The sequence below is a fragment of the Myxococcus sp. MxC21-1 genome, from assembly GCF_032612255.1.
GTDB classification, from domain to species: domain Bacteria; phylum Myxococcota; class Myxococcia; order Myxococcales; family Myxococcaceae; genus Myxococcus; species Myxococcus virescens.
Genome location: NZ_CP123278.1, coordinates 852034 through 908002, shown reverse-complemented (window position 1 = coordinate 908002; position 55969 = coordinate 852034). Strand labels below are relative to the sequence as shown.

The 55969-nt window shown below is 70.7% G+C and carries 48 protein-coding genes and 6 pseudogenes (1 of these 54 cut by a window edge); 30 read left to right on the top strand and 24 right to left on the bottom strand.

What is annotated here, in order from left to right; translation table 11 throughout:
* Positions 1–73: 73 nt before the first annotated feature.
* The 4 genes and pseudogenes from QEG98_RS04385 to QEG98_RS04370 all read right to left on the bottom strand — a co-directional run bounded on the left by QEG98_RS04385 (position 74) and on the right by QEG98_RS04370 (position 4108).
* Positions 74–271: a YkvA family protein gene (locus QEG98_RS04385; RefSeq protein WP_316567822.1), complete on the bottom strand. Its 198-nt coding sequence runs from the start codon at positions 269–271 to the stop codon at positions 74–76.
* A gap of 182 nt (positions 272–453) precedes the next feature.
* Positions 454–1511, bottom strand: a pseudogene (locus tag QEG98_RS04380) (ABC transporter ATP-binding protein).
* Between the two features lie 48 nt (positions 1512–1559).
* Complete coding sequence (locus QEG98_RS04375) at positions 1560–3125, bottom strand: iron ABC transporter permease (protein WP_316565858.1); 1566 nt, start codon at positions 3123–3125, stop codon at positions 1560–1562.
* Positions 3125–4108, bottom strand: coding sequence for an iron ABC transporter substrate-binding protein (locus QEG98_RS04370; protein ID WP_316565857.1), 984 nt, complete (start codon positions 4106–4108; stop codon positions 3125–3127). The genes QEG98_RS04375 and QEG98_RS04370 overlap by 1 nt, the downstream gene beginning before the upstream one ends.
* A 145-nt stretch (positions 4109–4253) precedes the next feature.
* On the opposite strand from QEG98_RS04370, the gene QEG98_RS04365 reads away from it, so the two are divergent.
* The 3 genes from QEG98_RS04365 (at position 4254) to QEG98_RS04355 (ending at position 6526) form a co-directional block, all read left to right on the top strand.
* The gene (locus QEG98_RS04365) at positions 4254–4871 is read left to right on the top strand and encodes a nuclear transport factor 2 family protein (RefSeq protein WP_316565856.1); all 618 of its coding nucleotides are present in this window, start codon (positions 4254–4256) and stop codon (positions 4869–4871) included.
* A 10-nt stretch (positions 4872–4881) separates the two neighbouring features.
* On the top strand, positions 4882–5718 hold the full coding sequence (locus QEG98_RS04360; RefSeq protein WP_316565855.1) for a PfkB family carbohydrate kinase: 837 nt from the start codon (positions 4882–4884) through the stop codon (positions 5716–5718).
* Between the two features lie 427 nt (positions 5719–6145).
* Positions 6146–6526: a DUSAM domain-containing protein gene (locus QEG98_RS04355; RefSeq protein ID WP_316565854.1), complete on the top strand. Its 381-nt coding sequence runs from the start codon at positions 6146–6148 to the stop codon at positions 6524–6526.
* Positions 6527–6593: 67 nt separating this feature from the next.
* On the opposite strand, the gene gyrA is transcribed toward QEG98_RS04355, so the two are convergent.
* Positions 6594–9410 (bottom strand): DNA gyrase subunit A, encoded by a 2817-nt coding sequence (gene gyrA / locus QEG98_RS04350; protein ID WP_316565853.1) that lies wholly within the window; start codon positions 9408–9410, stop codon positions 6594–6596.
* A gap of 168 nt (positions 9411–9578) precedes the next feature.
* Positions 9579–10358 (bottom strand): tetratricopeptide repeat protein, encoded by a 780-nt coding sequence (locus QEG98_RS04345; RefSeq protein WP_316565852.1) that lies wholly within the window; start codon positions 10356–10358, stop codon positions 9579–9581.
* A gap of 167 nt (positions 10359–10525) precedes the next feature.
* Between QEG98_RS04345 and QEG98_RS04340 the strand changes: the two genes are divergently transcribed.
* Positions 10526–11866: a M24 family metallopeptidase gene (locus tag QEG98_RS04340; protein WP_316565851.1), complete on the top strand. Its 1341-nt coding sequence runs from the start codon at positions 10526–10528 to the stop codon at positions 11864–11866.
* 73 nt (positions 11867–11939) lie between these two features.
* Positions 11940–12305 carry a response regulator gene (locus QEG98_RS04335; protein ID WP_316565850.1) on the top strand — a complete coding sequence of 122 codons (366 nt, stop codon included), beginning with the start codon at positions 11940–11942 and terminating at the stop codon, positions 12303–12305.
* A gap of 3 nt (positions 12306–12308) precedes the next feature.
* Here QEG98_RS04335 and QEG98_RS04330 read toward each other — a convergent pair whose 3' ends face one another.
* Both QEG98_RS04330 and ung read right to left on the bottom strand, forming a co-directional pair.
* Complete coding sequence (locus QEG98_RS04330) at positions 12309–13121, bottom strand: thioesterase family protein (protein WP_316565849.1); 813 nt, start codon at positions 13119–13121, stop codon at positions 12309–12311.
* A gap of 68 nt (positions 13122–13189) precedes the next feature.
* Positions 13190–13867 (bottom strand): uracil-DNA glycosylase, encoded by a 678-nt coding sequence (gene ung / locus QEG98_RS04325; protein WP_316565848.1) that lies wholly within the window; start codon positions 13865–13867, stop codon positions 13190–13192.
* 178 nt (positions 13868–14045) lie between these two features.
* Here ung and QEG98_RS04320 point away from each other — a divergent pair, with 178 nt between their 5' ends.
* From QEG98_RS04320 to QEG98_RS04295, 6 genes are all read left to right on the top strand, one after another.
* Positions 14046–15749 carry a CpaF family protein gene (locus QEG98_RS04320; RefSeq protein ID WP_316565847.1) on the top strand — a complete coding sequence of 568 codons (1704 nt, stop codon included), beginning with the start codon at positions 14046–14048 and terminating at the stop codon, positions 15747–15749.
* A 236-nt stretch (positions 15750–15985) separates the two neighbouring features.
* On the top strand, positions 15986–16894 hold the full coding sequence (locus QEG98_RS04315) for a hypothetical protein (RefSeq protein ID WP_316565846.1): 909 nt from the start codon (positions 15986–15988) through the stop codon (positions 16892–16894).
* A gap of 14 nt (positions 16895–16908) precedes the next feature.
* Positions 16909–17715: a hypothetical protein gene (locus tag QEG98_RS04310; RefSeq protein ID WP_316565845.1), complete on the top strand. Its 807-nt coding sequence runs from the start codon at positions 16909–16911 to the stop codon at positions 17713–17715.
* Positions 17649–18716 carry a hypothetical protein gene (locus QEG98_RS04305; RefSeq protein WP_316565844.1) on the top strand — a complete coding sequence of 356 codons (1068 nt, stop codon included), beginning with the start codon at positions 17649–17651 and terminating at the stop codon, positions 18714–18716. Before QEG98_RS04310 ends, QEG98_RS04305 begins: the two co-directional genes overlap by 67 nt.
* A complete protein-coding gene (locus QEG98_RS04300; RefSeq protein WP_316565843.1) occupies positions 18701–20332 on the top strand; it encodes a serine/threonine-protein kinase in 1632 nt (543 codons plus the stop codon). The genes QEG98_RS04305 and QEG98_RS04300 overlap by 16 nt, the downstream gene beginning before the upstream one ends.
* Entirely contained in the window at positions 20301–20462 is a 162-nt protein-coding gene (locus QEG98_RS04295) for a hypothetical protein (protein ID WP_316565842.1), read from the top strand. Before QEG98_RS04300 ends, QEG98_RS04295 begins: the two co-directional genes overlap by 32 nt.
* A 12-nt stretch (positions 20463–20474) precedes the next feature.
* On the opposite strand, the gene QEG98_RS04290 is transcribed toward QEG98_RS04295, so the two are convergent.
* The gene (locus QEG98_RS04290; RefSeq protein ID WP_171445103.1) at positions 20475–21215 is read right to left on the bottom strand and encodes a transglycosylase domain-containing protein; all 741 of its coding nucleotides are present in this window, start codon (positions 21213–21215) and stop codon (positions 20475–20477) included.
* 85 nt (positions 21216–21300) lie between these two features.
* Between QEG98_RS04290 and QEG98_RS04285 the strand changes: the two genes are divergently transcribed.
* Entirely contained in the window at positions 21301–21993 is a 693-nt protein-coding gene (locus QEG98_RS04285; protein ID WP_090485827.1) for an NAD-binding oxidoreductase, read from the top strand.
* 15 nt (positions 21994–22008) lie between these two features.
* Here the strand turns inward: QEG98_RS04285 and QEG98_RS04280 are convergent.
* The 4 genes and pseudogenes from QEG98_RS04280 to QEG98_RS04265 all read right to left on the bottom strand — a co-directional run bounded on the left by QEG98_RS04280 (position 22009) and on the right by QEG98_RS04265 (position 27732).
* Positions 22009–23649: pseudogene (locus QEG98_RS04280) on the bottom strand (WD40 repeat domain-containing protein).
* Positions 23646–25825 (bottom strand): annotated as a pseudogene (locus QEG98_RS04275) (penicillin-binding protein activator). The pseudogenes QEG98_RS04280 and QEG98_RS04275 overlap by 4 nt, the downstream one beginning before the upstream one ends.
* A 170-nt stretch (positions 25826–25995) precedes the next feature.
* A complete protein-coding gene (gene dnaJ / locus QEG98_RS04270; RefSeq protein WP_090485837.1) occupies positions 25996–27123 on the bottom strand; it encodes a molecular chaperone DnaJ in 1128 nt (375 codons plus the stop codon).
* 168 nt (positions 27124–27291) lie between these two features.
* A complete protein-coding gene (locus QEG98_RS04265) occupies positions 27292–27732 on the bottom strand; it encodes a hypothetical protein (RefSeq protein WP_026114310.1) in 441 nt (146 codons plus the stop codon).
* A gap of 158 nt (positions 27733–27890) precedes the next feature.
* Here QEG98_RS04265 and QEG98_RS04260 point away from each other — a divergent pair, with 158 nt between their 5' ends.
* The 3 genes from QEG98_RS04260 (at position 27891) to QEG98_RS04250 (ending at position 31262) form a co-directional block, all read left to right on the top strand.
* Positions 27891–29654 carry an ABC transporter ATP-binding protein gene (locus QEG98_RS04260; RefSeq protein WP_316565841.1) on the top strand — a complete coding sequence of 588 codons (1764 nt, stop codon included), beginning with the start codon at positions 27891–27893 and terminating at the stop codon, positions 29652–29654.
* A 94-nt stretch (positions 29655–29748) separates the two neighbouring features.
* Positions 29749–30126: a hypothetical protein gene (locus tag QEG98_RS04255; RefSeq protein WP_316565840.1), complete on the top strand. Its 378-nt coding sequence runs from the start codon at positions 29749–29751 to the stop codon at positions 30124–30126.
* 38 nt (positions 30127–30164) lie between these two features.
* Entirely contained in the window at positions 30165–31262 is a 1098-nt protein-coding gene (locus QEG98_RS04250) for a hypothetical protein (RefSeq protein ID WP_316565839.1), read from the top strand.
* 7 nt (positions 31263–31269) lie between these two features.
* Here the strand turns inward: QEG98_RS04250 and QEG98_RS04245 are convergent, their stop codons facing one another.
* The gene (locus QEG98_RS04245) at positions 31270–31722 is read right to left on the bottom strand and encodes a hypothetical protein (protein WP_316565838.1); all 453 of its coding nucleotides are present in this window, start codon (positions 31720–31722) and stop codon (positions 31270–31272) included.
* A 138-nt stretch (positions 31723–31860) separates the two neighbouring features.
* Here QEG98_RS04245 and QEG98_RS04240 point away from each other — a divergent pair, with 138 nt between their 5' ends.
* The 3 genes and pseudogenes from QEG98_RS04240 (at position 31861) to QEG98_RS04230 (ending at position 33458) form a co-directional block, all read left to right on the top strand.
* Positions 31861–32085, top strand: coding sequence for a hypothetical protein (locus QEG98_RS04240; RefSeq protein WP_316565837.1), 225 nt, complete (start codon positions 31861–31863; stop codon positions 32083–32085).
* Positions 32086–32131: 46 nt separating this feature from the next.
* Positions 32132–32891: pseudogene (locus QEG98_RS04235) on the top strand (hypothetical protein).
* Between the two features lie 3 nt (positions 32892–32894).
* Positions 32895–33458, top strand: a complete 564-nt coding sequence (locus QEG98_RS04230) for a hypothetical protein (RefSeq protein WP_090485852.1) — start codon at positions 32895–32897, stop codon at positions 33456–33458.
* A gap of 3 nt (positions 33459–33461) precedes the next feature.
* On the opposite strand, the gene QEG98_RS04225 is transcribed toward QEG98_RS04230, so the two are convergent.
* From QEG98_RS04225 to QEG98_RS04205, 5 genes and pseudogenes are all read right to left on the bottom strand, one after another.
* A complete protein-coding gene (locus QEG98_RS04225) occupies positions 33462–34013 on the bottom strand; it encodes a hypothetical protein (RefSeq protein ID WP_316565836.1) in 552 nt (183 codons plus the stop codon).
* A 243-nt stretch (positions 34014–34256) separates the two neighbouring features.
* On the bottom strand, positions 34257–35207 hold the full coding sequence (locus QEG98_RS04220) for a hypothetical protein (RefSeq protein ID WP_316565835.1): 951 nt from the start codon (positions 35205–35207) through the stop codon (positions 34257–34259).
* A gap of 1 nt (position 35208) precedes the next feature.
* On the bottom strand, positions 35209–36747 hold the full coding sequence (locus QEG98_RS04215) for a pilus assembly protein (RefSeq protein ID WP_316565834.1): 1539 nt from the start codon (positions 36745–36747) through the stop codon (positions 35209–35211).
* The gene (locus tag QEG98_RS04210; protein WP_316565833.1) at positions 36726–37535 is read right to left on the bottom strand and encodes a pilus assembly protein; all 810 of its coding nucleotides are present in this window, start codon (positions 37533–37535) and stop codon (positions 36726–36728) included. Before QEG98_RS04210 ends, QEG98_RS04215 begins: the two co-directional genes overlap by 22 nt.
* 146 nt (positions 37536–37681) lie before the next feature.
* Positions 37682–40734, bottom strand: a pseudogene (locus QEG98_RS04205) (helicase-related protein).
* Positions 40735–40964: 230 nt separating this feature from the next.
* Between QEG98_RS04205 and QEG98_RS04200 the strand changes: the two are divergent.
* From QEG98_RS04200 to QEG98_RS04150, 11 genes are all read left to right on the top strand, one after another.
* Positions 40965–41534: a PAS domain S-box protein gene (locus tag QEG98_RS04200; protein ID WP_316565832.1), complete on the top strand. Its 570-nt coding sequence runs from the start codon at positions 40965–40967 to the stop codon at positions 41532–41534.
* The gene (locus QEG98_RS04195) at positions 41450–42481 is read left to right on the top strand and encodes a GAF domain-containing protein (protein WP_316565831.1); all 1032 of its coding nucleotides are present in this window, start codon (positions 41450–41452) and stop codon (positions 42479–42481) included. The genes QEG98_RS04200 and QEG98_RS04195 overlap by 85 nt, the downstream gene beginning before the upstream one ends.
* Positions 42415–42807, top strand: coding sequence for a HAMP domain-containing sensor histidine kinase (locus tag QEG98_RS04190; protein ID WP_316565830.1), 393 nt, complete (start codon positions 42415–42417; stop codon positions 42805–42807). Before QEG98_RS04195 ends, QEG98_RS04190 begins: the two co-directional genes overlap by 67 nt.
* A gap of 225 nt (positions 42808–43032) precedes the next feature.
* Complete coding sequence (locus QEG98_RS04185; protein WP_316565829.1) at positions 43033–44928, top strand: cytochrome C; 1896 nt, start codon at positions 43033–43035, stop codon at positions 44926–44928.
* Between the two features lie 29 nt (positions 44929–44957).
* The gene (locus QEG98_RS04180; protein ID WP_316565828.1) at positions 44958–46118 is read left to right on the top strand and encodes an FIST signal transduction protein; all 1161 of its coding nucleotides are present in this window, start codon (positions 44958–44960) and stop codon (positions 46116–46118) included.
* Between the two features lie 3 nt (positions 46119–46121).
* Positions 46122–49067 (top strand): response regulator, encoded by a 2946-nt coding sequence (locus tag QEG98_RS04175; RefSeq protein ID WP_316565827.1) that lies wholly within the window; start codon positions 46122–46124, stop codon positions 49065–49067.
* Positions 49060–49470 (top strand): response regulator, encoded by a 411-nt coding sequence (locus QEG98_RS04170; RefSeq protein WP_090485883.1) that lies wholly within the window; start codon positions 49060–49062, stop codon positions 49468–49470. Before QEG98_RS04175 ends, QEG98_RS04170 begins: the two co-directional genes overlap by 8 nt.
* 85 nt (positions 49471–49555) lie before the next feature.
* The gene (locus QEG98_RS04165; RefSeq protein WP_090485886.1) at positions 49556–50404 is read left to right on the top strand and encodes a tryptophan 2,3-dioxygenase family protein; all 849 of its coding nucleotides are present in this window, start codon (positions 49556–49558) and stop codon (positions 50402–50404) included.
* Between the two features lie 70 nt (positions 50405–50474).
* On the top strand, positions 50475–50960 hold the full coding sequence (locus QEG98_RS04160; RefSeq protein ID WP_316565826.1) for a hypothetical protein: 486 nt from the start codon (positions 50475–50477) through the stop codon (positions 50958–50960).
* Positions 50938–51429: a methyltransferase gene (locus QEG98_RS04155; RefSeq protein WP_316565825.1), complete on the top strand. Its 492-nt coding sequence runs from the start codon at positions 50938–50940 to the stop codon at positions 51427–51429. Before QEG98_RS04160 ends, QEG98_RS04155 begins: the two co-directional genes overlap by 23 nt.
* A 197-nt stretch (positions 51430–51626) precedes the next feature.
* Positions 51627–52415 carry a dienelactone hydrolase family protein gene (locus tag QEG98_RS04150; RefSeq protein ID WP_316565824.1) on the top strand — a complete coding sequence of 263 codons (789 nt, stop codon included), beginning with the start codon at positions 51627–51629 and terminating at the stop codon, positions 52413–52415.
* A gap of 175 nt (positions 52416–52590) precedes the next feature.
* Here QEG98_RS04150 and QEG98_RS04145 read toward each other — a convergent pair whose 3' ends face one another.
* Both QEG98_RS04145 and QEG98_RS04140 read right to left on the bottom strand, forming a co-directional pair.
* Positions 52591–52833: a helix-turn-helix transcriptional regulator gene (locus QEG98_RS04145; RefSeq protein WP_316565823.1), complete on the bottom strand. Its 243-nt coding sequence runs from the start codon at positions 52831–52833 to the stop codon at positions 52591–52593.
* Complete coding sequence (locus tag QEG98_RS04140; protein WP_316565822.1) at positions 52788–53252, bottom strand: response regulator transcription factor; 465 nt, start codon at positions 53250–53252, stop codon at positions 52788–52790. The genes QEG98_RS04145 and QEG98_RS04140 overlap by 46 nt, the downstream gene beginning before the upstream one ends.
* A 150-nt stretch (positions 53253–53402) precedes the next feature.
* Between QEG98_RS04140 and QEG98_RS04135 the strand changes: the two genes are divergently transcribed.
* The gene (locus QEG98_RS04135; protein WP_316565821.1) at positions 53403–53810 is read left to right on the top strand and encodes a response regulator; all 408 of its coding nucleotides are present in this window, start codon (positions 53403–53405) and stop codon (positions 53808–53810) included.
* Between the two features lie 13 nt (positions 53811–53823).
* Here QEG98_RS04135 and QEG98_RS04130 read toward each other — a convergent pair whose 3' ends face one another.
* From QEG98_RS04130 to QEG98_RS04120, 3 genes and pseudogenes are all read right to left on the bottom strand, one after another.
* Positions 53824–55128 (bottom strand): AarF/ABC1/UbiB kinase family protein, encoded by a 1305-nt coding sequence (locus tag QEG98_RS04130; RefSeq protein WP_316565820.1) that lies wholly within the window; start codon positions 55126–55128, stop codon positions 53824–53826.
* A 76-nt stretch (positions 55129–55204) separates the two neighbouring features.
* Positions 55205–55546 carry a hypothetical protein gene (locus QEG98_RS04125; RefSeq protein WP_316568080.1) on the bottom strand — a complete coding sequence of 114 codons (342 nt, stop codon included), beginning with the start codon at positions 55544–55546 and terminating at the stop codon, positions 55205–55207.
* 80 nt (positions 55547–55626) lie between these two features.
* A pseudogene (locus QEG98_RS04120) lies at positions 55627–55969 on the bottom strand (protein kinase domain-containing protein) (its annotated part continues 152 nt past the right edge of the window); the annotation flags it as partial.

Sequence of the window (55969 nt, the reverse complement as noted above, 5' to 3'; positions counted from 1 at the left end):
CCTGGCGCACAAACCACGGGGGCCCGGGGCCCGGCAAGAGCCTCTCACCCCGCGTCACGGGGTACCCGGCGACTCAGACCGTCTTGCTGCGCGCCGGGGAGGTGACACCCGGCTGCGCATCCTCCCCCGCGATGACGACCTGGTGGCGCTGCACCTCGCGCACCATGAAGAAGGCGGCGGCGGACAACACGCCCAGGTCATCCAGCCAGCCGAGCACCGGGATGACGTCCGGCAGCGCGTCCACGGGCGACAGGAAGTAGACCACCGCCATCACGCCGGCGAGCTTCCGCCAGAGCGCTACGTGCGGGTCGCGCACGTACCGGAAGAAACGGCTCCCCATACCACGAAGGCCTGCGATGTTCATGCCTACCTCTACGCACGAGGGACCCGGGTGATTGCGGCCTCGGCCCACACCTAGCGTACGCCGTCCGGCCGCCCGGGGGACAGCCAGGCTCAGTCCGGAGTGTCCTCCAGCACCATCGCGCGGCCCACCACCTCCAGCCTCGCCCGGTCACCCGCGCGCAGCGGCAGGTCCGGCGCGCCGCGCACGGTGAGCTCCAGGCCGTTGCACGCCACGGTGAACTCGGCGGAGGGCCCTGGAACTCGCGCGCCAGCACCTCCGCTCGCAGCCCGCCGCCCAACGCGACGCCGTCCGTGTCCGGCACCAGTCGCATCGCCTCTGGCCGCAGCGACAGCAGCACGTTGCCCTTCGCTGGCGCGCCCGTCACCGGAAGGATGCCGAGCAGCGTCCGGGCGCCATTGCCGAAGCCCACGCCCGGCAGCAGGTTGGTGCCGCCCAGGAAGTACGCCACGAAGGCCGTGCGCGGCGTGGCGTAGACGGCCTCCGGCGTGCCCACCTGCTCCACCGCCCCCGCCCGCATCACCACCAGCCGGTCCGCGAAGGCCATGGCCTCCTGCTGGTCATGCGTGACGAGCATCACCGTGGCCCCCAGCGACTTCAGCACCCGCCGCACCTCCATTCGCGTGGAGGCCCGCAGCGCGCTGTCCAGGCTGGAGAAGGGCTCATCCAGCAGCAGCACCCGCGGCCCGGGAGCCAGCGCGCGGGCCAGCGCCACGCGCTGCTGCTGCCCACCCGAGAGCGCGTGCGGCATGCGCGACTCGAAGCCCTCCAGGCCGAAGAGCTTCAGCATGTTGCTCGCGCGGGCGCGGGCTTCCTGGCGCGGCATCGCGGTGAGGCCGAAGGCCACGTTCTCCACCACGGACAGGTGCGGAAAGAGCGCGTAGTCCTGGAACACCATGCCCACGCTGCGCTGCTCGGGCGGCACGAAGGCGCCAGGGCTGGCCAGGGTGCGGCCTTCCAACGTGACGGTGCCGCTGTTGGGGCGCTCGAAGCCCGCTACCAGCCGCAGCGTCGTCGTCTTGCCACACCCCGACGGGCCCAGCAGCGCCAACACTTCACCGGGCTCCACCGCCAGGGACAGGCGGTCCACCGCGGCGGTACCGCTGGAGGAATAACGAAGGGTGACGTCGTCGAGCGAAAGCAGAGGCATGGCGGGCGGCGCACCCTACCGCGTTCCCGCGGGCCCGGGCGCTTTGGCTTAACTCGGCGACGAGCCGCCCTCTTGCGACACCAGCAGCCCCACACCCAGCGTGGAGACGACCATCAGCACCAGCGCCGGCAACGCGGCCTCGGCGAAACGGCCCTCGGCCGTGGCGCCCCAGACGCGCGTGGCGAGCGTCTCGAAGCCGATGGGCGCCAGCAGCAACGTGGCCGGAAGCTCCTTCATCGCCGTGAGGAAGACGAGCGCCGCGCCCGCCAGCAGCCCGGGCCGTAGCAGCGGCGCCGTCACCCGGCACAGCACGCCGGACGGAGGCTGGCCCAGCGACGCCGCAGCCTCCGGCAGGTGCGGGTTGAGCTGAAGCAACGACGCCCGCACCACCCCCACCGCCTGCGGCAGGAAGCGCACCACGTAGGCCAGCACCAGCATGACCAGGGTGCCGTAGAGGAAGGGCACCGCCTGCACGCCCAGGAAGACGAGCGACAGCGCCAGCACGATGGGCGGCAGCGCATAACCCGCGTAGGACACGCGCTCCAGCGCCACCGTGAGGCGGCTCGGGTAGCGCACCGCGAGGAAGGCCAGCGGCAACGCGCCCACCACCGCCGCCACCGCGCCCAGCATGGAAGCACTCACCGAGTTCCACGCCGGCCCCATCATCGGCCCCGACTCCACCGACAGCCCCTGCACGCCCCAGTAGACGAGCACTCCCACCGGCAGCCCCACGCCCACCGCCACCACCGCGCCGCACAAGAGCAGCGCCGGCACGCGCCAGCGGCCCAGCTGTACGAGCGAGGAAGCCCGGGCGGCGCCCTTCGCGCTGCGGTGGTAGCCCGCACGGCCGCGCAGCCACAGCTCCAAAGCCAGCACGCCCACTGTCACGGACACCAACGCCAGCCCGAGCAGCGCCGCGTAGCTGCGGTCATACGCGCCCTCGTACTGCACGTAGATGGCGCGCGAGAAAGCGTCGTACTGAAGCAGCGCCACCGCGCCGAAGTCGGAGAGAACGTACAGTCCCACCAGCAGCGCGCCCGACGCGAAGGCAGGACGCAGCAGGGGCACGGTGATGCGGACGAAGGCCCGGGCGGGCGTGAGTCCCAGGCTCCTCGCCCCCTCCAGCCACGCGGGGTCCTGGGACTGCAGCCCGGCGCGCAGCGCGAGGAAGAAGTACGGATACGTCGACACCGTCAGCGCCAACAGCGCTCCGGGAAAGCCATACACGGGCGGCACCGGAAGACCCCAGTGCGTCAGGGGCTCCTCCAGCGCGCCGCCCACGCCGAACGCCGCCAGCAGCACGTAGCCGCTGACGAACGTGGGCACCGCCAACGGCACACACAACAACACCGTCCACAGACGGCTCCCCGGCAGGTCCGTGCGCGCGGTGAGCCAGGCCAGCGGCAGCGACAGCAGCGCCGCGCAGCCCGTCACCGCCGCCGCGAGCCCCAACGTGCGGCCCAGCAGGCCCCACGTCTTGTCTCGCAGCAGCAGGCCCCATGCGTCCGCATCCGCTTCCGCGGCGCGCACGCACAGGTAAATCGCGGGCACCAGCGCCAGCGCGGCCATGGCCACGCCAGCCACCCATAATCCCACCGGGGCACGACGAAGCATCAGAGGACGCCAGTATCCTGGAGCAGCTTCACGGTGCCGCGCAGGTCATCCAGCTTGGACAGGTCCAGGTCGGGCGAGCCCACCTTGTCGAGCGCCGGCAGGCCCTCGGCCAGCTTCACGCCAGACACCAGCGGGAACTCGGACGTCTCCTGCGCGAAGTACGTCTGCGCCTCGGCGTCCAGCAGGTACGCGGCCAGCTTCTTCGCCGTGTCCGTGTTCTTCGAGCCCTTGAGGATGGCCACGCCCGCCACGTTCACCAGCGCGCCCGGGTCACCCGCCGCGACGAAGTAGTTGGCCACGGGCAGGTCCGCTTTGTTCTTCTTCGCGGAGTACAGGTAGTAGTGGTTCACGAAGCCCGCGTCGATTTCACCGCGCCCCAGCGCCTCGATGATGGCGGAGTTGTTCTTGTAGACGCGCGGCGCGTTGGCCTGGATGCCCTTGAGCCACTGCGTCGCGGCCTCGTCGCCCTTGAGCAGCCGCAGCGCGGTGACGAAGGACTGGAACGAGGCGTTGGTGGGCGCCCAGCCCAGGCGGCCCTTCCACTTCGCATCCGTGAAGCCAAGGATGCTCTTGGGCAGCGTGTCCGCCTTCACCTTCTTCGTGTTGTAGGCCACCACGCGCGCCCGGCCGCTGGTGCCCACCCACACGCCCTGCGGCGAGCGGAAGCGCGCATCCACCTTGTCCAGCGTCTCCTTGGGCAGCACCTGCAACTGACCCGCCTTCGCCAGCGCGCCGAGCGCCCCCGCGTCCTGCGCGAAGAACACGTCGGCGGGCGTCTTCGCCCCTTCCTCCAGCAACGTGGCGGCGAGCTGCGGCGTCTCGCCGTAGCGCACCTTCACCTCGACCCCCGTCTTCTCGGTGAACTTCTTGAGGAGCGGGCCCACGAGCTTCTCGTTGCGGCCGGAGTAGATGGTGAGCGTCTCCGCCGCGAGCGCGGGGGAGGCCAGGGTCAGGACCAGGGAGGCCAGGAGGAGTCGTACCATGAGCCGGCACCCTAACGGACGGCCTCCCCCGCTTCCACCGATTGCGCGCGGACACCCGGTGAAGCGCGAAACAGGTGACGACCGCGCTCCTTCGCGGCCCGGAGTAGCCTCGCGGGCCGCAACCTCCCGCCACCGTGGAGACACCATGCCGCGCCCGCTCGTCGTCGCCGCCTGTGCCGCCGCCCTGCTCGCCGCGCCCTCCGCCCTCGCGCAGGCGCCCACGTCCCCGAAACCACCCGTCTCCACACCCAACCCGATGAAGGACGCCGCCGAGCGAACCCGGAGCGCGCTCCAGCTCGCACCCGCGCCCCGTCCGGAGGACGTGCGCTCCATCGATTCCCTCATCGCCGCGCTGTACGACGTCATCAGCGGCCCGGCGGGCCAGGCGCGCGACTGGCAGCGCTTCCGCGCCCTCTTCCACCCGGGCGCGCAGATGATTCCCATCCGTCGGTCCAAGGACGGCAAGGGACCCGCGGCCACGCCCTTCACACCGGATGACTATGCCACCTCCGCCGCGGTGGCCTTCGACAAGCGGGGGTTCTTCGAGAAGGAGACGCGCCGGCAGGCGTCTGGCTATGGCGACATGGTCCAGGTGCTGAGCGCGTATGAGACGCGTGAAACCGTGGACGGGCCGGTGATGACCACGGGCGTCAACAGCTTGCAGCTCGTCTTCGATGGGCGGCGCTGGTGGATTCTCAACATCGCCTGGACGGACGACAAGGCCGCGGGGGTTCCCGTGCCGAAGGACTTCACCCGGAAGTAGAACGCGCGTCATGGGTGACGTGTCCCTGCGCGATGTGCTGGTGGTGGGGAGCTACTGCCACGACCTGCTCCGGCATGGCCCCGGGCGGGAAACCCATGCGCTCGGCGGGTCGGCGGCGTACATCGCGTCCGTCCTGGATGCGATGGGGCTGGAGTACGCGGTGGCCGCGGTGGCCGGCGAGGACTTCCGTTACGCGGGCCAGGTCCGGTATCCGCCGCGCATCGTTCCGGGGACGCGCACCACGCAGTTCATCGCGGACTTCGACGGGGAGGACCGGACGCTTCGCGTGAGCGCGAAGGCGGAGCCCATCCTGCCGGAGGACATCACCGTGGACGCGCGCGTGGCGCTGGCGTGCGGTGTGGCGGGTGAGGTGCTACCGGAGACGCTGCTCCATGTCTCTGAGCGGGCGCGGCATGTGCTGGCGGATGCGCAGGGGTTGATTCGGGCATTCGATGATGACGGACGGGTGCTCAATCTCCGCTTGGAGGACACACCTTTCGCGGGGCTGCTCGAGCGGCTTCGGGTGCTGAAAGCCAGCGAGGAGGAGGCCCGGGCAATGGACATCGAGCGGGTGCGTCAGCGGACGTGCCTGGTGGTGACGCGTGGGGCGCGGGGCTGCACGGTGTTCACGGCGGATGCGCGCATCGACGTGCCCACGGTTGCGGTGGAGGAAGTGGATGCCACGGGCGCGGGCGACTGCTTCCTCGCGGGCTTCACGCTGGGACTGCTGCGAGGACTGCCGCTGGAGCGCTGCGCCGCGCTGGCGAACTGGTTCGGTGCGCAGGCGGTGACGCAGGTGGGTGTGCCGAAGCTGGATGTCAGCCGGCTTCCGGCGGAACTGCGATAAGCAGCTCTCAATGACAAGAAAGAGCATAGCCACATCCTTGGGATGTGTGCTCGCAAGCCTCTCACTGGGGTGCGCCAGTGGCGCGCACTCCACCGTGAAAAGGAGCGCCCCATATGCCCTGGCGTCCTGCTCTGACACCGTGTCGTGCTGCCTCCAACGATTCCCCGGCATGCCCGAGGCATGTGGACTCTCCGCTGCCGAGGCCGCTGTGCTCATGACCGGCGCCCAAGCCGCGACGGATGCGGCACCAGCCCGGTGGGATGACTCACACAACGCAGCCCTCCCTGAATGGAAACGAACGTGCATTCGTGCCTATGGCGACTGCAAGCAGGAGGGATGGAAGGGACACTGCTACGCCTGCTTCCAACTCTGCGAGGGCCAGCACGAATGGCCCGGCGATAAGTGCTATCCCGTGGGAAAGTAGCGCATGGCTGACGAACTCGATTGGGACCCGATTCGCACCCTGGCGCGTCGCGTGCTGCGCGATGGAGAGCCCCTGGTCCTCACCGCCGAAGTGCGGGACCTCCTGTCCCGAACAGCTCTCGAAGTGGGCCTCAGCCAAGCCGATGCGACTTCGGCTCTTGCCTCGGACACGAGCGCACTGGAACTCCTCCGAGAGTGCTCGCGTCGCATCAGCGAAGGGTCCAGCCGGATGGTGAATGCGCTTCACCGGATGTACCAGCACAAGCGCGCGGGTGACCTCGACAGTGCCCGCCAGGAAATGCGGGACGTGTTGGCCGCCGAGGAGGTGCCGCACTACCGCGCCGTTGCGCAGGGCCAACTCAACCTGCTGGATGATGAGCCTTGAATGACAACGGGGACGCGACTTCCGCCGCGCCCCCGTCAGTCAGCCTTCCGGCGATTCAACGAACGGCTCAGCCCTGCGTGGGCTCCTCGCCACCCGGGGTGCCACCCTCCTCGGACGCCGGGGGCGACTCGACAGCGGCTTCCGCAGGCGCCGTGGCGTCCGCAGGCGCAGCGGCGTCAGTCGCCTCCGGAGCGCTGGCCTCCGCCGTGGGTACCGCGCCCTCGGCCGGCGCCACCGCCTCGCCGTTCTCCTCGGACTCGTCGCTCTCGGGCAGCTTGGAGATGGCCATGACCTTCTCCTGCTCGTTCTCCAGGGCAATCAGCCGCACGCCCTGCGTGTTGCGGCCGATGACGGAGATTTCCTTCACCCGCATGCGGATGAGCATGCCACCGTTGGTGACGAGCATCACCTCGTCCGCTTCCTTCACCTGGAGCAGACCCACCACCTTGCCGTTCCGCTCGGTGGTCTTGATGTCGATGATGCCCTTGCCGCCACGGCCCTGCTGCCGGTACTCGGCCTCCTGCGTCCGCTTGCCGTAGCCGTTCTCCGTCACCGTGAGGATGGCCGCGTCCGTCTCCACCACGTCGGCGCCCACCACCTCGTCGCCGTCCTCCAGCGTGATTCCCTTCACGCCGTAGGCCTGACGGCCCATGGAGCGGACCTCCGTCTCCGGGAAGCGGATGCTCATGCCCGACGCCGTCGACAGCAGGATGTCCTTGCTGCCGTCGGTAATCATCACCGCCACCAGCTCGTCACCGTCGTCGATGCCCAGCGCGATGATGCCGCTGGAGCGAACGTTCTCGAACGCGCTCAGGTCCGTGCGCTTCACCACGCCCCGCTTCGTCACGAAGAAGACGTAGCGGTTCTCCGGGAAGTCACGCGTCACCAGCACCTGCGCCAGCCGCTCGCCCTCGCCGAACTGCACCAGGTTCACCATGGCCTTGCCGCGCGACGTGCGGCTGGCCTGCGGAACCTGGTGCACCTTCAGCGAGTACAGCTTGCCCTTCGTGGTGATGGGCATCAGGTACGCGTGCGTGCTGGCCACGAACAGCTTGCTGACGAAATCGTCTTCCTTCGTCGCAGCGCCCGTCTTCCCGCGCCCACCGCGCTTCTGCGCCCGATACTCGGTCAGCGGCGAGCGCTTGATGTAGCCCGTGTGCGACAGCGTGACCACCATCGTCTCCTCGGCGATGAGGTCCTCGCTGGTCATCTCATCCACGGCGCCGGTGATTTCCGTGCGGCGCTTGTCGCCGTAGCGCTCGCGAATCTCCACGAGCTCCGTCTTGATGACGTTGAGCAGGCTGCGCTCGTTGGCCAGGATGTCCTGCAGGCGCGCGATGTCGCGCACCAGGCCGATGAGCTCGCGGAACAGCTCCTCGCGCTGCAGGCCGGTGAGCCGCTGCAGGCGCATCTCCAGGATGTTCTGTGCCTGGCCCTCGCTGAAGCCCGCGCCCTCGTACTTGTGTGCCAAGCCCGCGTAGCTGGGCTCCTCGTTGCGCGCGCGCGAGACGAGCAGCTCCATCTGCGCCTTCGCCTTGTCGTAGTCGATGCGCTGGAGGGTCGCGAAGCGCTCGTGCTCGTACAGCGCGGGCGACAGGATGTTCATCAGGCCCCAGCGCGCCTCGTCCGGGTCCTTGGACGCGCGGATGAGGCTGACCACCAGGTCGATGAGGTCCTGCGCGACGAGCAGACCTTCGACGATGTGCATGCGCGCCAGCGCCTTGCGCAGCTCGTAGCGCGTGCGGCGCGTCACCACGTCACGGCGGTGCGCGATGAACCGGTCCAGCATCTCCTTCAGGTTGAGCGTGCGCGGCTGGCCGCCGTCGATGGCCAGCATCACCGCGCCGAAGGTCGTCTCCAGCGACGTCATCGCGTACAGGTTGTTGAGCACCACCTGCGCAATCGCATCGCGCTTGAGCTCGATGACGATGCGCATGCCCTGGCGGTCGCTCTCGTCGCGGATGTCGCTGATGCCCTCCAGCTTCTTCTCGCGCACCAGCTCGGCGATCTTCTCGATGAGCCGTGCCTTGTTCACCTGGTACGGAATCTCCGAGAAGATGATGGCCTCGCGGTCACCCCGCTTGGAGGTCTCGATGTCCGAGCGCGCCCGGATGGTGACCTGGCCGCGGCCCGTCTCGTAGGCGCGGACGATGCCCTCGCGCCCGGTGATGATGGCGCCGGTGGGGAAGTCCGGACCGGTGATGAACTCCATCAGGTCCCGGACCGTGCAGCCCGGGTTGTCGATGAGGTGCAGCGTGCCGCTGATGACCTCGGTCATGTTGTGCGGCGGGATGTTGGTGGTCATGCCCACCGCGATGCCGCTGCTGCCGTTGACCAGGAGGTTGGGGAACTTCGACGGGAGGACGAGCGGCTCTTCCAGCGAGTCGTCGTAGTTGGGACCGAAGTCCACCGTCTCCTTGTCGATGTCCGCCAGCAGGTCCTCCGCCAGCCGCTCCATGCGCACTTCCGTGTAACGCATGGCCGCTGGCGAGTCGCCGTCCACCGAGCCGAAGTTGCCCTGGCCGTCCACCAGCAGGTAGCGAAGGCTCCACTCCTGCGCCAGGCGCACCATGGCGTCGTACACCGACGAGTCACCGTGCGGGTGGTACTTACCGATGACGTCACCCACCACGCGGGCGGACTTCTTGTAGGCCCGGTTGTGGAGGTTGCCCAGGTCATTCATCGCGTACAGCACGCGGCGATGCACGGGCTTGAGTCCGTCACGTACGTCGGGCAGCGCGCGCCCCACGATGACGGACATGGAGTAGTCGAGATACGAACGGCGCATCTCGTCTTCGATGTTGACGGGAATGAGCTCTCCAGCGCTGTCCGGGGGGGGAGGCGCGGAGGGCGATGCCGGCTTGTCAGTCGTGTCGTCAGCCATGAGCTCTGGAAGTCTGCGGAGGGGCCCGCGAATGGGGGCCGCCATCCAGTGAGTGAGCGTTCGTAACCCCTGGATTTCCCTGCGTCAACAGGGGAAACAAGGGGCTTTCGCCTCGAACGTCGGGATGCCTGAAAGGGACTCTTTTTTGAACGCTTGAGCGAGCCTTTTTCAGCCCTGCGGACGCAGGAGAGCAGCCAGGCGCTCGGCTTCGGCTCCCACCGGTCCTTCCGGGTCCCTTTCCTTTGCTTTTTCGAACGCGGCCAGGGCCCCTTCCCGGTCGCCCTTCAGCTTCAAGGCCACGCCCACGTTGAGGTGCGCGGAGGGAAAGTCACGGTCCATGGCCACGGCTTCCCGGAAGAGCACCAGCGCCTGGTCCACGTCGCCCGACAGCAAGGCCTCCTTGCCGGCCTGGACGCGCTTCTCCGCGTCATTCACGAGCTCCACCTGGAACACGCTGCCGCCCACCACGTTGGCGACAAGCACGCGCAGGATGCCGCCCCAGTAGAACGTGAGCCCCTCCGCGGCCACCACGGCGGCCAGCGGCAGGTCCGGAAGCAGTTGCTTGCCCCGGAACTTGAAGCGCACCCGCGTGTAGCGGCCCTTGTTGGCCCAGTGGACCATCTCCCCCTGGAGCTTGCGCAGCCCTTCTTCCATGCGCTTGGGGTCGATTTCGAAGGGCAACACGCGGCCCGCGGTCTCGCCGGACGGGAGCGCCTTGGGGCCCGGGCGCCCAGGGGTGGGTTCGTCGGCGAGCACGGGCTCGGCTTCCAGTACGGGGGCCCGAGGGGTTTCGACGGCGGGCTCGGACACCGGCGCGCTGGCGCGACGGGGCGCGGCGCGGGTCCTCGAGGCGGCCTTCTTCGGGGCAGCGGCCTTCTTCGCCTTCGCCTTCGACGCGGCGGGCTTCTTCGCCTTCGACGGACGCTTCTGGGACGTGCTCTTGGCCATGGACACACCTTAAACGAGCCAAGGCGACAACGCTTGCATGGTGCCGCCCGATGGTGGGCTCCGCACGGTTCTTCGCACGCACGCCACACGACTTCACGCCGCGCGCGTCCCTTCCCTCCGGGCGCTCGGGGATGATGGCGTTCCTTCCCGAAAGGACTGCTCCCCGCATGACTCGCGTCCGGCACGCCCTGCTCTCCGCCCTGCTCCTCGCCGCCCCCATCGCCAGCGCCGCGCCCGCCGACCCCATCGCGTCCCAGGACGCCTGGCCCCGCATCCGCAAGGAGCGCATCCAGAAGCTGCTGCCCCAGGCCATGGTCCGCGCCAACGTGGACGCGTGGGTGGTCATCTGCCGAGAGAACGACAACGACCCGCTGGCCATCCACGTCGGCTGTGAGAACGCCGGAGGCACCGCCGCCTTCCTGTTCCTCAAGCAGGACGCGGCCGTGCGCGGCGTGGCCCTGTCACCGGAAGGCGAGGCCACCGCGCTCCGCGACGTGGCGCCGCTCGATGAGGTGGTGCCGCTGCCGCGCGGAACGAATCTCTACGCGCAGGTGGCCTCGCGGCTGGTGGCGGCGAAGCCGAAGCGCATCGCCGTCAATTCGTCCACGTCGGTGGCGGTGGCGGATGGCCTGTCCGCCACGCAGCGCGCCGCGCTGGAGAAGGCCCTGACGCCCGCGCTGCGCAAGAAGCTGGTGTCCTCCGAGGACCTCGTCTCCGAGTGGCTCTCCGTGAAGCTGCCCGAGGAGGTGGACATCCTCCGCAAGGCCGCCGCGCTGACATCCCAGATGGAGATAGAGGCCTACCGCGCGGTGGTGCCGGGCAAGACGCGCGACGTCGATGTGGCCCGCTTCCTCCGCCAGCGCATGGCGGAACTGGGCGTGGGCGACGCCTGGGCGCCGGACCAGAACCCCAACGTCCAGAGCGGCCCCACGCGCGGGCACTCCCACGCCACCGAGCGCGTCATCCAGCCGGGTGACTTCATCCAGACGGACTTCGGCATCCGCGTGGGCGGCATGTGGGTGACGGACATCCAGCGCTTCGCCTACGTGCTGGCGCCGGGCGAGACGCAGCCGCCCAAGGAGGCTCTGGAGAAGTGGGAGAAGGGCAAGAAAGGCAGCCGGATTGCACTGGCCACCCTGAAACCCGGCGTGCGCGGCTGGGACGTGGACAAGGCCCAGCGTGACTGGATGCGCGAGGCCGGCTCGGCGCCCGTCATGTGGGGAACGGGGCACCCGGTGGGCTACTGGGCGCATGACGTGGGCCCGGCGCTCTCCGGCGCGCAGCAGGGCAAGCCCGCGGCGGGACAGGCGGCGCGCATCGTCCGGCCCGGGCAGGTCTTCGCCTTCGACGGGTTCTTCGCGTGGCCGGACGGCGGCGAGGGCGAGCAGCGCATCATCGCCGTGGAGGAGATGGCCGTCGTCACCGAGACGGGTGCGGAATACCTCATCCCACCCCAGGAGGATTTGGTGCTCATCCCCTCCCCGGGTCCTTCCCGCCCCGTGCCGTGAGACATGTCTCACATGACAAGCTCGTGGGAGAAGCTTGAGTAGGATGCGCTGAACCGCTCGCGGAGAGGGCCCAATGCAGAACGTGCTGGTGATTGACGACGACGCCTTCGTGCTCTCGGTGGTGAGGGACATCCTCCAGGGCGCGGGCTATGGCGTCGTGACGGTGCAGTCACCCGCCGAGGCGTTCAACCTGGACCTGTCCAGCGTCTCCGCCATCCTCTGCGACTACAACATGCCGGACATGAATGGCTCCGACGTGCTCACGGTGATGCGCGAGCTGAAGGACTGCCGGGTGCCGTTCATCTTCCTCACCGGACACGAGGAGCTGGATGACCTCGTGTCCGTGGCCATCCGCTACGGCGCGGAGCTGCTGCCCAAGCCCATCCAGCCCGTGGAGCTGGTGCGGCTGCTAGTGAAGCAGCTCGCTTCCGCGGCCTGAGTGCTACCCCAGCACCGCCACCAACTGGCGGCACTGAGCCAGCAGCTCGCCCTCCTGGGTCCACAGCTGCTGGAAGTCCTCCGAGTACCCCTCCGCCGCCTGCCGTGAGCGCCCCGTGCGCAGGAAGTGGGCGTCCTCGCGCAGGTCCGGGCGCGGCAGGTCGTGGAAGAAGTGCACGGTGAAGTCCACGCTGGCCGCCGCGTGGAACCCCTCCACGCGCGAGAGCACCGACGGCGGATAGGCGTCCATCAACCCCACGCACAGCGGCGCGTCCAGCACCATGGGCTCACGCGGGCGAAGCCAACCGCCCGTCTCCGCCACGTCCGCGCCGGAGTACGGCGCCGAGCCCACGCAGAAGCGGTACTCGAAGAAGCTGCAGAAGGTGGGCATGGGCACGTCGTCCGGCACCACGGGGACGTCTTCCGGCGGCGGCACCACCGGGCGCTTCACGTCGAAGTACTCCGTCGCGCCGCCGCGCGAGGTGCCGAACGTGGCGGTGGCCACACACAGCACACCCGCGGCGCTCTCGATGCGCGCCGTCGCGTGCGTGACGAGCCGCCCCGTCCGTTCGATGCGCGTCTGGATTTCCGCCTCCCCCTCCACCGCGGGCGCGCAGAAGTGCACGGTGAGCGTGCGCACGGGACGGCCCGGCTGCTGGGCCTGCGCCAGGGTGTGCTCCAACGCGCGCAGCGTCGCCCCCGCGACGATGCCGCCATAGGCGCCCTTGCCCTGGTACCAGGGCGCGGTGAAGCGGATGCCGTAGCGGTTGGGAGAGAGCGGCTCGGGGGTGGTGGCAGCGAGGAAGGCAGCGGTCATGTCGCGCCGCAGCGTATCAACGCGGACCCGGTGTGTCCGGCCCGAGTCTCACGCAGCTCGCCGTCCCTTCAGGCGGGCAGGCGCCAGTCGATGGGTGGGCGACCGTGGGACTCCAGCGCCGCATTCACGGCGCTGAAGGGACGGCTGCCGAAGAAGCCATTGCTAGCGGACAGCGGCGAGGGGTGTGTGCCCTCGATGACGACGTGCCGCTTCGAATCGATGAGCTTCTTCTTCTTCTGCGCGTAGCGGCCCCACAGCAGGAACACCACCGGGTCGTCCTTGGCGCTCACCGCGCGGATGACGGCGTCCGTGAAGTCCTCCCAGCCGTGCCCCGCGTGGCTGTTGGGCTTCGCCTGCCGCACCGTCAACACCGCGTTGAGCAGCAGCACACCCTGCCGGGCCCAGGGAATCAGAGAGCCGTCCCTCGGGCGGGGCACGCCCACGTCGCTCTCCAACTCCTTGAACATGTTCACCAGCGAGGGCGGCGGCGGCACCCCGGGCTTCACCGAGAAGGCCAGCCCATGGGCCTGTCCCGGCCCGTGGTAGGGGTCCTGGCCCAGCAGCAATACCCGCACGTCTTCATAGGGCGTGAGCCGGCAGGCGGAGAAGAGGTCCTCCTCCGACGGAAAGACAGTGGCCTCCCGCCGCTCCGCTTCGACGAAGCGCTCCAGTTCCTGAAACGACGGCGACGCCAGCGCCGCGCGTAGCTCCTGCTTCCAGTCTTCCGGCAGCCCTTCCGCGAGCACTCACGCCTCCCATTCCAGCGGCGGCGGCATTGAAACACCGGGCCCCGGGAGCGCCCACTGCTTTCCGCCCGCCCGCGCGGGAAACCGGCGGTGGGCGGCCCCTGCCCCAGAAAGCAGCCGGGCAGGCGGGGCGGGTTCTTGGGCCCTGGGGCCAGAGCGCGCTAGCCTGGGTGGCGCCATGACGATGTACACCGAGTCACTCCGCGCGTTCCTCAAGCCCGTCCTGCCCTACATGGATGACGAGGCCGTGTCGGAAATCATGATCAACGGCCCGACCGACATCTGGATTGAGCGCAAGGGCCGGCTCACGAAAGTGGATGCATCGTTCACCGACGAAGGCCTGCTCGGCGCCGCGCGCAACATGGCCCAGTTCGTCGGCCGCATGCTCAACGAGGAGCGCCCCCGCCTGGACGCGCGCCTTCCGGATGGCAGCCGCATCCATGTGGTGATTCCGCCCATCGCGCGCAAGGGCACCACCATCTCCATCCGCAAGTTCTTCAAGGAGAAGCTGACGGTCCAATCCTTGATGAAGTTCGGGTCGCTCACGCCGCAGATGGCGCGCCTCATCGAGGCCGGCATCGCCACCAAGCTCAACATGCTGGTGGCCGGCGGCACGGGCTCCGGCAAGACGACGCTGCTCAACATCGTGTCGTCGCTCATCCCGGATGAGGAGCGCATCCTCACCATCGAGGACTCGGCCGAGCTCCAGCTCAACCAGTCCCACGTCGTGCCCTTCGAAAGCCGGCCGCCCGACAAGTTCGGCAAGGGCGCGGTGGACATGGGCGATTTGCTCCACTCCGCGCTGCGTCTGCGCCCCGACCGCATCGTCGTCGGTGAGGTGCGCGGCGGCGAGGCCTTCCACCTCATGCAGGCCATGAACACCGGCCACGGCGGCTCGCTGGCCACCACGCACGCCAACACGCCCACGGACACGCTGCGCCGCATCGAGTCGCTGTGCCTCATGTCCGGCGTGGACCTGCCCATGGTGGCCGTGCGCGCCCAGGTGGCCAGCGCCATCAACTTCATCATCTGCTGCGAGCGCCTCCACGACGGCAGCCGCAAGACGATTGCCCTGTCGGAGGTGCTGCCCCTCAACGAGAAGGGCGACTACCGCACCCAGGACATCTTCGTCTTCACGCCCGTCACCAAGGACGAGGACGACCACATCCTGGGCTACCACGCGCCCACCGGCATCATCCCCAACTTCGTCAGCAAGGCGCGCGCGTACGGCTTCCACGACCTGGACGAGTCCTTCTTCGACCCGGCCACCTACGGCCTGCCGCCGCCGCCCACCTTCCACGCGGGTGAGTCGTACACCGTGCGCTGGGCCCCGTCGCTCAAGCACCGCGAGGAGGGACGTCCGGACCCCGCCCACTTCAAGCAGGAGTGGGCCGCCTTCGAGCAGCGCCTCAAGCAGGACGCCCGCGACGCGAAGGCCGGCAAGGCCGCCGCCGCGCCGCCCCCGCCTCCCGCGCCAGCCGTTCAGGTGCAGGTGCCCGCGAGTCACCCCACCCCGCCGCCATCGGCGCGCGCCCGGCCGCCGGAGCCTCCGCCGGCCGTGAAGCCCGCAACGCCCGTGGCCCGGCCCGCAGCGCCGCCGCGCCCGCCGCCCGCCATGGACGACGACGCGACGCCGCCGCCCACGCGCAACCCCTTCGCGGAGGCCCCCGAGGAGACGCGCACCGCCATCCCCACCGAGGCCAAGGTCGAGGTCTCCGAGGACCTGCTCGCGGACGATGACGGCCCCAGCACGGTGCCCCCGCGCCGGCCGCCGCCCTTCACCCCGCCTTCGCGGGCACCCTCGCCCAACCGGCCACCGGCGCACGGCCAGCCCTGGGCGCGCGCCGCCCCCGCCGTCCCGCCCCGCGCCGGAGTCCGATGAGGACGACGACAGCACCCAGGGCTCGAATGGCGGCTCCGAGAAGACCCAGATTCGCCCGGCCCCGTCGGAGCGGCCTCGGCGCTGAAGCCATGACCCGGCCCGGCGCGTCGGAAACGACCCCGGGCCGGTGGGGCGGCCTCCCACCACACGCGCTCCGCCCCGGCGGGTTTCACCCGAAGCACGGGCGGTGATTCCCGACCTTGCGAGGAGGTCCGGTCGGGGGAAAGTGATTGGGTGTGGATCTCCTCCTCGCCGCGCTCACCCTGGCCACCCAGGCACCCGCCGCGGCTCCCCCGCCGCCCCTGTCCGTCCTGGTCGCACCGCCTGACGCGGCGGGAGCTCCCTCCCACGTCGTCGAGTTCGCGCAGGAGCACGTGGCCGAGCAGCTCCGGGCCCGTGGGCTGGTGGTGGTCCGTATCGAGGACATCACCCGCAAGCTGTCCGCGTCCAAGCGCCGCCCGCTGCTGCGCTGCAACCGCACAGCGCCCTCCTGCATCCGCGCGTTGGGCGCCGCGGGGAAGACGGAGCTCGTCCTGGTGACGGAGCTGGGCCAGTTGCTCAGCGGCTATCGCACGGGCGCGCGCATCTACACCGCCAACGACGGCGCGCTCGTCACCGAGCACCTCATCCCCGGCGTGAGCGAGGACCAGTTGCTGGACTCGCTCACCCAGTCGATCGACGCGGTGGTGCCCGTGGCGCAGACGGCCTTGCGCGGCCCGCCGCCGGCGCCGCCCCAGGCCGAGCCGCCCCCGCCGCCCGTGGCCGTGGTGGAGGCGAAGCCGCTGGCCCCGGAGCTGGAGCCCGAGCCCATCCGCCCGCTGCGCCGTTGGGCGTGGCTGCCCGCCGCGGGCGGTGTCGCCCTGGCCGGCGTGGGCACCGTCTTCTACCTGCAGGCGGGCGACAAGTACTCGCGGCTCGACAAGGACGGCACGCCGGACGCTCCGCTGGACAACGCGGATGGACTCGCGTCGTCGGGCCGCCGGGCGCAGACCCTGAGCCGGGTGGCCTTTGGGCTGGGCGCGGCGGGGCTCGTGACAGGCGCGGTGATGTTCCTGCTGCCCGGTGAGCTGCCCGCGAAGGTACAGCCCTCCGCCGCCGTGGTCCCCGGTGGGGGCATGGTGGGCCTGTCCGGGACGTTGCCTTGAATTCGAGGAGAGTCATGCGGAAGACCAGGATGCTCGGCGCCACGGGCACGGCGCTCGTGGCGGCGCTCGGTGCGGGCGCTTGCTACGACTTCGACGGTGCACGGCAGCGCTGCAGCGACGAGGGACGCTGCGAGCCCAACGTCGCCGCCTGTACGCCCGTCCCCGGCGAGGACCTTCCCGACGACGCCTTCGCCGATACCGACTGTGACGGCGTGGATGGCCAGGCGGACGCGGGGCTCTTCATCGACCCCATGGACGGGGATGACGACGCGGGCGTGGGCACCCGGCTGGCACCGCTGCGCACCGTGGGCCGCGCGCTGGCGATGCTGCGCGAACTGGATGGCGGCCCGCGCCACCTGTTCCTCGCGGGCGGCGCCTACGACGAGGCGGGCCTGGTGCTGGACGTCCCCGTCTCGCTGCACGGCGGCTATGCCGGACGCAGTGGCGGTTGGCGTCGCGCCGCGAACCGCGTGGCCATGTTCGACGCCGGCACGCTGGGGTTGACGGTGCAGGGACTCCAGGACGCCGGTGTGCTGATGGAGTACGTGCAGGTCAGCGCCGCCACCGCGACCGGCCCCGGTGAGCCCTCCATCGCCGTGCGCATGGTGGACTCCTCCGGGGTCCGTCTGCGTCACGTCACCCTGGCCGCGGGCGCGGGGGCCAGGGCGCCCCTGGCGAGGCAGGGGACACGGGCCTGGGCGGCCCCGACGGAGGCGAAGGGCAGAGCGGAGGCGTCGGCAACTCCGATACGGGCATGGGTGGGACGCCTGTCTCCATCACCTGCCCAGATGGCATCGAACCCACGGGCGGCGTGGGTGTGATTGGCAGCGGCAACGGCTCTCCTGGACGGGATGGTGGCACGGGCGGGCCTGGCGAGACGGGCGGCGCGGGCGGCGCGGGCGGTGATGCGCCAGACGCCGCGTGCTCCGGGCGTGAGTGCGTCTGCAACCCCTCCCCGGGCGAGAAGGGCCAGGGCGGCACGGAAGGAGGCCCCGGTACACCGGGTGACGGCGGCACGGGGATGGGGGTGCTGCGCGACGGGATATGGACCGCCGACCAGCAAGGCGAGCCCGGCAGCGGCGGCACGGCGGGCTCCGGCGGTGGTGGCGGCGGGTCGGGTGGGAGCTGCAACATCGACAACGTGAGCGTCGCTGGCGGCGGCGGCAGCGGCGCGGGCGGAACGGGCGGCTGTGGTGGTGCGGGTGGCGGCGGCGGTGGCGGTGGCGGCGCGTCCATCTCCTTGCTGCTCATCGGCTCCCAGGCGGCCATGGAGGAAGGCAGCGTCCTTCGCACGCTCGGTGGAGGCCCGGGTGGCGAGGGGGCGAAGGCGGTACCGGAGGTCCCGGAGGTGAAGGCGGGCACGGCGGCAACGGCGGCGAGGTCGTACGGGACGGAGGCGTCGTCGACGGAGGCGTCATCATCCACCGGACGACCGGCGGAGCGGGCGGAGCGGGCGGTCCCGGCGGCGCGGGCGGCGCGGGCGGCGGAGGGGGAGGCGGTGGCGGTGGGCCCTCAGTGGGCGTGTGGTGTGGCCCGGGCGCGACGGTCCGCTACACGGATGGCGGCGTCACCTTCCAGGTCGGTCCGGGCGGTCCGGGCGGCGCCGGCCCCGGGCTCGAAGGAAGCACGGGCGAACGAATGCCGGACTTCAACTGCGTCAGTGCCAACCCGTAGCGTCCGTTGTCCGACGTTGGGGTGCCTGCCCGGAGGGCGCTTGCGTGCTGCGCCTGACCGCCGGCCAGGCACTCCGGGCTGGAGCACATCGCCCCACCCGGGTCCTCCTGCTACGCTGCTTCCCGGTTTGAGATGGCTTCCGAGTTGATCTGCGATACCTGCGGCCTGGCCGTACCTGCCGACACCACCGTGTGCCCACGCGATGGGACGGTGGTGCTGTCGTCGTTCGACGTGCCCCCGCGCGAGGAGCCGAACGTGGTGGTGCAGGCCTCAGAGCCGCCCGCGGCCGTGCAGCGGGACCCGCTCATCGGCTTGAAGCTGGGCGAGTACGAGCTGCGCTCGCGCATCGGCGTGGGCGGCATGGGGCTGGTGTACGAAGGCATCCAGCCGCTCATCGGCAAGCGCGTGGCGGTGAAGGTGCTGCGTCCGGAGCTGGCCCACTCCACCGAGCAGGTGGAGCGGCTGCTGGCGGAGGCCCGCGCCGTCAACGCCATCCGTCACCGGGGCATCATCGACATCTTCGGCTTCGGCCAGGTGCCGGACGGCCGGCAGTACATCGTCATGGAGTACCTGGAGGGCCAGGCGCTCGACGCGGTGCTGACGGAGAAGAACCGGCTTCCGGTGCAGGAGGCGCTGGCGCTGCTCGACGAGGTCCTGGCCGCGCTGGCCGCCGCGCACGGCGCGGGCGTGGTGCACCGCGACCTCAAGCCGAGCAACATCTTCCTGGTGCAGCAGCCGGACGGCTCGCGCTACGTGAAGGTGCTGGACTTCGGGCTCGCCAAGCGAGGCCAGGGCCCCACCGGCCGCACCGCGCAAACGCGCACGGACATGGTGGTGGGCACGCCGGAGTACATGGCGCCGGAGCAGGCGCGCGGCCAGGAAGTGGGTCCGATGACGGACCTCTACGCCCTGGGTGTCGTCACCTTTGAAATCGTCACCGGCCGCCTGCCCTTCGTGGGCAGCTCGCCAGTGGACCTGCTGATGAAGCATGTGGAGGCGCGGCCGCCTCGCCCGTCGGAGTTCGTCTCCGATTTGCCGCCCGCGCTGGACGCCTTCATCTTGCAGATGCTCACCAAGGACCCGGAGACGCGCCCCAACTCCGCGGACGCGCTGCGGCAGCAGCTCCACAAGCTGCGCCGCACCCTGCGGGCCTCCACGCGCTCCAACCCCAGCGCGCTCGCGCCCGGCTTCGAGAAGGCCGCCGCGGTGGCGGAAGTGGACTCGCGCCGTCCCACCACGCCGGTGCCGGTGCCCCCGGAGCTGAACACCGAGCTGACCTCGCAGGAGCTGCGCGCCGCGGGCGTCCGCAGTCCGCTGCGCAAGCACCTGCCGCTGGTGGGTGCCGTGGGCTTCGCCGTGCTGCTGCTCGCGGGCGCCGCCGCGGTCGTCATCCGCGGCGCGAAGGCCCCCGCGCTCGTGCCGCCGTCCATCACGCCGCAGCAAGCCGCGGCGCCGGAGCACGCCGCTGCGGTCCCCCGCAGCAAGCCGCGGCGCCACAGCAGGCCGCGGCGGTCACCCCGCCTCCCGCCGAGCCAGCGCAGGCGCCCGTGGAGGAAGTGCCGCTTCAGCCCCTGGTCGTCGCCGCCGTCGCGCCGGCTCCGCCGGACGGCGTGGAGCGTCCGCCGCCGGCCCCGCGCGCCGAGAACACCCGCGTCGCGCCGCCTCGCCCCTGAAGGCCTCCGCCCCCACGCTGGAGGACATCCTCCAGAGCATCAACCGGCTGGAGCGCCGGGTGGACCGGCTGGAGACGAGCGGGAAGATTGACGCCCCCAAGGCCAACGCCGCGCGCAACCTGCTGGCGAAGTACCGCGACGACGCGCGGGCCGACACCAGCGCCCCCGCCCGCATCGACCTGCTCAAGAAGGTGACGGGCGTGGCGGGGATGATTCGCTGACCCGCGCCTGACTCAGCGCGCGCAGGCCAGCGGCTGGGCCATGGCGTTGCGCGCGCGGTCCTCGCTCACCAACCGCCACGCCGCCAGGTCCTCCAGCAACCGGTTGCGGTCCTGCCGGAGCACCGTGGGGTTCTTGCAAATCTTGATGCCGTAGTAATCGGAGTACGGGGGCAGCGCGAGTTGCAGCTCGGCGAGCTCCTCCAGCTTCAACTCGCTCAGCTCACGGCCAAAGAGCGCCAGGGCCGCGTCCTCCACGCCGACGATGCCGCGCTCGAAGTAGATGATGGACAGGTCGTACGCGATGAGCTGGTCCTTCTGCATGAAGGTGTGGATGCGGTGCGCGGCCACCGACCGCTCACGCGTGCCCTCGATGCCCAGCGCGGCGGCGATGCGCATGGCCAGGACGCGCTCACACGCCCCGTCTCCCGGCGGCGACGTGCCCACGGTGGCGCCCAGGAACAGACGCCAGGCCCACGCGGGCCCGTCCTCGCGTGGCGTCTGGAAGTACCGGGGGCACTCCAGGTGGCGGATGTACAGGGCCACCAGGTCCTTGGGCAGCTTGGAGAAGTCCGGCCGCACGAAGGTGATGGGGCGCGGGTTGCGCTGGGACTGCCCCGCCCGGAGGCTCATCCGCTCGCCTTCGATGCTGTGCTTGAGCTGCTTCTCCACGTCGAATTCGCTCTCCAGCGGCGGCAGCTTGCTCGCCGTGTAGAGGTACGTCAGCGGAATCACCACGCCGGCCAGGCCCAGCATGAACAAGATTGTCCAGAGCAGACTCTTCACCCCCTCAGGCTACCAGGGGGCGGCACGCGCCGGGCGCGTAGGTTAAAACCCCGACATGCCCGACTGGCACCCGGCCACCGTCACTGACAGTGCACCCGCCGCAGATGGCCTCACCGACCTCGTGCTGGACGTCCAGGGCACGCCCCTGGCCGGAACCCATGAGCGGCCCGGCCAATACGTCCACCTGCGCCTGCCTGGTGTGGGACAGGGGCTCTTTGCCATCGCCTCCCCGCCCGGCCGCCCGGGGACGCAGTGGGAGTTCCTCCTCAAGGTGGGCAGCCCGCTGTCCGACGCCCTCATCCACCTGCCCCGGGGCGCCCACGTCGACGTGTCACGGCCAGAGGGACGGGGCTTCCCGCTGGAGCGCGCCCGTGGCCAGGACGTGCTCCTGTTCGCCACCGGCTCCGGCATCTCCGCCATCCGCTCCGTCATCACCAGCATCCAACTGGAGCGCGGCGCCTACCGCCAGGTGACGCTCTACTTCGGCGCGCGCACACCGGGCGCCTTCGCCTACACGGACGAACTCCACGAGTGGGAAGCCGGCGGGGTGCGTGTGGTGCGCACCGTCAGCCAGCCCGGCGCCAGCGGCTGGCAGGGCCTCACGGGCTATGTGCAGGCCCACCTGGGTGAAGGGCCCGTGCAGGCCGCGGTGGCCTTCCTCTGCGGGCAGAAGGAGATGGTGCGGGGCGTGATGACGACGCTCCAGGCCCGCGGCATGCCCGCGGGTGACATCCACCTCAACTTCTGAGCGGTGGCGTGAGAACTACGGAGCGACGGACGCGCCGGCCGTGCCCGGCCCCTGCACGGTGGGCGATTCATAGCCCACGTCCAGCAGCACCGCCGCCGGGTCGCTGTCCCCGTCGCGGCTGGCCACCTGGGGCGTCCACGCGGCCACGCCCAGCCAGCGCCCATCCGGGCTGAAGCGCACGCGCCGCACGGACCAGTCGAAGCGGTGCTCGCCGCGCGCGTCCGCGTCACCTTCGGTGAACAGGTACACGCGCTTGTCCCAGCCGCCGCTGGCCAGCGAGCGCCCGTCCGGGGAGATGGCCGCGGTGGCCACCACGCCCCGGTGCACCGGCCACTTCGCCAGCACCGCCGGACTGCGCGTCCACCAGCGCGCCCGCGTTGAAGGGGCCCTGCGGCTCCTCCACGCCCTTGCGCTCGCGCTCGTACACGCCGCGGTCGCGCTCCGGCTTCTGCTCCGACAGGCCCACCCCCAGCCGCAGGCCGCGCGCGTCCACGGTGACGTCGCTCACGTAGGCCGGGAAGGAAACTCCGAGCGCCGCGCGAGCACCAGCGCGTCCACCGTCACCGCGCCCTCGGGCGGGCCGCCCTTCAGCGACAGCACGGCCTCCTGCGTGACTTCGTCGAAGGCCACGTCCACCCGTTCGGAGAAGGGCGCGCCCAGCACGCCCTGGGTGCCCTGCGGCACGCACGCGTCGCAGATGGCGACGTCCACGCCCTCCACCCGCATGGACTTGAAGCGCAGGGACTGGGCCGGCGCCAGCCGCGCGGCGATGGTGCCCAGCGGCCCCGGCACGTTGACCGTCTCCTTCAGGAAGGGCACGTCGATGCCCGCCGCGGCGGCCGCCTCGCTGGTGAGCACCAGCGCGGGCGCGCGCGCATCCAGCGCGAAGGACAGCGGCGCCTTGTCATTCACCGTGCCGCCCAGCACCACGGAGCCGGCGCGCCGCTCGAAGCGCATGCGCGCCTGTCCCGGCCGCAGCCCCTCCACGGAGGTGCGCCAGGCCCGCACGTGCTTGTCCCAGCCGCCCGAATACAGCGTCCCGTCCGGCGCGAAGGCCAGCGCCGTCACCGGGCCCAGGTGTCCGCGCTCCTCGGAGCCGTACTCCAGCGCGGGCGCCGACAGCACCGTCATCAGGCCCTTGTAGCTGCCCACCACCAGCCACTGCCCTTCCGGGTGGAAGGCCACCACGGACAGCGGCTCCTCGGTGCGGCGCTCCGCCACGAGCGCGCCGGTGGCCGCGTCGAAGAGGCGCACCACGCTGTCCTTGCCCGCGGTGGCCACGCGCGTGCCATCCGGGGAGAAGGCCACGCCCTCCACGTCGAACTCGTAGGGGTTGATGGCCGGGTCCGCCAGCATCGTCGGCTCGGCGGAGCCCAGCTCCCAGACGGAGAGGAAGTAGGACTTGCTGCCCAGGCGCGAGTACGCCACCCGGGCGCCTCGGGGCGCGAAGGCCAGGCCCCAGATGAAGTCCTTGTTGTTGAGGACGGCCTTGCGCCCAAGGCCCGAGGCGCTACCGGACACCCAGGTGCCCGGCTCCGACTCCAACCGGGCGCTCAGCTCCGGGGACACCCGAGGAGGCGCGTGTGCACAGCCACCACCTCCCACCGCCACCACCCCGCCCGCCAGCAGTGCGAACGCCCCCCTCGCGAACTTCATGTCCCTGAGCCTCCTGACGCCGAGGCGGCCTTCTGCCGCTCCTTCTCGACGTTGATTTCCGTGACGCCCTTGTTGTCGATGGACAACAGGAACAGCTGCTTCACCGCCTCGCGCTTCTCGTTGAAGGACGTGCGCCCGGTGGCCCCGTCGAAGTTCTTCAGGTTGGCCATCGCGTCACGCATCTGCGCGCGAGTGCGCGGTGCATCCTTCTGCTCCATGAGCTGCCGCAACATCCGACCGGAGTCGTAGCCAATGGCCTCCAGCAGACCCGGGTCCCGCCCCGTCTCCGCCCGGTAGGCCTCGCGGTACTGCTCCACGAAGCGGCGCGTGGCCGGACGCTGCGAGTCCACGAAGAAGCCGTCCACGAACACCGAGCAGGTGACGAACTTGCCGCCGCGCTCCACCAGCTCCGGCAGCCCTGAGCGGCCCTTGGGGCTGCTCCACTGGTTGGCGCCGAAGAGCGTCACCGTCTTCAGCTCCTTCTTGCCCGTCGTCTTGCGGATGCGCTCCAAATCACGCGGGTCGCACGCGTTGGTGACGATGTCCTCCACCGCCAGCGCGGGCGCCACCAGGCTGACGCGGCGCCAGTCGTCCGGCATGAAGATGGCGTCGAAGTCGATGATGGGCTCCACGCCGCTCTTCACCTTCTCCATCGCCTTGCGGCGGCGGAAGGCGTCCAGGTTCTCCCCCTGCACGTCGCGCACGCCCTCGATGTAGTCGCCGCGGTCATCCAGGTAGTAGCGGCCCACCAGCTTCTTGGCCTCGGTGGTGAAGGTCGTCTGGTCGTGCGAATAGCGCTCCGCCCCGCGCACGCCGCCGCCCCGCGCCACCACCTGGTCCCAGAAGGCATCCGCCAGCTCCACGCCGTAGGGGATGTTCGGGTACAGCAGCGCGAAGCGCTTGTAGCCCTTCACGTTCATCGCGTAGTCGGCGATGGCCTCCGCCTGCGCCGCGTTGGTGAGCATGTTGCGGAAGACGTAGCTGCCCAGCTCGGTGATGCCGTCCTGCCGGCTCATGGTCAGCAGCGGCACCTGGAGTTCCTCGGCCACCAGCGCCGCGCGCTTCGAGTCATCCGCCAGCAGGGGCCCCAGCACGGCGATGGCGCCGTCGTCGAAGGCCAGCTGCTCCATGGCCTGCCCCGTCTTGTTGACGTCGCCCTGCGTGTCCTTCACCACCAGCTCCACGCCGCTGCCTTCCAGCCCCAGCTGGATGCCGCGCAGCACCGCCTCGCCAATGGGCTGGTAGCGGCCCGTCATGGGCAGCAGCACGCCCACCGTGCGGGGGCGGGCCTCCACCCGGCGCGTGGCGCGGGCCAGCAGCTCGCGGGCCTGCGGCGCGAAGGCGTGGCCGGGCGCCTGGGCGAGGAAACGGTTCAGCGTCTCCTCCAGCCGCGTCCAGTCCCGCAGGTGGTAGTAGACGCGCGCCAGCTTGAAGGTGATGACGGGCCACGCCGGGTTGGACGGCGACAGGCCCTCCGCCACGCGGGCGATGTCCACGAAGGCCGCGCGGCCCTCCACCAGCGCCTCCACCTTGGCCACCGCGGCGGCCTGCGCCTGAGCGCCCTGGGCCGGCCCGCCTCGTCCACCGCCATCTGCAGCGCCTGCCCGTAGAGGCCTGCGCCCTCCGCGGCGCGAGCGGCCTCATTGAGCAGCTGGGTGCGCTCGGCGCCACTGGCGCGCTCGGCGAGGCTGGAGAGCGTCTGGTACGCGTCGCGGTAGGCGCCCACCTCCATCGCGGAGATGGCCAGCTTGTGCTTGGCGTCATCCGCCCGCGCATGGAGCGGGTTCTCGAAGAGCAGCTCGTTGAAGCTCTTGCGCGCGTTGACGAAGTCCCTGGACTCGAAGAAGAGGACGCCGGCCTGATAGAGCGCGTCCTGGCCCGCGGTGGTGGCGGGATACGCCTTGCGCACCGACAGGTAGGCCTCCGCGGCCTTCTTCTTGTCCGGAGTGGCGCTGGCCGTCTGGGACGCCTGCGCCAGCGCCGCGTCGGCGGTGGGGTCCTTCTTCGCCTCCACCGAAGGACGCGTGGGGAACGGGTCTCCCGAAGGCAGGTCCCCGCCGGTGTCACCTCCGGAGGGCGTGCGGGTGGACCGGGGGCAGGCCGTCAGCAGCAGGGCCAGGGCGATGACGAGCGAGCGGCGCAGGGTGGGCAGGACATCCATGGCAGGGCCGTGCATAGCAGTGGGGTGCGCCCCCGTCGACACCCGAGCGGGGGAAGATTCCACTGCCAGGATCCGCTGTTTTGCAGTGCCCGTGCCCACGGCGGCCTGCCGCGCCGCGGCGCCCGCCTGCCCACCAGGCGCGGCACGGAAGCCGCGCTTTCGCGGCCCCGCGCCCGCAACCGTCGTCAGCCGAACAGCTCCTTCACCTTGGCGATGAAGCTCTTCGACTGCGGGTGCGACTCCTCGCCGGAGGCCTCCGCGAACTTCTCCAGCAGCTCGCGCTGCTTCGACGACAGCTCGGTGGGCGTCTCCACCACGACGCGCACGTGCTGATCTCCCCGCTGCTGGCTGTGCAGGTGGGGGATGCCCTTGCCCTTGAGCCGGAACACCTTGCCGGACTGGGTGCCGTTGGGGACGGTCATCTTCACCTTGCCGTCCAACGTGGGGACGTCGATTTTCGCGCCCAGCGCCGCCTGCGTGAAGGAGATGGGCACCTCGCAGAAGACCTCGTACTCCTCGCGCTGGAAGAGCGGGTGCTCCTTCACGATGACGGTGACGTAGAGGTCACCCGGCGGACCGCCCCGGTCTCCAGGCTCGCCCATGCCGGACAGCCGCACGCGCGTGCCGTTGTCCACGCCGCCCGGGATGGCCACCTCGATGACCTCCTCGGAGGGCACCTTGCCCGAGCCCTTGCAGCGCGTGCACGGGTCCGGCACCACCGCGCCCGTGCCGCCGCAGTCACCGCAGGGCCGGGACACCGCGAAGAAGCCCTGGGTGTAGCGCAGCTCGCCGCTGCCGCCGCACGCCGAACAGGGCCGGGGCCCGGTGTTGCTCTTGCTGCCGGAGCCGGAGCAGGTGTCGCACTTCTTCGGCCGGGGAATGGTCACCTTGGGCCGGCAGCCGAAGGCCGCTTCCTCGAACGTGATTTCCAGATTGTAGCGCAGGTCCGCGCCACGCGAGCTCGTCCGCCGCCCACCCCGGCCACCGCCGAAGATGTCGCCGAAAATCTCGCCGAAGATGTCGTTGATGTTGACGCCCTGGAACCCGCCCCCGGCGCCACCAAAGCCCTCGAAGGGGTTGCCCGCGTGCCCGAAGCGGTCGTACTTCGCCCGCCGTTCAGGGTCGCTCAGCACCTCATAGGCTTCCGAGGCCTCCTTGAACTTCTCCTCGGCGTCCGAGTTCCCCGGATTGCGATCCGGGTGGTACTGCAGCGCCACCTTGCGGAACGCGCTCTTGAGCTCCTGCGCGGAGACAGATTTCTGGACGCCCAGGACCTCGTAGTAGTCGCGTTTCTGACCCGCCGCCGCTGACATTGATTACAACCCCTGGAATTTGCTGTGCTTTTTTGCGCTGCGTAAAATCTTGAGTCACTATAACGCAGCGAAACGCACCGGCAATCCAGCGGGGACACGCGCCGCCCGCGCCCACCCGGTGCCGGGCGGGCATCCGGGCGGGTGGCGTGGCGGGAAGAGAGGAAGCCGTCAGACGGTCCACACGCGGTTGGCCGTCAGCTCCATCCGGGCCAGCCTGCGCTTGAGTCCGGGGTCCACCGCGCCCGTCGCGGCCCACTTGGGCACCACGAAGTGGAGCTCCGCGTTGTACAGCTTCGCGGCGCTGGCCAGGAGGCTCCAGCGGTTCTCCGCCGTGGGCTCGTCCACCATGTGCGGGGTGACGATTTCCAGGATGATGGGCGTGCGAGCCGAATCCGACTGCCGACAGGTGAAGTCGGGGCGATGGTCCTCGATGGTCCCCGACAGGATGGGAGGAGGCATGAACCCGGGGAGGCGCGCCTTGATGTCCGTGTAACCGATGGTGCGGAAGTACTCGGCCATCAGCCACAGGAGCCGCCGGCGCTCCTCGTCCTCCACCACCGGCTCACAGCCCGGATTGAACAGGGCCTCTTTTTCGTTATTGGTTTCCATGGCTCCCCTGAACCTGTCCGCAGGGTTGAACGTGGGCAATGGAACTGGCCCGGGCGCTGCTAGCGCCCGGTGGCAGGGCAGCCGACAGGGCACCAGCCCCCGAAACCCGGTAGCCTTGGACCTTCTGGCGACTCAGTGACAGAGTCCGCCGCCGAACAGTGGCTCCCCGTCCTTCTCCTCACGTCTATCGTCGGCTCCTCGGCTACCTCCGCCCGTACCGGCTGCTGCTCGCCGCGGGTGTCGGCGCGTCCGTGGCCGCGGCCATCGCCACGTCCGCCTATGCCTGGGTGGTGGGCCCCCTGCTGCGCGCGCTGCTCACCCACGAGCCCGTCACCGTCGCCGGGGTATCCCTGCCGGGAGACGCCCTGCTCAAGCGGCTGCCCCTGCTCGTCGTGGCCGTGGCCATCGTGAAGGCCACCGCCCAGTTCCTCCAGGGCGGGCTGATGCAGCGGCTGGGACAGCGCGTGATGGCGGACCTGCGCGGGTTCCTCTACGGACGGCTGCTCGGCCAGCCGCCCGCGTTCTTCGAGCGGCGGCACTCTGGCGAGCTCCTGGCGCGCTTCACCGCGGACGTCCCCCTGGTCGAGTTCTCCGTGACGCAGGCGCTCACGTCCTATGTGAAGGACGGGCTGCAGATCATCGCGCTGCTCGCCACCTGCTTCTTCATCGACAAGACGCTGTTCCTCTTCACCTTCGTCGTCGTGCCGGTGACGGTGCTGCCCATCAACCGCTTCGCGCGCTCGCTGAAGAAGGTGGCCACGCGCTCGCAGGAGCGGCTGGGCTCGCTGACGGCGCTCACCGCCGAGCAGCTCCAGAACCTGCCCGTGGTGCAGGCCTTCCGCGGACAGCCGCGGGCGCTGGAGGCCTTCGAGGTGGAGGCGGACAAGTACCTGGGGGAGATGCGCCGCTCGCTCTTCCTGCGCGGCGCGGTGAGCCCCACGGTGGAGCTCCTGGGCATCGCCGGCGTGGCCATGGCGGTGGCCTGGGGCGCGCGCGCGGTGGCGGCGGACCCTGCGTTGGCGGGGCGGCTGCTCTCCTTCATGGCCGCCGCGTTGCTGCTGTACCAGCCCGTGAAGTCGCTCAGCGGCACGCTGTCACAGGTGCTGACGGGCCTGGCCGCCGCGGAGCGCCTCTTCGCCTTGGCGGACGAGCCGGCCGCGCCGGACGTGGGCGACGCCGCCGGGCCGCTGTCGCGCGAGCTGAGGCTGGAAGGCGTGCGGGCCACCTACGCGGACGGGCGCGAGGCGCTGCGCGGGGTGGACCTGGTGGTGCCCGCTGGCGCGCGCGTGGCGCTGGTGGGGCCCTCCGGCGCGGGCAAGACGACGCTGTTCTCCGTGCTGCTGGGCTTCTTGCCCACGTCGGGCGGACAGGTGCTGTGGGACGGGGCACCGCTGACGGCGCTCCAGCCTTCCAGCGTGCGCGGCCAGGTGGCGTGGGTGCCCCAGGAGCCGGTGCTCTTCTCCGGCACCGTGCGGCACAACCTCCGCCTGGGCCGGCCCGAGGCGACGGACGAGGAGCTGTGGGAAGCGCTGCGGCTGGCGCACGCGGATGACTTCGTCCGCTCGCTTCCCGGCGGCCTGGATGAGTTGGTGGGCGAGCGCGGCGGCCGGTTGTCCGGCGGACAGCGGCAGCGGCTGGTGCTGGCGCGGGCCTTCCTGTGCCGGCCGTCGGTGCTGCTGCTGGACGAGCCCACCAGCGCGCTCGACGCGGCGAGCGAGGCCGCGGTGGGGGAAGGCCTGGTCGCCCTGATGAAGGGGCGCACGGTGCTCGTCATCGCGCACCGGCTGTCCACGGTGCGTGACGCGGACCTGATTGCCGTGGTGGAGGCCGGCCGCGTGGTGGAGGCCGGCACCCACGCGGAACTGCTCGCCCTGCGGGGCCGGTACACGCAGCTCCTGGGCGAAGGCGCCGTCGCGGCGTGAAGGCGGCGCGCGGCCCTGGCTGATGCCGGACACCCCTCCCGCTTCCGGCCTTGCACCTCCACCGTCGCTCTGCCAGCGTCCCTGGCTGACTTCGATGCGTCCCCGGGAGCCCCTGTCCCTCAACGCCCTGCTGCTCGTCCCCGCCCTGGCGCTCGCGGCCCTGGCGTGTGTGGCGGTGTCGGCTCGGCAGGGCACCCTGGCCACCGCGGCCACCCTGACGCTGCTGCTGCTCCCCGTCGTCTTCCGGTTGTGGACACGCACCTGGTACCGCGGGCTCGTGCTGCGCGGTGTGGGCGTCTTCCTGATGGGCATGCACGTGCCCCTGCTGCTGGCCGGCGTCCTCGCCTATGGCCGCATCGGTTGCAGCGGCGGCGGGTGTCCCAAGCTCTACCTGCTGGGTGTGCTCGTCTCTCCCGTCGCAGGGGGGCTGGCGAGCGTCATCTACTGGCTCGTGGGTCGTCCCCCGGTCTAATTTCACAGGCTTAACCGGAGAGACTACTCTCTCCTGAAATGCTCGTTCCGCTCCGGCTTCGTCTCGCGCCCGGCCTGGCCGTGGCGCTGGCCGTGCCCATCACAGTGTTCGTGTGGTGCTTCACACTGGGTCCCCTGCTGGAGGGGATGGCCGGGGTGTCGCACGCATTCCAGGCGGCCGGGCCATTCGCCGCGCTGGTGGCGCTGGCGCTGGCGCTGGAGGTGCCGCTGCTGTCCCTGGCGCTGGTCGGCTCCGGCATGGAGCGGCGGGTGCCCTTGTCCGCGATGCTGGGACTGGCCACGTTGCCGTGGATGCTGGGGTTGATGGGCACCGAGGTCCTGATGGACCGGGTGCTGGTCTCCCTGCCCCGGCTGGACACGGTGGAGGCGGGCCTGGTGCTGGCGACCAGCACGGGAGAGGCCATGGCGCCGCGGCTGCTGGGCGCCTGGACGAGCACCGCGTTGCTGCTGGGGCTGGCGCTGGGACTGGCGCTGGCGCACTTCGGCCCCACGGGCTTCCGGGAGGCCGCGGGCCCCCGCAACCGCGGACTGCTGCTGGCCAGCAGCGTCTCCGCGGCCCTGGCCTCGGTGGCCATGGTGGGCGCGCTCGAGGCCCGCCACCTGCTGAGCTTCCTCACCAGCCTGGCGCGGATGCCAGACGCGGAGCGCTCGGAGTTGATCGCCGCGGGGCTCGCCGCGACGGCGAACCTGCGCGCGCTGCGGTGGACGTGCACCGGGGTGCTGGCGGTGCTGGGACTGACGCTGCTGATGGCCCGGCGCGTCGGAGAAGACGCCCACACGCCGCTGGGCTGGTCCGCCCGGCTGGTGCCCGCCACCGCGGTGGCCGTGCTGCTGGTGCTGGATGCGCAGCCGGTGAACTCCGCCACGGAACACCCGCCGGTGGCCATTCCCGCCGAACACGGCGAGGGCCCCTCGGGGAGCATGCCGCAGCCGCCCTCCGGAGACGTGAGCCCCGCTCAGCCCATCAAGATGAACGCCAGCATCCCGAACCCCACCAGCAACCCCAGGGCGAGCACCAGCAGCATCGTCATGCCCTCACCGGGCCGCACCACCGGAGGCGTGACCTCCTCCACCACCGCCACCGCAGCGGGCGGCACGTCGAAGACGGCGGCCTGAGCCGTCGTCACGACGGGCGCCTCCACGGCGGGCAGCGTGGGCTCCGAGGACGGACAAGGCCGCCCTTCATCTCCAGGCCCTCGCGCGCCAGCGCCAGCACCCGCTGCATGTGGAGCAGGTAGCGGTCCTGTCCCGTGTACGTGCCCATGGCGAGCGCGGCGCGCATCAGCCGCTGCGGCACGAGCTCCGGGTCCGTCCGGACCACCGCCGCGGCCGTGGGCTTGCCGCCGCCGCGCTCCAGGTAGCCCGTGCGCACGCCCTCACCGCTGGCCCACACGTAGTGGTCCTCCAGCAGCGTGAGCTCCTGCCGGCGCACGCGCCCTTCTGAATCCACCAGGGACATCAGCTCCGCGCCGTCCGGGCACAGGTGCCAGACGGTGCGCAGCCCATTCTCGCCGGGCGGGCCTTCCACCGCGTGGACGCGATAGAGCGCCTGCACCGCGGTCTTCAACGTTTCCACGGAGGTTTCTGCCATGTCTGAACGAAGACTAGGTGCGAAGGTCCTAAAACGAAAGACGACCCACCGCCCGTCTGCCTGTCGGCCCCGCTCCTCTCGCACCTGGAACCTCCCTACTGTTCACACCAGGAGGATTGAGCCATGGCCATCACCCTTCCGAATGAGCCCATCGAGACGCCCTTCGAGGTCCCCGCCAACCGCCCCGAAGTCACGGACGAACCCACCGACGCCTTCATGAAGGCGCAGGTGAGCTGGGATGGCTGGGCCGCGCATGGAGGCGGCCACGTCCCGGAAGACTACGCGTGGACCTCCAATCCCAAGGAGCGCCAGGACGAACTGATGGGCGAATGGCCCGCCGAGTCATGAAGCCGCGTGCGCCCGCCCGTCCGCTGTGCTTAGCGTGCCTGCCCACATGAGCCGCTCCCGCGACAGAGGTGATGACTTCCACCGCCACTTCGAGGGCGCCCAGACGCTCGACGGCCTGCTGGACCTGGCCGGCAGCGGGCTGGACAGCGCCCAGGTCCTCGAACGCATGCGGGACGCCCGCGCCGAAGGCACGCCCCCAGCGACGTCATCCCCGCGCTGTTCGACGAGGAGCCGCGCTTCCCCTCCCCGAAATCGCCCGGCGCCTGTACCAGAACCTGCTGGGCCTCTGGGATTTGGTGGCGGAGGGAAAGCACGTGCGGCTGGAAGACGAGGCCCGCCCGCCCCGCCCGAAGAAGGTGAAGGCCTCCGCGCCCGCGCCCTTCCACCCGGGGGCGCCCACGGGCGAATTCGTGGAGGCCGCCTGGCGTTATTTGGAGGACGACGAGAAGACGCGCACGCGCTTCACCCATGCCTTCGAAAACCGGCAGGACGCGCTGCTGGGCGCGCTTGACGCGGCGGCGCTCACGGACGAAGGATATGGCGTCGCCCGCCACCTGCTCCTCGAGCTGTACGCCATGTTGGAGCTGGGCTGGCCGCCGGGACTCACGTCCATCAAGCCGGCGGTGCTGGAGGCGGACACGGATGCCCCGCCAGTGCCTCAGCCGCTGAAGGACTACGCGGACGAGGCGCTCTTCGAGGCGGAGCAGGACGAGGAGCAGCCCCTGTCCTCCCAGGAACTGGAGGTGGTGCGGCGCCTCGTCCATCGCGGACTGGCGGCGCTGTGGGGCGCTCGCAAGGAGAGATGAAGGATGGCCAAGGACAGGGACGACAACGGCGGCGGCGGCTTCTCCGGCAAGCGCAACAAGAGCTGGCGCGAAATCGACGCGGGGCGCGGCAAGGGCAGCAAGTACGCCTCCCGCCAGGATGACCCCGCGCAGCAGAAGCTGGAGCGCAGCGCGAGCTACCAGAAGTACAAGGCCGCCGCGGACGCGCTCTTCACCGGCGGCGAGCTGCCGGAGGGGCTGGCGAAGACGTTCGACCCCGAGGGCAAGCGCAAGGCCCAGAAGCAGGCCATGCAGAAGGTCACCGAGTCCGAGACGCGCGCCGACTGGGTGAAGGCCGTGGTGGACTACCTGGAGAAGTACCCGGAGCTGCCCGAGGACGCGTACTTCCTCGACAGCCTGCTGGACCACCCGCGCGAGCGCATCGTCGACAAGGCGCTGGCGAAGCTGGAGGTGCTCGGGGAGGAAGGCAAGCTGAAGACCAAGGTGCCCCAGAGCCTGGACCAGCGCCTGAAGTCCGTCGAGCTGACGAGCATGGATCCCGACATGCAGGGCCGCGCCAAGGCGCTGCGCGAGAAGCTGCGCGCCTGAGCTTCAGCGCACGACAGCGGCGGGCCCAGGCGGCGGCGGTGGCACGCTCCGTCCGCCGCGGTACACCAGCACCACGGCCCGCTGGTTCCCCTCGCCCGGCTCGTGCACCACGCGCAGCTCCTCGCCCGCGCGCACGTAGAAGGACGTCTCCCCTTCCTCCAGCCTCCAGCCCGCGCGCGTGAGCGCCTGGGCGTAGAAGGCGTCCACGGCCTCGCCGGACAATGGGACGTGGAAGGCGAGCGTGCGTGAGCTCTCGCTGTTGACGCGCAACACCTGGCTGGCCTGGGGCGGCATGGGTGCGAAGTCCCCCGCCGCCGCCGGGTCCCTGCGCAGGGCGTGATTGGCCTCACCGAGGTACATCATCGTGGTGCGGTCCGGCCGCGGCTGGAAGATGACGGTGTAGGTGATGCCCCGGTGGCCATCGATGGCGGTGAGCATCACCGCGCCGCTGGCGAGCTGCGGCTGCTCGTGGCCCGGTGGCAGGTGCAGGCCGGCCTGGATGAAGGCGTCCGCGAAGCGCTGCACCAGGTCATCCATCCGCTCCTTCGCATGCACGGCGCGCAGCGCGACGGGGATGCCCCTGCCTCGACGATTTCGTTCGACTCGACGGTGTCGATGACCTGCACGCGGGGCCAGGCGAAGCGCGGCCGCGCGGGAGGCTCGGGCTGTGCCGGGGACGCGGCGGGTGCCTTGCCCGCCGAGCCTGTGCGGCCACGGGTGCCTTCGCCGCCGTGCCCTGGGCCACCACCGGCGCCGCGCCGAGCAGGGACGCCGTGACGAGCAGCCCCCAGCGCCACGTCACCGCGGCACCCCGAGCCAGTGGTTCGCGCGGCCCACCTTGTACGAGCGGATGTTGGGCGCGTCGAAGGGCGTCACCTCCCAGCGCGTCTGGCCGCCGGCGTGCGTGGAGCCGAGGTTCTCCTCGTAGTTGTCCTCCTCGCCGCGGAAGCTCATGAAGAACTGGTCTTCATTGATGCCGGCCGCGCCGGTAATCGCCGCAAGCGCGGAGCCGGCGTGACCCGCCGCACCGTTGGCCCGGTACACGCGCTGCGCCCACTCGTAGTAGTCCGGGTTGGCGCACCGGCGCGCGCCGTTGACGTTGAGCGCGCAGGCCCGGCCCTCCTCCACGCCGCCCAGCCCCCAGTCATCCAGCAGCATGCCGAAGCGCGCCGTGCAGCGGCCGCCCGAGGCGCGCCCGGCGGCGCACACCGTGAAGGCATCGGCGGCCCGGCGCTGGGACACCTTGAAGAACCCCTCCCGGCCATTCTCCAGATAGCGGCCAATCCGGACGCCGCGAATGCTCGAGGACGCGGTGCACCCCATGCCCTGCGTCCCCATGGCGATGGTGCCGGCCAGGTCCGGGTCGGCATCCGCCATGGAGAGGCCGCGCACGGTGCCCGGCAGCTCCGGGCGGCAATCCACCTGGATGGGCTGCGCGCGGGCAATGGCCTGCTGGACGGCCACGCCCGTGCGGCCCATGCGCTGACGTCCGTCGAAGTCCGCGTAGCGGCCATTGGCCTCCGCCTCGGCGGCGAGCACCGTGCCCCGTCGGCCCCACTCGTTGTCCTGCGGGTCGTGCATCACCCGGCCGGTGGCGTTCCACATCGCGAAGTTGGCGGCCTCCTGCACCTTGAGCGTCAGCGCGCCCACCTCGGCGAAGTAGATGCCGAACAGCAGGATGGTGACGAACACCATCACCCCCAGCGCCGTCTCCACCAGCGACTGGCCTCGTGCATGGCGAACCCGCATGTCAGTAGCCCCTGTCACCGGGGCCACCGCCCCGGTAGCCCACGGAGTGGAGCTCTCGCAGCGCCCGCGCATGCCCGGAGAAGCCGGCAGCGGACAGGCTGTCCGCGGGCCGGTCATCCCGGGCACCCTCCGCGCTCACCAGCGTGGCGCGCCAGAAGGGGTTGAGGAAGTTGGGAGGCTCGCGCCAGCCGCCGCCCTGCGCCGCGGGCCGGGGCCGGTGGTAGTAGACCATGCCGGCGGAGAGGGCCACCTGGTTGCGGTGCACGTCCTCGCGGCCCGTGGGGCGGATGCGGCCCAGCGGACTGCTGTTGTCGAACTCTGTTTCAGTCCCCGCGAAGCGGAAGCGGAAGAAGAGGTTCCACGGGTCCGGGCGGGCCCGACGCTCCGCGCTCGCGTAGTCCCGGTACAGCATGCTGTACAGCTTGGGCTGGCCGTAGTGGTTGGACGCGCCCGCGTGCAGTTCGTCCACGTTGTAGCCAACGGAGTAGGGCCAGATGCCGGGGCACACCGAGCACGCGCCCAGCGTGTGCGTCTCGTAGGTTGGCTTGCCGTCCTCCGGCGCCTGGCCCGGGGGCATGCGCGCGCCGTAGACGTGCTGGTCCTCGTGCGTCTGCTCCTCGTCGGACATCACCCACGCATCCGTCGCGATGGGCGGAAGCGTCGGCGCTCGGGTGCAGCGCGTGGGGATGACGACGCGCCCGTGGTCATGCGCCGTCGAGTTGCGGCCCGACACGGTGTGGTAGGTCGCGGGGTCCATCTGCGACACCGAGCCGTAGCGGCGAAAGCTGGTGGAGATGGCGGCGCCGCCGGTGCCGAAGCCGGCGGTGCCTCCCGGACGGTTGTGGACCCACGTCCACCCCATGCTCCCCATGGTGGCGTTGAGCGCGGGGGTGCCGCCGCCCGAAGGGCAGAGCGCGCCGTCCCCCACGCCGCAGCCATAGGTGCCCGCCTTGATGGACTGGATGACGGCGTCGCGCTCCGGGACGTCGTTGCCACCATTGAGCTCGGAGAAGCTCTTGGCCGCGCCAGCGGGCGGCGCACGGAGCTCCGAGTTGACCGCCTGCGCGACACGCCGGGTGAGCTCCTGCTCCGCGATGTGCTCGCTCAGGAGCTTGCCGTAGATGTTGAGCCCGGCCTGGAACAGGTTGCCGGCCCGCCCCTGGAGCTGCTGCACCTGCACGGCGGCGGCCGCGTCCGCGGCGAACCACACCGGCGGCGGGATGGAGCCGGGGCAGGCCACGTTGTGCGCCGCGTATTCCTGGCTGCTGTGGCTGATGAGCGACTGGGTCCCGGCCATGGCCACCATGTGCGCCACCTGGGCGCGGTTCATCACCGCGATGGCGTTGAAGGCGCGCGCCGTGGCCACCGCCTGGCTGTAGGCGGCCGCGTCGGCGGCCATCTGGATTTCGACGCGCTCCTTGGCGCGCATGCCGAAGCCCAGCGTCATCAGCACCATCAACGTCAGCAGCAGCAGCGTCAGCGCGAACAGCACCAGCGCCTGGCCTCGCCGCGAGTGCCTCACGAGCCGTGGAGATTGCACGCGGGACCTCCCATGAAGTACTCGGACATGACGGGCGTCATCATTCGCATGGCCGCGTTGACCTGGATGGGGAACACGAAGTGTCCCTGGTCGCTCCAGCGCACCATGCGCGTGCCCAAATCACCGCCGGGCCAGCCGTCGCGCCCCAGCGTGGCGCTCGTCTCGCCCCACCACGCGGAGCGGCGCTGCACCGGCATCAGCGGGTTGGCCGCCGTGTAGCGCCGGAGCCGGAAGTGGGCCAGCAGCATGCGGCTCATCACCCAGTTCGCGAAGGGGACGCGCATGTAGTACCAGGCCACCATGCGTATCTCCAACGTGCGGGCCCGCAGCGCCGCCGCGTTGTCCGTGGGCTGATCAAAGAGCAGGTCCTCGCCCCCCGTCAGCTCCTGCGCCCAGCCGGCATCCGGTGACTCCCGGACGATTTCAATCAACGGCTCGTTGAAGTCGCGCCCGTAGGAATTGCGCACCCGGAATTGGTTGTGACGGCGGGGGGAAAAGGCCGCCGCCAGGGTTTCCGAGCTGTCCGTGCGCGCCACCGTGGGCAGCATGGTCACCAGCGCCGCGTGCATCATCGGCAGGCAGTTGCCGTGGTTGATGCTGCCCGCGCGCACCGCCCGGTATGCCGCCACCTGCGCCAGGATGCGGGCCTGGAGCATCATGAAGAGCTGCAGTGTCCCCAGGACAAGGAACACCACCAGCGGAAGGGTCAGCGCCGCTTCCACCGCGGCCTGTCCCGACTGACGTCGTGTGCGTGGGGTGCCTCGGTGGATCATACGAGCCTCCACCATCCTATTTCTCGTTGATTGAGGAATCGGTCAAATGGCCCGGCGTCCTGAAGACGCGCGATTTCACTAGGAGAACAAAATCAGCAATTCTTGAAGTCCCAGCAAATACGACATGGCGCGTCAACAAGCGGACATTGGGCGGGGCGCCTTCAGCGGTTGAGGACGAAGCCGCAGGCGGAGTCGAGCACCACCTTGGCACCCGCCAGCGCGTCCAGCAGCCGGGCGTAGTGGGTGCGCTCCGCGTCCAGTTGCGCCTCCACGGCCTCGGTGGAGAGGCCCTGGTGCCCCAGGGACAGGCGCAGGCGGGCCACGGCGGCGTCGCGCTCGGCTTCAATGGCCTTGCGCGCCCGGGTGGCCAGCTTCGCCAGCTCCGCCTCGGCGGCCTTCTGGCCCACGGGCACCGCCGCGTCCACGAAGTCCGCGAAGCCGGGGAAGGCAAGCGACACCTCGTCGCCCTTGAGCGACTTCCTTCCTTCTCCAGCGCGGGCAGCAGCGTGGCGTCGGCCTTGGGCTTGCCGCCCGCCTCCACCACCGCGACGTGCACCAACGTGCGCTCCAGGAAGCGCGCCAACTGGCGGCTGGGCACGCGGGCTCCCGGGGACGTGTCCTCCGGCTCCGGCAACTGGACGTGGAAGAGCAGCTCCACGCCGCGTCCCTTCTGGGGTCCACGCCGCTCGATGAAGCGGAAGGCGCTGCGCCCGTAGGGGCCGTCACGCAGGAAGCCGAAAAGCGCCTCCACCAGCGGGTGGCCGGTGGCGAAGTACTCCAGCTCCTCCGCCTCCACCGCGGTGTCGCGCCAGAAGGTGCCCAGCTGCGTGCGGTCCTCCATCACGTCGATGCCCGGCAGTCCGTCCACCTTCAGCGCGTGGCCGAACTGGAAGGCCACCTGGAAGGCCTCCACCTGCTCGTCGGTGTCCACGCCGATGCCCACCCGGCGCGCCAGCTCCGTCACCGTCTCCTCCAGCCGCTCGTCCAGGTCGCGCGCGATGCCCCACAGGCCATCCTCCACGCCGGACGCCTCCGCCTCGCCGTCCTCGTCCTCCTCGTCGGCCTCGATGCCCATGCGCTCCTGGGCACGCTTCACCAGGCGCTCCACCGCGGGCCGGTCGAAGCTGCGCACGTCCAGGAGCGGGTCATACGCGCGCTTCACCTGCGCGCGCGCCGCCTCCACGCGGGCCTTCAGCTCCTGCGCGTAGGCCATGCGGGCCTCGCGCGGCATCAGCGCCAGCTCGGCCAGCCGCGCCTCCACCTCTTCCAGCACCGCGTCCAGGCCGCCCACCGTCTCGCCGAAGACGCCCACCGCGTCCGCCAGCAGCATCAGCACGTCGGAGGCCAGCGTGCCCGCCGGGTCGAAGACGTGAATCTCCACCGGATGCGTCTGGCCGATGCGGTCCAGCCGGCCAATGCGCTGCTCCACCGTGGCCGGGCTCCAGGGCAGGTCGTAGTGCACCAGGTGGTGCGCGAACTGGAAGTTGCGGCCCTCGCCGCCCACCTCCGTGCACAGCAGCACCTTGGGCCCTTCCGGGTCGCGGAAGCGCGCCACCTGCCGGTCGCGCTCCACCAGGGGCAAGTCACCGTGGTAGCCCAGCGCCTCCACGCCCTCGCGGCCCAGCTCGGCCTGGAGCGCGTCCAGCGTGTCGCGGCTCTCCGTGAAGACGAGCACCTTCGCCCCAGGCTCCGACTTCCAGATGCCACGCAGCACGCCCAGGAAGGCGCCGAACTTCGCGTCGCGCGACGGCAGCCGCAGCGCGTCCGCATGCCCCTTGAACACGGGGTTGGCGCGCACCGCGCCCGCGAAGGCGGCGGGGCTGGACTCCAGCCGGCGCAGCACGTTGCCCAGCGGCGCGCCGCGCAGGCTGGCCCCGGCGAGCACCGCCAGCGCGGCGTCGCGGACCTTCAGCTCCTCGGCGGGCAGCGTCACCGGGTGGCGGTGCAGCCGGCGCGTGGAGAAGCCGCCCACCACCGCGCGGCGGTTGCGCACCAGCCGGTCGCTGAGGCTGTACGTCTCCGACAGGTGTTGCAGCAGCGCGTCCCGGTCCTTCAGCGAGGACAGCTTCGCGTCCTCGGGGAAGCGCTTCGCCAGCGCCTGCACCGCGGCGGACGGCTTGCCGCCCTCCATCAGCGCGCGCACCGCGGCGGACAGCTCCTCCTGACGCTTGAGGCGCTCCTCGAAGCCCGCGACGGAGGGCGCCGTGGCCGCGTCGATGAGGGTGAGCAGGCCGTGGTACTCCGCCGGGTCCAACTGCATGGGCGTGGCGGTGAGCAGCAACAGGCCCCACGTGTTCTTCGCCAACACCTGCGCGGCCTCGAAGGCGCGCTCGCCCTTGAGGTGGTGCGCCTCGTCGATGATGACCAAATCCCAGAAGGCGTCCTCACCGGCCAGCGCGCGGCGGTGCTCCTCGCTGCGCTGGAGCATCTCCAGGCTGGTCACCACCAGGGGGAAGCGCGCCCAGGGGGACACCTCCGGCGCTTCCTTCAGGGACTGCGCGTAGCGGTCCGAATCCATCAGCGTGAAGAGCTGGTTGAACTTGTGGAACAGCTCCACCAGCCACTGCACGGTGAGGTGGCTGGGCGCCACCACCAGGCAGCGGCGCGCCAGTCCGGACAGGCGCAGCGCGCTGAACACCATGCCCGCCTCAATCGTCTTGCCCAGACCCACCTCGTCCGCCAGCACGAAGCGAGGCCGGCTGGCGGACAACACGCGCTGCACCACGCCCACCTGGTGCGGCTTCACCATGATGCGGCTGGCCAGCAGCGCGCCCAGCGCGTCGCAGCGGCGCTCGTCGTCCAGCACCAGCGCCTGCTTGCGCAGCGTGAAGGCCCGCGCCTCGCCCACGCGGCCCTCGCGCAGGGTGGACAGCAGGTCGGAGCGGGGCGGCAGCGCGCGCAGCGAGGACTCGGGGAGCTCGTCCTCCTCGTCGTTCTCCACGTAGCGCAGCACGTAGCGGCGCAGGCCGCGCGCCCCCGGCTCCTCGCGCACCACCAGCGCCAGGCGACCCTTGTAGGTGATGACCGGCTCGCCCGGAGGCAGCGGGTACTGCACCAGGGCTCCGCCCTTGGTGGACACCAGCACCGGGGCGTCTTCCCGAGCGGGAAAGGCGACGAGCGCCTTGGCGCCCTCCTCCTGCAGCGACAACAGATGCCCCACACCCCATTCGGGCTGCGGGAGGTAACGGACCTTCGAACCTTCGACGAGAGACATGGAGCGTCCGCTCATAACCCCCTGTCCGGGCGAAGGCCATTCCATGACGGCTTCCCGTGACGGCCTTTCGTCGGACGAAGCGCCCTCCAGAGGCCCGCACCGCACCGCCCGAGCGCCCCTGGGGTGGACCCACCCCGTCCACCAGGACGATGTCTTCCAGCAGGCAGACTGGGTGATGCTTTCCTCACCGACGGCACGCCCGGAAGGGTGCCTTGGGGGGGAGTCACCACATGATGCGCCGTTGGACGTTCGCCCAGCGAGTGAGCGCCGGCTTGTCCGCCTGCCTGTTCGCCGGGTTGCTGCTGCTCGCGACGCTGCTGTCCGCCGTCTACGCGCAAGCCAGCATGCCCCCGGGCCACGGCGCCCTGCCCCAGGCCGTCCTGGCGGGGCTGCTGGGTCTGGCCTGCGTGGCGGCGCTGGGCTTCGTGCTCCACCGCGCGCTGGCGCCGCTGCATGCGCGCCACCAATGCAGCGAGCAGCACCTGCAGCTCCTCATGGACGGAGTGACGGACTATGCGCTGTGCTTCCTGGACCGGCACGGCCGGGTGACGGCATGGAACGCGGGCGCCGAGCGCCTCACGGGCTGGTCCGAGGTGGAGCTCGCCGGACGCGACGCGGACCGCATCTACCCGGTGGACGAGGTGGCCGCGGGCGTGCCCCGCGCGCACCGTGAGCGGGCCGCGCGCGAGGGCGCCTGCTGGCGGAGGGCTGGCGGGTGCGCCGCGATGGCAGCCGCTTCTGGGCGGAGACGCTGCTCACCGCGCTGTACGACGCGCACGGGCGGCTGCGCGGCTTCGTGAAGGTGACACGCGACATCACCGAGCGCCGCCGGATGGAGCGGGCCCAGGCGCTCTTCGCGGAAGCCGGCCGCGTGCTCCAGCCGCTGTCAGGCGCGCGCGAAGTGGGCGAGGCCCTCACGCGGCTGTGCGTGCCCGAGGTGGCCGACGCCTGCATCCTCTTCCTCCCCTCCGAGGACGGCACGGTGCGTCCGCACGCGGTGGCCTGCGAGGACATCGCCGCCACCCACCGCATGTGGGAGCCGCTGCTGCGCTGTCCGGAGGATGGCGAGGTGGGCCCCTCCCGCGTGGTGCGCACGGGCCGCAGCGAGCTGCTCCCGGAGCTGGACGGCGCCCGTCTCCCGCCGGCGCTGGAAGGCAGCGCACACGGAGAGCTGCTGTGCGCGCTGGGCGTGACGTCCGCCCTCACGGTGCCGCTGGCGGTGGGCTCCCGCGTGCTGGGCGCGCTGTGCCTGCTGTCCACCGGCACGCACCGCCGCTTCGGCGAGGTGGACCGGGCCTTCATGGAGGAGCTGGCGGCGCGCGCCGCGCTCGCGCTCGACAACGCCCGGCTGCTGGCGCAGGCGCAGGACGCGCTGGAGCTCATCGGCATCGCCGCGCATGACCTGGGCAACCCACTCAGCTCGCTCCAGCTGCGGCTGCGGCGCCTGTCCATGCAGAGCGCCGGCACCTCCGACACGCGGCTGCGCGAAGGTCTGGCCGGAGCCGAGGGCGAAACGCGGCGCCTGGGCCGGCTGGTGCACAACCTCCTGGACCTGTCTCGCCTGTCAGCGGGCCGCATGGTGCTGGACACGGAGCCGCTGGACTGGCGCACCTGGTGCGCGAGGTGGTGGAGCGCCACCGCGACCAGGCCAGCGCCGCGGGCTGCGCCCTCAGCATCCGCGTGGAGGAAGGCGCCACCGGCCAGTGGGACCGGCAGCGCCTGGACCGCGTCGTCACCAACCTGCTGAGCAACGCCCTCAAGTTCGGCCGCGGCCACCCCGTGGAGCTGCGCGTCCAGGCCGACACCCACTGCGCCCGCCTGGCCATCCGGGACGGCGGCATCGGCATTGGCGTGGAAGCTCAGCAGCGCCTGTTCCGCCGATTCCAGCGCGTCCATGCCGGCGGGCAGCACCCCGGCACCGGTTTGGGGCTCTACATCGTCCGCCAGCTCGTCGAGGCCCACGGGGGCACCATCCACGTCCAGAGCCGAACCGGGGAAGGCTCGGAATTCACAATTGAGCTTCCCCGCAGGACAAACAAGGAATCCTGCTCAGTGAATGAAGTGCAGGTATGACCCTGTGGGTGAGGCAGCCCTGCGGGGCAGGCATTCATCTCCTTGAAAACACAGCAGTTTTGACCCCAGGCGGATTGTTTTCCCAGAAGTTGAACAAATCTGTTCGTTGCAGATAATCTTCGTACGGCTAAAAAGACCTGAACCGGGGAAACCCGGAAACGGGAGAGGCCCGGCCCACACCGCCCCACAGGCGACGGGTAACACGGCCCACTGGCCCCAGGCGCCATGGCGGCGTCGGCTTTTACACGTACGAGGAGTTGCACCATGGGTGGACTTGGAGCCCCCCGGGCCCTGCTCGCGTCGCTCGCAGGGCTGATGCTCGCCTGCGGCGGACAGGACACCCCGGACGCAGCCTCGCTGGACACGCAGGCGCCGGACACGGTCTCGCTGGAGACGAGCGCACTGGAGACGCGCGCGCTGGACACGCGGTCCGCGGAGAAGGCGCTGCTGGACGCCGATCCCCAGTCGCTGCTTGGTGGCTGGCCCTGGCCTGGCAACAAGACGCCCGCGGTGGCGCTGGCGCTCGAGGTGAAGAACGGCGTGGGACAGCCGCTGCGCGTGCGCGAGGGCTCCACCTTCTTCATCAACCAGATTGATATCCGCACCTTCGTCACCTCCACCAAGGACGAGGGCCTGCGCAACCTCATCGCCCAGAGCGACTTCGGCGGCCTGGGCTGGTGGGGCGTGCGTCAGGTGGACCAGGAGTCCATCGGCGCCCCGGGGCCCTACACCCGCCGCCGCTTCTTCCGGAACGCGGCGTGGATGGACCTGCCCAGCCACTTCATCGTGGAGCCGGTGGACTCGCGCGGCCGGCTCACCGGCGTCCCCATCCTGCTCAACGCGGGCACCGAGCATCAGCGCCGTGCGGGCATGGATGACTTCTTCATCCGCCGCTTCCGCGGCATCCAGACGGCCTCCGGCTGCGCCACGCCGGACGATTGCTCGGCCTCCACCCAGTTCGAGGAAGAGGCCATCCTGGAGCTGCGCAACGCGTACGAGCACGCCCAGCGTCAGACGCTCACGCTGCGCTCCGACACCCGCACGCTGCGCCTGCGCTGGAGCCTGCGTCCGGCCGCGCCCTACGAAATCCCGGTGGAGCAGGTGCGCGACGCGCGCTACGCCTACGGCTTCCGCATTGGCGTGGAGGCCCTCACCCCGCCTCGCCCGGACGGCACCTATGCCCCCGGCACGGAAATCAGCTTCCAGCTCACCCTGCGGGACGGTGCGGGCAACCGGCTCCACGAGAAGGGCTACCTGCCGCCCTACAACGAAGTGGCCCCCGACGGCACCGAATCCGGGCTGCAGTACTACCGGGCCTTCTTCGACGCGACGACCACCTACTACCGGCGCAAGCACCGCGAGCGCATGCTGATGACGCAAATCATCGGGCCAGCGCAGAACATCCAGCCCATCCGCTCCATCGTCGCGCTGGAGGCGTTCCTGGACCCCGAAGTGGACGAGCAGGTGGTGGCCACGCCCGAGCGCGACGGCGTCTTCTCGCAGTTCGCCACCCTGCCCTTCGCCAACGTCCTCTTCGGCGGCGCCTTCATCGACCCGAACCTCTGGAACCAACCCAACACGGACACCTGGCAGTTCAAGCTGCCGGACAACGCGGCCCCCGGCACCTACCTGGTGACGGTGAAGGGCCGCCGCGTGTACCTGGGCGAGGACCTCCCCGGGTCGACGACCATTGAAATCCAGGTGGGGACCCCGCAGCGCACCCAGCCCAAGCACACCACCGGCCCCTGCACCTCCTGCCACAGCAAGGGCGGTGAGCTGGGCGTGGTGCTGCACGCCAACGACAACCGCGCCGCGTGCGCCGGGTGCCACGCCCCGCTCGCCTTCGAGCTGGAGGGCCCCATCTTCGTGCGCACCCACTTCATCCACTCGCGGTCCAACCGCTTTGACGCACCGCTCCAACAGTGCTCGTCATGCCACCTGACGAAGGAGAGCATCCAGCGCACCAGCAAGGCCGCCTGCCTGTCCTGTCACAAGAGCTATCCTGACAGTCACGTGGCGCAATTCGGACCCATCGAGAGCATGTATGTGGGGGGCGGCGCCGAGTCTTTCCAGCAGTGCACCGGCGCCTGTCATACTCGGCATCCCGGAAGCGGCCTCTAACCCCCGCTCCCGCACCTCGGAGTTCCTCCATGGCTCAGGTCAAGATGCAGACGGCTCGCACCACGTTGAGGGAGCCAGATGCCGCCGCGGAGGACCTCCTGAGTCAGTTGGGCAGCGACACGCCCCGCCTGGTGACGATGTTCGCCTCGCGGGAGCGTGACCAGCACGCGCTCAACCGCGCCGTGCGTCAACGGCTGCCGGCGGGCACGCGCCTGATTGGCGCCACCACCGCGGGCGAGCTGGACAACACCGGCATCCACGAGGGCAGCGTGGTGATGAGCGCCCTCTTCGGAGACTTCGAGGTGGGCCTGGGCCTGGGCACCGGCCTGTCCGTGGACGCCATCAGCGCGGGCGCGGCCTCCATCAAGCGCGCGTGCGAGGACCTGGGCGTGCGGCAGCAGGACCTGGACCCGCGCCGGTTCGTCGGCCTCGTGATTGACGACGGCTTCCGCTACAAGAAGGAAGAGCTGCTGCTCGGCATCCTGGAGAAGTGCCAGACGCTGGTGCTGGTGGGCGGCGGCGCCAGCGACGCCAACCGCGACCCGGCCAAGCAGTCCGCCATGGTGCACGTGGATGGCGAGGTCGCCACCGACGCGGTGCTGGTGGCCCTCTTCAAGACGAACGCGCCCTGGGCCGCGCTCCGCTCCCACTGGTACGTGCCCACCGGTGAGAAGCTCACCATCACCAAGGTGGATGAAAGCCACACCCGCGCGCTCGAAATCGACGGGCACCCGGCCGCCAAACGCTACGCGGACATCCTGGGCGTGAGCGTGGAGGAGCTGGAGTTCGGCACGCCCCGGGGCTTCGCCGTGCGCCCCACCGCGCTGCGCGTGGGCCGGGAGTACTTCATCCGCGCCGCCTGGAGCCCGCAGGAGGATGGCTCCATCCTCTTCGCCAACCTGCTGGAGGAAGGCACCGAGCTGGAGCTGATGAAGCTGGGCGACATGGCCGGCATGACGCGCAGCTTCTTCACCGACGAGGTACCCCGCAGGGTCCAGAACCCCCAGGCCGCCCTGCTTTTTCACTGTGGTGGACGCATGTGGTACGCCAGTGCCACCAACACCGTGCAGCAACTGGCGGAAACGCTGAAGGCCGCACCCACCGCCGCTGGGATGAACGTGCACTTCGAAATCTATTCGGGGTTCCACATCAACACCACGCTGACCGCGCTGGTCTTCGGGGCGAACTGAGCCATGGCCTCCTCGCAGCCTCCCTCTGACTCTCCGGCGGACAATGCGTCGCTCCTGCTCGTGGCCGGCGAGCGTGAGTGCCAACGCGTGGAGGAAGCCCTCCAGCACGCGGGCGTGACGGTGGTGACGGAGCGCGCCACCACGGCGGCCGCGGCGGAGGCCGCGCTGTCACGCACGTGGGGCCTGGTGCTGTGCGGCTCGGAAGTCCCCGACATGGGCTTCGCCGAGGTCCAGGCGCTGTGGAGCAAGCACGGCAAGGAGCTGCCCTTCGTGGTGCTGTCGCGCGACTGGTGCGAGGCCACGCTGGAGGCCAGCGTGCGCGCCGGAGCGCTCGACTACATCACCGAGGACCGCTTCAGCCGCCTGGTGCCCGTGGTGCAGCGCGAGCTGCGGATGACGGCGGACCGCCGCCGCCACACCGCCACCGCGGTGCAGTTGGAGCGCACCAACTACCTGATGGAGAACATCATCGACGCGATTCCGTTCGTCCTCTTCGTGAAGGACGCGGACACGCGCCGGCTGGTGGTGGCCAACAAGACGTTCGCGGACGCCTTCCGCGTCACCAAGGAATGGCTGCTGGGGAAGCTGGACCACGACTACTTCCCCAAGGAGCAGGCCGAGTCGTTCATCGCCATCGACACGGAGATTCTCGAAACCAAGCAGATGAAGTCCTTTGAAGAGGTGGCCCGCGCAGACGGCGTGGACCGCATCTTCGCCACGCGCAAGCTGCCCCTGCTCGACGAGCACGGCGTGGCCCGCTACGTGATGGGCGTCACCGAGGACATCACCGAGCGCAAGCAGCACGAAGAGATGCTGCGCGCGTCCAAGGCGGAGCTGGAGGCGGCCAACAAGCAGCTCGCCGCCAGCCTGGAGGAAATCAAGCGCACCCGCGCCGTGTCCGCCCGCTCGCTGGCGTCCTACCAGCAGCGCGCGCTGCAGATGGAAATCATCCGTCAGCAGAACGAGGACCTGGACCGGCTGGCCCAGGAGCTGGCGGTGGCCAAGCGCAACGAGGAGGAGCGCGCCCGGGAAGCCGAAGCCGCCGCCCGCCTCAAGAGCGAGTTCCTGGCCAACTTCAGCCACGAAATCCGCACCCCGCTCAACGGCATCATCGGCTACTGCGACCTGCTGATGCGCGAGGAGGGCCAACGGCTGACGGCGCACGGCCGCCGCGACCTCAACGTCGTGAAGACGAACGCCAAGACGCTGCTGGCGCTCATCAACGACATCCTGGACCTGTCCAAGATTGAGTCCGGCCGCGTGGAGGTCGTCACCGAGCTGGTGGACGTGCAGGAGCTGGCCGAGGAGTGCCTGGCCACGGTGAAGGAGTACCTCAAGGGCAAGGACGTGGCCCTCACCACCAACATCGACCCGTCCGCCCGCATGCTCCGCTCGGACGCGCTGAAGCTGCGGCAGATCATGCTCAACCTGCTCAGCAACGCCGCCAAGTTCACCGACGCGGGCGAGGTGGCGCTGAGCCTGGTGCCCGCGGGCAACGAAGTCATCATGACGGTGGAGGACACCGGCGTCGGAATCCCCTCTGACGAGCTGCCCTTCATCTTCGAGAAGTTCCGCCAGGTGGACGGCTCCACCACGCGCAAGGTGGGCGGCACCGGCCTGGGGCTGGCCATCGTCCGCGAGCTGTCCCGTGTGCTGGGCGGCAATGTCACCGTGACGTCCACGCTGGGCCGCGGCACCACCTTCACGGTGCGCCTGCCCACCACGCTGGAGACGCCGGACAACGGCGGCGGGCCGCACCTGGAGCGCGGCGTGCCCGTGTCGGAAGTGGCCCAGCACGTGGGCACCATGGCCCAGCCGGGCAGCACGGTGCTGGTGGTGGATGACGACCCGCTCATCCAGCAGTTGGTGGCCGGACAGCTGGAGCCCGCGGGCTTCAAGGTGGTGGTGGCCGAGGACGGCATCGCCGCCCTCAAGCGGGCCCGCGAGCTGCGGCCCCAGGCCATCCTCCTGGACATCCACCTGCCCAAGCTGGACGGATGGTCGGTGCTCAGCCAGCTCAAGAGCGAGCCCTCGCTGGCCGGCATCCCCGTCATCCTCATCTCCGTGGAGGAGCAGCGCGCGCGCGGCTTCTCCCTGGGGGCGTGCGAGTACCTCGTCAAGCCGGTGGAGCCAGACCGCCTGGTGGAGGTGGTGCAGCGCAGCCTCCATCAGTCCTCCGGCACCTCCACCAGCGTGGGTGAGGTGCTGGTGGTGGACGACGACTCGGCCACCCGCGAGCTGGTCAGCCGCAACCTGCGCCGCGCCGGCTTCTCCACCTCCGAGGCCCGCAGCGGCGAGGACGCCCTGCTCAAGGCGCGCGTGTCCCCGCCCGCCCTGGTGGTGCTGGATTTGATGATGCCCAACCTGGACGGCTTCGAGGTCCTACGCCGGCTGCGCGCGGAGAAGCTCCAGGTGCCCGTGGTGGTGCTCACCGGCAAGACGCTCTCCGCGGAGGAAGAGGCCCTCTTGCGTGACGGCTTCGCCGGCTTCGTGAAGAAGGGCGGCCACGCGCTGGAGGACGTCATCGCCCAGGCCAAGGGCCTGCTGCTGTCCCAGCGCGCCGCCAGCGCCGGCAAGCTGGCCCGCATCCTCTATGTGGAGGACAGCGCGCAGAACCGCGACATCGTCCGCCGCTACCTCAACGGCCACTTCGAGGTCATCGAAGCGGAGGACGGCGAGCACGGCTTGGAGCGCGCCATCCGCGACGCCCCGGACCTCATCCTGATGGACCTGTCGCTCCCCCGCCTGGACGGCTGGGAAGTCACCCGCAGGTTGCGAGCCCTACCCGCCGCGGCCCATGTTCCCGTCATCGCGGTGACGGCACACGCGGGGCGGGAGTATCAGGACAAGGCACACGCGGCCGGTTGCACCGCGTATCTCACCAAGCCCCTTGATCGTGACCAGTTGCTCGAGATGATTCGAAAGCATCTAGGGAGAACCCATGTCTGAAGAAAAAGCGCGCGTCCTGGTGGTGGACGACGACCCGGACCTGCTCGACCTCGTACAGCGCTCGCTGAGCGCCTACGGCTTCGAGGTGCTCACGCACACCTCCGCGCTGGGTGTCTCCAACCTCGTCCGCTCGGTGGAGCCGGACTTCGTCCTCATCGACGTGAACTTCCCCGCGCTCAAGGGCGACAAGGTCGTCAACCTGGCGCGCCAGTACGCGCTGCCGAAGACGAAGTTCATCCTCTATTCAGCATCCGACGAATCGAAGCTGCGCTCACTGGCGCTCGCGTCCGGTGCGGACGGATATATCTCCAAAAGCGTGCAGGGCGAGGAGCTGGCACAGCGCCTGCGCGCCTTCCACCTGAAGCCCCGGCCGCCCACCCCGACGCCCGCTCCCACCACCTGAACGCCGGATGACATGCCCGCGGGTCCCGTTGGGACGGGGCCCGCGATTCCACACCTTCCGAGCTCCCCCCACTCAGGAGGGCCGTATGAGCGCGTCCATCAATTACAGTCACGCCGAAAAACTACGACTCGAACTGGCAGAACCCCTCTTCAACCCCCTCTTGAAGAAGTGGGTGGGCAAGGGCGAGCTCGATTACGAGGTCTACCTCAAGACCCCCACGCTGCTGTCGTTGCAGGCCCCGGACGGCGAGCGCGTCGCCCACGACGAGCTGATGTTCCAGGTGGTGCACCAGGCGCAGGAGCTCTGGCTGAAGCTGGCCTCGCGCGAGGCGGTGGAAGTCGTAGCCGAGTTGGACCGGGACGCGCTGTGGGCCGCCTCGTCGCGGCTGGAGCGCATCTGCCGGGTGCTCCAGGCGGTGAAGCAGGAGCTGGCCATCCTGGAGACGATGACGCCGGACACCTACCAGGTCATCCGGCGCAGCCTGGGCAACGGCAGCGGCCAGGAGTCCCCCGGCTACAACATGCTGCGGCGGGTGGCGCAGGGGCTGGAAGGCGCCCTGGACCGGCTGCTCGCGCGGCGCGGGCTGGCGCTGGCGTCCGTGTACACCGCGGGGGGCCCGGACGACTTGAAGCGAATCTGCGAGCAGTTGGTGGACATGGACGAGGCCTTCCAGGGCTGGCTCCATGCCCACTTCCAGTTGGTGCGCCGCACCATTGGCGTGGACCGCACCGTGAAGGCGCTGGACGGCCTGCCCACGCAGGTGCTCGCGGGGCGGATGATGCTGCCGCTGTTCCGCCAGCTCTGGGACGTGCGGCTGGAGCTGACGTCCGGGTGGCAGCGCGAGGGCGGCATCGCCCCGGGTGCCAACCGGGCCCCTCCCGGCGGCGGCTGCCCTATGGCGCACGCGGCCAGGATGCAGGTGGAACAGCCATGAAGGGGAGGCCACGGCCCTGGCTTCCACCCCTCGCGCGCTGCTCCACCTGCTGTACAACGGCGCCCGCGCCGTGGACGTCCTGGAGGCCTCTCTGGGCCTGGGGCTGCTGGACGCCCTGGAGCCGGGCCCCGTCACCCTGGGAGAGCTGGCGGCGCGGCACCGGCTGGTGCCCGTGCGGCTCTACAAGCTGCTCGACTGCCTGGAGAGCCTGGGGCTGGTGCGGCGCGAGCAGCCCACCGACGCGCTGGAGTCCGCGCGCTACCAGGCCGTCCCGGGCCTGCGCGCCGCCGCCCAGGCCGTGCTGGGCCCGCAGTCCCTGGAGAAGGACCGGGAGCGCTACGCCTGGCACGAGCTGCACGGGCAGCTTCCACAGGTGCTGCGCGGTGAGCGCTCCATGCCCCCGCCGCCTTCGACTGGCCTCCGCGCACCGCCGAGCAGGTGGCGGGCTTCGAGGCCAGCATGGCCGCGGGCCTGCCCCCATCCTGGAGACGTTCCGCGCCCACCGCGACCGGCTCTGGGAGCGCGGCGGCCGCGTGCTCGACGTCGGCGGGGGTGACGGCACGCTGGCCGCCCACGGCGAGCGAGCACCCGGGCCTTCACGTGGACGTGTTCAACCTGCCCGCCACCGAGCCACTGGTGGCCCGCACCCGCGAGCGCTTTGGACTCTCCCCGAACGCCTGGGCTTCCAGGGCGGAGACTTCCTCCGGGAACCGCTGCCCGGCGGCTACGACACGCTCTGCTTCGTGCGGGTGCTGCATGACTGGCCCGCGGACACGGCGCGCGCGCTGCTCGTGGCCGCGCGCGACGCGCTCCCACCCGGTGGCCGCGTCCTCATCTGCGAGGAGTTCCGCACCCCGGAGCGGCTGGCTGCCCAGTTCTTCTGGTCCTACTTCCTCATGGGCGTGGACACCTGCGTGAGCCGCCTGCGCGAGGTGGAGCACTACCTGCGTGTCCTGGACGAGACGGGTTTCAAGGACGCCGAAGTCCTGCCCGGCCCCTTCGAACTCATCCTGGCCCACCGGTAAAAACGACAGGACCCCACAGGTGGGGTCACCTGGTTGTCCGCCAGGTGTCACCGGCCCCACCGCACCGCGCCAGGGAAGCGCTGGTAGAATGGGCGCACCCGTGTCCGGTGAAACCCTGGCACGGCAGCTGCAATCTTCCCGTCCGTAGCGCGTGCAGCACGGCAGCGACGCAGTCCGACGAAGAGGAGGGACTCCGCATGAAGAAGCAGGGTTCACGCAGGTCGGATGAAGGCTCGGAGAAGGCGGTCCGCGGGCTGGTGACCCCGCCGCAAGGCACGGGAGGCTGGACGCCGCCCGCCGCGGACGGAGAGGTCCGCATCCCCGTGGAGGAAGGAGTGGAGTTGAGGGGCCTGCTCCAGGTCCCTCCGGGCGCCACCGGCGTGGTGGTGATGGTCCGGGGCCACGGCAGCAGCCGCCGCGGCGCCATGGACCAGGAAGTCGCCCGGCTGTTGCAGAACGAGGGGCTGGCCACCCTGGCGGTGGACCTGCTGACGGCGGCGGAAGAGGAGGCCTGCCGCGAGCGGGACCTGCGCTTCAACCTGGGCCTCTTCGGCGGACGCCTGGCGGGCGTGGCGCGCTGGCTGCGGCGCGCGCCTCGCACCAGCGCCCTGCGCATTGGCTACTTCGGGGCGTACACGGGCGCGGCCGCGGCCCTGGCCGCCGCGGCGATGCGGCCAGAGGCGGTGGACGCGGTGGTGTGCCGGGGTGGACGCCTGGCGCAGCCGGGGGCGGCGCTGGCCCGGGTGCGCGCGCCCACCCTGCTCATCGTCGGCGCGGAGGACACGTCCGCGCAGGAGCCCCACCGCCGCACCTACGCCGCGCTGACGACGGAGAAGCGCCTGGAGGTCATCCCCGGCGCCACGCACCGCTTCGAGGAGCCCGGCACGCTGACGCAGATGGTGGACCTGGCGTGCATCTGGTTCCTCCAGCACCTGGGCGCGCCGCGCTGGGATTCCCTGCCCGCGCCGCGCGCCGCCGGGAGCTGAAGCACCGGCTTTCCACACGGTGGGCCAGGGCAGCCAGCAGCGCTGCCCTGGCCCCCAGCGGACGCCCTGGCGTGGGGGAAGGCGCGAGCGCGCCTGACGCCCAGGCACCTCGACGGTGCCACCAGTCGTGGCGCGCTCCCAGTGGCCAGCGGTCTGACGCGCAAGCCCTCCGGGCTCAGAGGCTTGCCGGGCGCTGCACACCCAACTGGCACCCGAGGACCGCCAGCTGCGTGCGGTTCTCCGAGCCCACCTTCTTGTAGATGGCGGTGATGTGCGCCTTCACCGTGCGCTCGGTGATGCCCAGGCGTGCGGCGATCCGCAGGTTGTCCGCGCCCGCGGCGATGTAGCCCAGCACCTCGCGCTCACGCGGCGTCAGCCGGCCCAGCTCCCCCGCGGCGACGCCTCCGGCCGCGGCCACGCCAGCCCCGCGGGCAGCAGCCGCTCGCCACGCACCACCCGCTCCACCGCCTCCACCACCTCCGCGCAGCCCACGTTCTGCTTCCACAGGTAGCCGGCCGCGCCCGCCTGGAGGCATTGCTCCACCACCTCCGCCTCGCGGTGGCCCGACAGCACCAGCGGCTTCACCGCCGGGAAGAAGTCATGCAGACACTGGAGCGCCGACATCCCGCTGGTGGACGCCTCCCACCCCGGCAGCTCCAGGCGCAGGTCCACCAGCGCGACATGGGGCAGCGTCTCGCGCACACGCGCGAAGAACGGCGCGGGCTCCCCGAAGTCCGCCACCACGTCCATGCCCGCGCCTTCCAGCACAGCCACCAGGGCCTCCCGGAAGACCTGCTGGTCCTCCAGGATGGCCACCCGGATGCGTTCCGATTCCATGGCCCTTCCACCCTCCCCTGTTCGCCCCCTGCGATTCAACCCCGCTAAGGGGATTCCCTCATGTGGGGGGCGACAGGGAATGACGTCTGGAGGATACTTCCCCCGTCAGGAAACACCCGCAGTGCCATCCGCACGCTGAAGGGGGAAGCCATGCCGGAGATGAAGATTCGCGTCCTCATCGTGGACGATGACCAGGACCAGCTCTCCCTCGTGGAGCGCACCCTCTCCGCCTTCGGCTTCGACGTCCGCACCCACCGCTCCTCCCTGGGCGTGTCCAACCTGGTGCGCACCACCCAGCCGGACCTGGTGTTGCTGGACGTGAACATCCCCGCGCTCAGCGGCGACAAGGTGCTCACGCTCGCGCGCGGTCAGGCGCCCAAGGGCACGAAGTTCATCCTCTACTCCGCGTCGGACGAATCCCAGCTGCGCGCCCTGGCGCGCGCCTCGGGCGCGGACGGCTACATCTGCAAGAGCGTGCAGGGCGAGGAGCTGGCCCAGCGACTGGAAGCGCTCCACCTCAAGCCCGCGGCTTCGGAAGCCGTGAAGGCCGCGCGTTAGCGCGGCGCTGGCCTCACGCGGGCAGGTCCGTCACTTCCAGGAAGACCGCGCGGAAGTCCCCCCGCGCGCCGATGAGCCTCAGGTTCTGCGCCAGCCCGCCGGTGGAGCGGAAGAACATCATCGCCTCCGGTGGCGGCCTGATTTTCAGGAAGCGCGGCGCGTTGCGCGAGAAGTGGTGGCGCATGTCACGGTTGATTTCGCAGACCGCGTAGTCGTAGTCCGGCAGGCGCATGGGCCGCCCGGCGATGCGCAGCACCTCGGTGATGAGGTCCTCGGCCTCCTCGTCCGGAAGCTCCACGGTGAAGCCCACCTCCCGGCTCAGGCTCAGGATGTCCAACGGCTCCATGCGCATCGTCTGCCGGAGCATGCGCTGGTTGACGTCCACGAAGCGCGGGGAGAAGCGCTTGATGGAGCCGAAGTCCAGCAAGCCCAGCCGCCCGTCCGGCATCACCATGAAGTTGCCCGGGTGCGGGTCCGCGTGGATTTCGCCCGCGCCGAAGAAGGGCCCGTAGGTGGCGAGGATGAGCTGGCGCGCCACGCGGAAGCGCGCCTCGTTGGAGGGATTCGTCGGCAGCCAGTCCTTGAGGGTGAGCCCCTCCAGCAGCTCCAGCGTCAGCACCCGCTTCGCGCTGTGGCTGGAGATGACGGCGGGCACACACAGCTCCGGCAGCTTCGCCACGCTGCGCGCGAAGCCCTCGGCCAGCTCGGCCTCGCGGCGGTAGTCCAACTCCAGGAGCATCTCGTCGCGGAACTCCTGGAAGTAGGCGCCTGCATCGGACACGCGCAGCACCGTCGACGCCGTCTTCGCCACGATGCCCAGGTTCGCCATGTCGTTGGCCAGGGACACGTCGATGCCGGGGTATTGCACCTTCACCGCCACCGCCCGGCCGTCCTCCAGCACCGCGCGGTGCACCTGCCCCAGCGACGCGGCCGCCAACGGCTCCTCGCTGAACTCGCGGAAGAGCGACTCCGGCGGCGCACCCAGCTCCGCCTGGACCACGCGCGACACCTGCGCGTAGGACATGGAGGGCGCCTGGTTCTGCAGCCGCGCCAGCACCTGCCGTACCTCGGGGGTGAGCAGGTCCGGGTCCATGGAGATGGCCTGCCCCATCTTCATGGCGGCCCCCTTGAGCTCGCCCAGGGTGGAGACCAGCTTCTCCGCGGCCTCCTTGCTGAGCAGGTCGGGCGTGCTCCCGGACAGGCGCTTCGCGCTGCTCTTGAGCACATCCGTGCCCACCTGCACGGAGAGGCCTGCCAGCTTGCGCAAGCGGTTGAAGCGGCCCTGGGGAGGAAGCTTGTCGTCGGGGTCGGAGGCCATGGGAGCTGAAGTGGATTAACGAGGAGGGCCCCGCCAGACGCAAGGCATGACGCCCCGCCGAGACAGCCAGGCCGCCCTACCTGGAGGCGGGCGCGGCCCCCGGTGGCCCCCGGAGCGTGTACCAACTGGGAAGCCGCTCCAGCTCCAGGGCCTCTGGCGGCGCCACGCCGCCGTCGAGCGCCACCGACGCCTGCAAGGCCGCGCGCAGCTCGGCCGCACTGGCATAACGGTCCCCCGGGCGGCGCGCCATGGCCTTGAGCAGCACGCGTGACAGCGCCGACGGGATGCCCGCCGGCAGCGGTGGCACCTCCCGAGCGTGGCCATGAGGCGGCTCCTCCGCCGCGTGCCCACGCGAGGACAGCCGGCCCGAGACGAGCAGCGCGCCCAGCACGCCCACGGCGAAGAGGTCCGCGGCCACCGGCAGGTCGGCGGCGCCGTTGGAGGAGGGAGCAACCCAGCAATGCCGAAGTCCAGCAGCTTCACGTGCTGGCGGCCATTCGCGTCGGGGATGAGGAAGATGCTGGTGGGATTGAGGCTGCCGTGGGCGATGCCGTGCGCATGCGCGGCGCCCAGCGCGTCACACACCTGGGTGAGCAGGTCCACCACCAGCGCGGACGCCAGCGGCCCGTTCGCGAAGGCGGTCAGGCTCTGTCCCTCCAGGTACTCCCGGACGAGGTAGGGACGCCCGTCGCGAATGCCCAGGTCGTAAAGCGAGACGATGTGCGCGTGCTGGATGAGCGTCAGCGTGCGCGCCGCCTGAAGGAACTTAGCGACCTGCGCCGGGTCCTGCGTCGCGTGCGTGTGAAGCACCTGGATGGCCACGCGCTTCTGGATGAGCGCG

What these genes read in the sequence shown, in the direction of transcription:
- QEG98_RS04385 (WP_316567822.1), bottom strand. Translation starts at nt 271, where the DNA reads ATGGCGGTGGTCTACTTCCTGTCGCCCGTGGACGCGCTGCCGGACGTC.
- QEG98_RS04375 (WP_316565858.1), bottom strand. Translation starts at nt 3,125, where the DNA reads ATGCTTCGTCGTGCCCCGGTGGGATTATGGGTGGCTGGCGTGGCCATG.
- QEG98_RS04370 (WP_316565857.1), bottom strand. Translation starts at nt 4,108, where the DNA reads ATGGTACGACTCCTCCTGGCCTCCCTGGTCCTGACCCTGGCCTCCCCC.
- QEG98_RS04365 (WP_316565856.1), top strand. Translation starts at nt 4,254, where the DNA reads ATGCCGCGCCCGCTCGTCGTCGCCGCCTGTGCCGCCGCCCTGCTCGCC.
- QEG98_RS04360 (WP_316565855.1), top strand. Translation starts at nt 4,882, where the DNA reads ATGGGTGACGTGTCCCTGCGCGATGTGCTGGTGGTGGGGAGCTACTGC.
- QEG98_RS04355 (WP_316565854.1), top strand. Translation starts at nt 6,146, where the DNA reads ATGGCTGACGAACTCGATTGGGACCCGATTCGCACCCTGGCGCGTCGC.
- gyrA (WP_316565853.1), bottom strand. Translation starts at nt 9,410, where the DNA reads ATGGCTGACGACACGACTGACAAGCCGGCATCGCCCTCCGCGCCTCCC.
- QEG98_RS04345 (WP_316565852.1), bottom strand. Translation starts at nt 10,358, where the DNA reads ATGGCCAAGAGCACGTCCCAGAAGCGTCCGTCGAAGGCGAAGAAGCCC.
- QEG98_RS04340 (WP_316565851.1), top strand. Translation starts at nt 10,526, where the DNA reads ATGACTCGCGTCCGGCACGCCCTGCTCTCCGCCCTGCTCCTCGCCGCC.
- QEG98_RS04335 (WP_316565850.1), top strand. Translation starts at nt 11,940, where the DNA reads ATGCAGAACGTGCTGGTGATTGACGACGACGCCTTCGTGCTCTCGGTG.
- QEG98_RS04330 (WP_316565849.1), bottom strand. Translation starts at nt 13,121, where the DNA reads ATGACCGCTGCCTTCCTCGCTGCCACCACCCCCGAGCCGCTCTCTCCC.
- QEG98_RS04320 (WP_316565847.1), top strand. Translation starts at nt 14,046, where the DNA reads ATGACGATGTACACCGAGTCACTCCGCGCGTTCCTCAAGCCCGTCCTG.
- QEG98_RS04310 (WP_316565845.1), top strand. Translation starts at nt 16,909, where the DNA reads ATGCGGAAGACCAGGATGCTCGGCGCCACGGGCACGGCGCTCGTGGCG.
- QEG98_RS04305 (WP_316565844.1), top strand. Translation starts at nt 17,649, where the DNA reads ATGGGTGGGACGCCTGTCTCCATCACCTGCCCAGATGGCATCGAACCC.
- QEG98_RS04300 (WP_316565843.1), top strand. Translation starts at nt 18,701, where the DNA reads ATGGCTTCCGAGTTGATCTGCGATACCTGCGGCCTGGCCGTACCTGCC.
- QEG98_RS04290 (WP_171445103.1), bottom strand. Translation starts at nt 21,215, where the DNA reads ATGCTGGGCCTGGCCGGCGTGGTGATTCCGCTGACGTACCTCTACACG.
- QEG98_RS04285 (WP_090485827.1), top strand. Translation starts at nt 21,301, where the DNA reads ATGCCCGACTGGCACCCGGCCACCGTCACTGACAGTGCACCCGCCGCA.
- dnaJ (WP_090485837.1), bottom strand. Translation starts at nt 27,123, where the DNA reads ATGTCAGCGGCGGCGGGTCAGAAACGCGACTACTACGAGGTCCTGGGC.
- QEG98_RS04265 (WP_026114310.1), bottom strand. Translation starts at nt 27,732, where the DNA reads ATGGAAACCAATAACGAAAAAGAGGCCCTGTTCAATCCGGGCTGTGAG.
- QEG98_RS04255 (WP_316565840.1), top strand. Translation starts at nt 29,749, where the DNA reads ATGCGTCCCCGGGAGCCCCTGTCCCTCAACGCCCTGCTGCTCGTCCCC.
- QEG98_RS04250 (WP_316565839.1), top strand. Translation starts at nt 30,165, where the DNA reads ATGCTCGTTCCGCTCCGGCTTCGTCTCGCGCCCGGCCTGGCCGTGGCG.
- QEG98_RS04240 (WP_316565837.1), top strand. Translation starts at nt 31,861, where the DNA reads ATGGCCATCACCCTTCCGAATGAGCCCATCGAGACGCCCTTCGAGGTC.
- QEG98_RS04230 (WP_090485852.1), top strand. Translation starts at nt 32,895, where the DNA reads ATGGCCAAGGACAGGGACGACAACGGCGGCGGCGGCTTCTCCGGCAAG.
- QEG98_RS04220 (WP_316565835.1), bottom strand. Translation starts at nt 35,207, where the DNA reads ATGCGGGTTCGCCATGCACGAGGCCAGTCGCTGGTGGAGACGGCGCTG.
- QEG98_RS04210 (WP_316565833.1), bottom strand. Translation starts at nt 37,535, where the DNA reads ATGGTGGAGGCTCGTATGATCCACCGAGGCACCCCACGCACACGACGT.
- QEG98_RS04200 (WP_316565832.1), top strand. Translation starts at nt 40,965, where the DNA reads ATGATGCGCCGTTGGACGTTCGCCCAGCGAGTGAGCGCCGGCTTGTCC.
- QEG98_RS04185 (WP_316565829.1), top strand. Translation starts at nt 43,033, where the DNA reads ATGGCGGCGTCGGCTTTTACACGTACGAGGAGTTGCACCATGGGTGGA.
- QEG98_RS04180 (WP_316565828.1), top strand. Translation starts at nt 44,958, where the DNA reads ATGGCTCAGGTCAAGATGCAGACGGCTCGCACCACGTTGAGGGAGCCA.
- QEG98_RS04175 (WP_316565827.1), top strand. Translation starts at nt 46,122, where the DNA reads ATGGCCTCCTCGCAGCCTCCCTCTGACTCTCCGGCGGACAATGCGTCG.
- QEG98_RS04170 (WP_090485883.1), top strand. Translation starts at nt 49,060, where the DNA reads ATGTCTGAAGAAAAAGCGCGCGTCCTGGTGGTGGACGACGACCCGGAC.
- QEG98_RS04165 (WP_090485886.1), top strand. Translation starts at nt 49,556, where the DNA reads ATGAGCGCGTCCATCAATTACAGTCACGCCGAAAAACTACGACTCGAA.
- QEG98_RS04150 (WP_316565824.1), top strand. Translation starts at nt 51,627, where the DNA reads ATGAAGAAGCAGGGTTCACGCAGGTCGGATGAAGGCTCGGAGAAGGCG.
- QEG98_RS04140 (WP_316565822.1), bottom strand. Translation starts at nt 53,252, where the DNA reads ATGGAATCGGAACGCATCCGGGTGGCCATCCTGGAGGACCAGCAGGTC.
- QEG98_RS04135 (WP_316565821.1), top strand. Translation starts at nt 53,403, where the DNA reads ATGCCGGAGATGAAGATTCGCGTCCTCATCGTGGACGATGACCAGGAC.
- QEG98_RS04130 (WP_316565820.1), bottom strand. Translation starts at nt 55,128, where the DNA reads ATGGCCTCCGACCCCGACGACAAGCTTCCTCCCCAGGGCCGCTTCAAC.